The sequence below is a fragment of the Haliscomenobacter sp. genome (genome assembly GCF_033763495.1).
In the GTDB taxonomy this organism is placed as follows: Bacteria; Bacteroidota; Bacteroidia; order Chitinophagales; family Saprospiraceae; genus Haliscomenobacter.
In genome coordinates this window covers 1-57671 of sequence record NZ_JANRKL010000155.1, presented here as the reverse complement: position 1 = coordinate 57671, position 57671 = coordinate 1, and the positions used below count along the sequence as shown (strand labels likewise).

At 44.7% G+C, this 57671-nt stretch carries 46 protein-coding genes, 3 tRNA genes and 1 pseudogene (1 of these 50 running past the window's edge); 14 read left to right on the top strand and 36 right to left on the bottom strand.

Annotation, left to right across the window (positions count from 1 at the left end):
* From SFV55_RS16505 to SFV55_RS16475, 7 genes are all read right to left on the bottom strand, one after another.
* A protein-coding gene (locus SFV55_RS16505) for a hypothetical protein (protein WP_320030627.1) crosses the window boundary here: on the bottom strand, window positions 1–81 show its 5' end (the start). It extends 1623 nt beyond the left edge of the window; 81 of the gene's 1704 nt are visible here — the first part of the coding sequence; the start codon lies at window positions 79–81; its stop codon lies off the left edge, out of view.
* 191 nt (window positions 82–272) lie between these two features.
* Window positions 273–3068, bottom strand: coding sequence for a tetratricopeptide repeat protein (locus tag SFV55_RS16500; RefSeq protein WP_320030626.1), 2796 nt, complete (start codon window positions 3066–3068; stop codon window positions 273–275).
* 326 nt (window positions 3069–3394) lie between these two features.
* Window positions 3395–5743 (bottom strand): GH92 family glycosyl hydrolase, encoded by a 2349-nt coding sequence (locus SFV55_RS16495; RefSeq protein WP_320030625.1) that lies wholly within the window; start codon window positions 5741–5743, stop codon window positions 3395–3397.
* Window positions 5744–5936: 193 nt separating this feature from the next.
* Window positions 5937–7307 carry a DUF1080 domain-containing protein gene (locus tag SFV55_RS16490; RefSeq protein ID WP_320030624.1) on the bottom strand — a complete coding sequence of 457 codons (1371 nt, stop codon included), beginning with the start codon at window positions 7305–7307 and terminating at the stop codon, window positions 5937–5939.
* A gap of 209 nt (window positions 7308–7516) precedes the next feature.
* Window positions 7517–9397 carry a RagB/SusD family nutrient uptake outer membrane protein gene (locus tag SFV55_RS16485; protein WP_320030623.1) on the bottom strand — a complete coding sequence of 627 codons (1881 nt, stop codon included), beginning with the start codon at window positions 9395–9397 and terminating at the stop codon, window positions 7517–7519.
* A gap of 19 nt (window positions 9398–9416) precedes the next feature.
* Window positions 9417–12845 carry a TonB-dependent receptor gene (locus SFV55_RS16480; protein ID WP_320030622.1) on the bottom strand — a complete coding sequence of 1143 codons (3429 nt, stop codon included), beginning with the start codon at window positions 12843–12845 and terminating at the stop codon, window positions 9417–9419.
* Between the two features lie 14 nt (window positions 12846–12859).
* Window positions 12860–13867: a FecR family protein gene (locus tag SFV55_RS16475; protein ID WP_320030621.1), complete on the bottom strand. Its 1008-nt coding sequence runs from the start codon at window positions 13865–13867 to the stop codon at window positions 12860–12862.
* A 244-nt stretch (window positions 13868–14111) separates the two neighbouring features.
* Between SFV55_RS16475 and SFV55_RS16470 the strand changes: the two genes are divergently transcribed.
* Window positions 14112–14750, top strand: a complete 639-nt coding sequence (locus tag SFV55_RS16470; RefSeq protein ID WP_320030620.1) for an RNA polymerase sigma-70 factor — start codon at window positions 14112–14114, stop codon at window positions 14748–14750.
* Between the two features lie 25 nt (window positions 14751–14775).
* Here SFV55_RS16470 and SFV55_RS16465 read toward each other — a convergent pair whose 3' ends face one another.
* The 3 genes from SFV55_RS16465 to SFV55_RS16455 all read right to left on the bottom strand — a co-directional run bounded on the left by SFV55_RS16465 (window position 14776) and on the right by SFV55_RS16455 (window position 19073).
* Window positions 14776–15477 (bottom strand): Crp/Fnr family transcriptional regulator, encoded by a 702-nt coding sequence (locus SFV55_RS16465; RefSeq protein WP_320030619.1) that lies wholly within the window; start codon window positions 15475–15477, stop codon window positions 14776–14778.
* Between the two features lie 118 nt (window positions 15478–15595).
* Complete coding sequence (locus tag SFV55_RS16460) at window positions 15596–16381, bottom strand: 5-oxoprolinase subunit PxpA (protein ID WP_320030618.1); 786 nt, start codon at window positions 16379–16381, stop codon at window positions 15596–15598.
* Window positions 16382–16490: 109 nt separating this feature from the next.
* Window positions 16491–19073 (bottom strand): outer membrane protein assembly factor, encoded by a 2583-nt coding sequence (locus tag SFV55_RS16455; RefSeq protein WP_320030617.1) that lies wholly within the window; start codon window positions 19071–19073, stop codon window positions 16491–16493.
* Window positions 19074–19366: 293 nt separating this feature from the next.
* Here SFV55_RS16455 and SFV55_RS16450 point away from each other — a divergent pair, with 293 nt between their 5' ends.
* Entirely contained in the window at window positions 19367–19852 is a 486-nt protein-coding gene (locus tag SFV55_RS16450) for a CBS domain-containing protein (protein WP_320030616.1), read from the top strand.
* Between the two features lie 168 nt (window positions 19853–20020).
* Here SFV55_RS16450 and SFV55_RS16445 read toward each other — a convergent pair whose 3' ends face one another.
* Window positions 20021–21403 carry an inorganic phosphate transporter gene (locus tag SFV55_RS16445; protein ID WP_320030615.1) on the bottom strand — a complete coding sequence of 461 codons (1383 nt, stop codon included), beginning with the start codon at window positions 21401–21403 and terminating at the stop codon, window positions 20021–20023.
* Between the two features lie 146 nt (window positions 21404–21549).
* Between SFV55_RS16445 and SFV55_RS16440 the strand changes: the two genes are divergently transcribed.
* The 3 genes from SFV55_RS16440 (at window position 21550) to SFV55_RS16430 (ending at window position 24277) form a co-directional block, all read left to right on the top strand.
* Window positions 21550–22425 carry a hypothetical protein gene (locus SFV55_RS16440; RefSeq protein WP_320030614.1) on the top strand — a complete coding sequence of 292 codons (876 nt, stop codon included), beginning with the start codon at window positions 21550–21552 and terminating at the stop codon, window positions 22423–22425.
* Between the two features lie 5 nt (window positions 22426–22430).
* The gene (locus tag SFV55_RS16435) at window positions 22431–23453 is read left to right on the top strand and encodes a S41 family peptidase (RefSeq protein WP_320030613.1); all 1023 of its coding nucleotides are present in this window, start codon (window positions 22431–22433) and stop codon (window positions 23451–23453) included.
* A gap of 128 nt (window positions 23454–23581) precedes the next feature.
* Window positions 23582–24277: a hypothetical protein gene (locus SFV55_RS16430; RefSeq protein WP_320030612.1), complete on the top strand. Its 696-nt coding sequence runs from the start codon at window positions 23582–23584 to the stop codon at window positions 24275–24277.
* A gap of 110 nt (window positions 24278–24387) precedes the next feature.
* On the opposite strand, the gene SFV55_RS16425 is transcribed toward SFV55_RS16430, so the two are convergent.
* The 7 genes and pseudogenes from SFV55_RS16425 to SFV55_RS16395 form a co-directional block, all read right to left on the bottom strand.
* Entirely contained in the window at window positions 24388–24948 is a 561-nt protein-coding gene (locus tag SFV55_RS16425) for a hypothetical protein (RefSeq protein WP_320030611.1), read from the bottom strand.
* A pseudogene (locus tag SFV55_RS16420) lies at window positions 24945–25073 on the bottom strand (NADAR domain-containing protein); the annotation flags it as partial. The gene SFV55_RS16425 and the pseudogene SFV55_RS16420, both read right to left, overlap by 4 nt.
* Before the next feature lie 31 nt (window positions 25074–25104).
* Window positions 25105–26175: an acyl-CoA desaturase gene (locus SFV55_RS16415; RefSeq protein WP_320030610.1), complete on the bottom strand. Its 1071-nt coding sequence runs from the start codon at window positions 26173–26175 to the stop codon at window positions 25105–25107.
* Window positions 26176–26312: 137 nt separating this feature from the next.
* On the bottom strand, window positions 26313–27185 hold the full coding sequence (locus tag SFV55_RS16410; protein ID WP_320030609.1) for a flagellar motor protein MotB: 873 nt from the start codon (window positions 27183–27185) through the stop codon (window positions 26313–26315).
* A 101-nt stretch (window positions 27186–27286) separates the two neighbouring features.
* Complete coding sequence (locus SFV55_RS16405) at window positions 27287–28213, bottom strand: hypothetical protein (protein ID WP_320030608.1); 927 nt, start codon at window positions 28211–28213, stop codon at window positions 27287–27289.
* 105 nt (window positions 28214–28318) lie between these two features.
* A complete protein-coding gene (locus tag SFV55_RS16400) occupies window positions 28319–30433 on the bottom strand; it encodes a hypothetical protein (protein WP_320030607.1) in 2115 nt (704 codons plus the stop codon).
* A gap of 231 nt (window positions 30434–30664) precedes the next feature.
* The gene (locus SFV55_RS16395) at window positions 30665–31990 is read right to left on the bottom strand and encodes a hypothetical protein (protein WP_320030606.1); all 1326 of its coding nucleotides are present in this window, start codon (window positions 31988–31990) and stop codon (window positions 30665–30667) included.
* 253 nt (window positions 31991–32243) lie between these two features.
* Between SFV55_RS16395 and SFV55_RS16390 the strand changes: the two genes are divergently transcribed.
* The 6 genes from SFV55_RS16390 (at window position 32244) to SFV55_RS16365 (ending at window position 38619) form a co-directional block, all read left to right on the top strand.
* Complete coding sequence (locus SFV55_RS16390) at window positions 32244–33371, top strand: lactonase family protein (RefSeq protein WP_320030605.1); 1128 nt, start codon at window positions 32244–32246, stop codon at window positions 33369–33371.
* A gap of 3 nt (window positions 33372–33374) precedes the next feature.
* Window positions 33375–34037: a UDP-N-acetylglucosamine pyrophosphorylase gene (locus SFV55_RS16385; RefSeq protein ID WP_320030604.1), complete on the top strand. Its 663-nt coding sequence runs from the start codon at window positions 33375–33377 to the stop codon at window positions 34035–34037.
* A gap of 61 nt (window positions 34038–34098) precedes the next feature.
* Window positions 34099–34785, top strand: coding sequence for a rhomboid family intramembrane serine protease (locus SFV55_RS16380; protein ID WP_320030603.1), 687 nt, complete (start codon window positions 34099–34101; stop codon window positions 34783–34785).
* Window positions 34786–34843: 58 nt separating this feature from the next.
* Window positions 34844–36523, top strand: a complete 1680-nt coding sequence (ettA, locus tag SFV55_RS16375) for an energy-dependent translational throttle protein EttA (RefSeq protein ID WP_320030602.1) — start codon at window positions 34844–34846, stop codon at window positions 36521–36523.
* 261 nt (window positions 36524–36784) lie between these two features.
* Window positions 36785–37246, top strand: a complete 462-nt coding sequence (locus tag SFV55_RS16370; protein WP_320030601.1) for an Lrp/AsnC family transcriptional regulator — start codon at window positions 36785–36787, stop codon at window positions 37244–37246.
* A gap of 122 nt (window positions 37247–37368) precedes the next feature.
* Window positions 37369–38619, top strand: coding sequence for an OmpA family protein (locus tag SFV55_RS16365; RefSeq protein WP_320030600.1), 1251 nt, complete (start codon window positions 37369–37371; stop codon window positions 38617–38619).
* Between the two features lie 82 nt (window positions 38620–38701).
* On the opposite strand, the gene SFV55_RS16360 is transcribed toward SFV55_RS16365, so the two are convergent.
* The 6 genes from SFV55_RS16360 to SFV55_RS16335 form a co-directional block, all read right to left on the bottom strand.
* Window positions 38702–40609 (bottom strand): hypothetical protein, encoded by a 1908-nt coding sequence (locus SFV55_RS16360; RefSeq protein WP_320030599.1) that lies wholly within the window; start codon window positions 40607–40609, stop codon window positions 38702–38704.
* 799 nt (window positions 40610–41408) lie between these two features.
* Window positions 41409–41819, bottom strand: a complete 411-nt coding sequence (locus SFV55_RS16355) for a putative toxin-antitoxin system toxin component, PIN family (protein ID WP_320030598.1) — start codon at window positions 41817–41819, stop codon at window positions 41409–41411.
* 15 nt (window positions 41820–41834) lie between these two features.
* Window positions 41835–42050, bottom strand: coding sequence for a hypothetical protein (locus SFV55_RS16350; protein WP_320030597.1), 216 nt, complete (start codon window positions 42048–42050; stop codon window positions 41835–41837).
* Window positions 42051–42413: 363 nt separating this feature from the next.
* On the bottom strand, window positions 42414–43253 hold the full coding sequence (locus SFV55_RS16345; RefSeq protein ID WP_320030596.1) for a hypothetical protein: 840 nt from the start codon (window positions 43251–43253) through the stop codon (window positions 42414–42416).
* Window positions 43254–43376: 123 nt separating this feature from the next.
* Complete coding sequence (locus SFV55_RS16340) at window positions 43377–43580, bottom strand: hypothetical protein (protein ID WP_320030595.1); 204 nt, start codon at window positions 43578–43580, stop codon at window positions 43377–43379.
* A 210-nt stretch (window positions 43581–43790) separates the two neighbouring features.
* Complete coding sequence (locus tag SFV55_RS16335) at window positions 43791–44147, bottom strand: helix-turn-helix domain-containing protein (RefSeq protein WP_320030594.1); 357 nt, start codon at window positions 44145–44147, stop codon at window positions 43791–43793.
* A 689-nt stretch (window positions 44148–44836) separates the two neighbouring features.
* On the opposite strand from SFV55_RS16335, the gene proB reads away from it, so the two are divergent.
* From proB to proC, 3 genes are all read left to right on the top strand, one after another.
* Window positions 44837–45904, top strand: coding sequence for a glutamate 5-kinase (gene proB / locus SFV55_RS16330; protein WP_320030593.1), 1068 nt, complete (start codon window positions 44837–44839; stop codon window positions 45902–45904).
* 514 nt (window positions 45905–46418) lie between these two features.
* Window positions 46419–47429, top strand: coding sequence for a hypothetical protein (locus tag SFV55_RS16325; RefSeq protein ID WP_320030592.1), 1011 nt, complete (start codon window positions 46419–46421; stop codon window positions 47427–47429).
* A gap of 21 nt (window positions 47430–47450) precedes the next feature.
* Entirely contained in the window at window positions 47451–48254 is an 804-nt protein-coding gene (proC, locus tag SFV55_RS16320; protein ID WP_320030591.1) for a pyrroline-5-carboxylate reductase, read from the top strand.
* Window positions 48255–48287: 33 nt separating this feature from the next.
* Here the strand turns inward: proC and SFV55_RS16315 are convergent, their stop codons facing one another.
* The 12 genes from SFV55_RS16315 to SFV55_RS16260 all read right to left on the bottom strand — a co-directional run bounded on the left by SFV55_RS16315 (window position 48288) and on the right by SFV55_RS16260 (window position 57648).
* Entirely contained in the window at window positions 48288–49505 is a 1218-nt protein-coding gene (locus SFV55_RS16315; protein ID WP_320030590.1) for a pentapeptide repeat-containing protein, read from the bottom strand.
* Between the two features lie 40 nt (window positions 49506–49545).
* Complete coding sequence (locus SFV55_RS16310; protein WP_320030589.1) at window positions 49546–50142, bottom strand: hypothetical protein; 597 nt, start codon at window positions 50140–50142, stop codon at window positions 49546–49548.
* A 177-nt stretch (window positions 50143–50319) separates the two neighbouring features.
* A complete protein-coding gene (locus SFV55_RS16305) occupies window positions 50320–51441 on the bottom strand; it encodes a hypothetical protein (RefSeq protein WP_320030588.1) in 1122 nt (373 codons plus the stop codon).
* A gap of 104 nt (window positions 51442–51545) precedes the next feature.
* On the bottom strand, window positions 51546–51797 hold the full coding sequence (locus SFV55_RS16300; protein ID WP_320030587.1) for a S24 family peptidase: 252 nt from the start codon (window positions 51795–51797) through the stop codon (window positions 51546–51548).
* Between the two features lie 128 nt (window positions 51798–51925).
* Window positions 51926–51997 (bottom strand) — tRNA-Gln (locus SFV55_RS16295).
* 16 nt (window positions 51998–52013) lie between these two features.
* Window positions 52014–52085: transfer RNA gene (locus SFV55_RS16290), tRNA-Met, on the bottom strand.
* A gap of 4 nt (window positions 52086–52089) precedes the next feature.
* Window positions 52090–52166, bottom strand: a tRNA-Ile gene (locus SFV55_RS16285).
* A 979-nt stretch (window positions 52167–53145) separates the two neighbouring features.
* A complete protein-coding gene (locus tag SFV55_RS16280; RefSeq protein WP_320030586.1) occupies window positions 53146–53979 on the bottom strand; it encodes a zinc-dependent peptidase in 834 nt (277 codons plus the stop codon).
* 13 nt (window positions 53980–53992) lie between these two features.
* Entirely contained in the window at window positions 53993–54916 is a 924-nt protein-coding gene (locus tag SFV55_RS16275) for a hypothetical protein (RefSeq protein WP_320030585.1), read from the bottom strand.
* A 147-nt stretch (window positions 54917–55063) separates the two neighbouring features.
* Entirely contained in the window at window positions 55064–55810 is a 747-nt protein-coding gene (gene rnc / locus SFV55_RS16270) for a ribonuclease III (RefSeq protein WP_320030584.1), read from the bottom strand.
* A gap of 256 nt (window positions 55811–56066) precedes the next feature.
* The gene (fabF, locus tag SFV55_RS16265; protein WP_413776715.1) at window positions 56067–57326 is read right to left on the bottom strand and encodes a beta-ketoacyl-ACP synthase II; all 1260 of its coding nucleotides are present in this window, start codon (window positions 57324–57326) and stop codon (window positions 56067–56069) included.
* 85 nt (window positions 57327–57411) lie between these two features.
* Complete coding sequence (locus tag SFV55_RS16260) at window positions 57412–57648, bottom strand: acyl carrier protein (protein ID WP_320030642.1); 237 nt, start codon at window positions 57646–57648, stop codon at window positions 57412–57414.
* Between the last annotated feature and the right edge of the window lie 23 nt (window positions 57649–57671).

Genomic DNA, 57671 nt, shown 5'->3' with positions numbered 1-57671 from the left:
CATATCGAAAGCAGAAAACCCAAAAAGGGGAAAGGTTCCGAGGGTAGTTGCTCCAACGTTGACGAAAGTTCTTCTTTTCATGGTTTTTTGATTGGTTAAAGAGCCTACTTCGGTACTTGCTACAACTGCATTTGAAGGATTGGCATACTGTATTAGTCAAGCAAAAACGAGGCAGGAAGGTGTGATGTTTTATCAAGGGAATATGATGATTATGAGTTTGAGGATTGAAGATGTGATGCCCAAAAGGGGCGTCACATCCTCGTTTTAGAAGCTTATTTTTGGATTCCCAAAAGAGAAAAATCATATATTTCTGAAAGAGAATTTTTCTCAATTTCAATTACACCAACCTTAAGTTTAAGGAGTTTTGGCAAGTACAACCCAGCAATCATAAAGATTATTGCACCAAATGAAATCAATACGTAATACCCAACTGGGATAAATTCAGAAGATTCATTTAGTTTTGGTTCCGTTAAAATCATTTTTTCGATAAGCTCTTTTTTGTTTTGCAACAGATCAGTTCCAAGCTTCAGTTCGATGGCTTTCAATAAAGTATTTTTATCTTCAAATGAAATGCCAGCTAATTTCTCAAGACTATGCATGTGTTTGTCATTTAAAGAAAGCAAATTTGTCAGATGACTAACATTCACTTGATTGAGCGTAAATTTTTCGGGGGCGCTAGATTTAACGTAAAAAAAATACTGACAAAATAAAAATAAAATAAAAGCCAACCCAGTAACCAACCACGAATTAAACCGTTCTGATCTGTTCTCTTTTTGGTTAGACTGAACATAGTTTTCAATTTTATTTCTAGCTGTGGTGGCTTTTAAGTTATCAGGATTACATTTTTGTGATTTGATAAAATAATTGAGACTCTCATTTAAATATGTATTTCGAATTTCTGGTTTACTTTTTTTATATTTTTTTATTTTAATATAACCAATTGAATAATATAAATCAGAAAGTTTTAAGTCTTTATATTTTCTTTCATTTTTCTTACTCGTTAGTTCGTATAAATTTAATTGTTTTGATCCTTTCGTAGATGTACCAATTTTTAAAGCGTCAAGTAAATATTTTTCAGCAGTATCTAGTAATAGGTCATCGGTATCATCTGAAGAATAATTTAGATTTATTTCGCCCAATCCAATAAGTGCATCAACGTTATTCGTGTCTATCCTTAAAATTTTTCTAAATTCGAGTTCAGCCTCTGAGTAATTTTTGTTGATTAAATATGCGTTGGCTAAGTTATTTCTAATGTCCAAATTATGGCTTTCTAATTTAATAGCACTTTTGAAAGAATTGATTGCATTGGCATATTCTTCTTTAGCAAGAAACAGTTGCCCCTTTAAATTAAACCACCGAAAAGATTGGGGTTTGTCAAGCGCAAAGTATTCTTCAATTATCAATTGCGATTTGTCAAATATTTCTTCGATATAATATAGTTCTGCCATTTGGTAATAGTATTCCTCAGGTTTAATAGATAGTCGATTGAATAATTTTTCAACATGACTAAGGTTCAAATTTCTTTGCCAGTACCTGCCTGATGTACTGCCTATTTCTCTCTTTTCTTTATCGGAGTAAAGACGATTGAGTGCGACCATTAATTCTATATTTTTTTTATCTACTTCTATACCTGCTTTAAATGTTTTTTCTGCCATTTCAAAATTACCAAAAATTTCATGATAAATTGCCCCACAATATAGATAGTTGTATATGTTGCTTTTAAATTCCATATTTTTTTTGAGCGCATCCTCGTATTGATTTAATACTTCTTTCCAAAGTTCTCTAGATTTTTCGTATTGCCCCATTTTTAGTAAATAATGGGCTTTATTGTGTTTAATATGAATGTTATCAGGAGATTTATAACTAAAGATAGCATTATTAAGAATTTCTATTGATTTTTCCAAATTCCCAGTAGAATCATAAAGGTTAGAATAGTCTAGAACCATGCCTTTGACATCACCAATTGAAATGCTTTTTTCAAAATTTTCTAATGCCTTATCATAGTCTTTTATAAAATATTGATATAGATTACCCAAAGCCCAGAAGCCTGCCGCAGTGTTTTTTTGGTAGACAAAGTTTTGAAATTGTTCAACAGATTCTTTATAATCTTTAATTAATGGGATGCAGTGAGTAATAGAATTATATGCATCCTTATCTTCTTTATCATATTCAATCGCTTTTTGGTAAAATTGAATCGCTTGTAAAGGGTCTTCAACAACAAAACTACTCCCCAATCTGTAATAAGCCCGCTTATCACCGGGGTTCATTTTTAAGCATTTTTCATATTTTTTCCTAGCTTCTTCATATTTTTCCAAACCATATAAGACATCCCCCCATGCATAAAATGCATTAACATAACTATCATCCTTTTCGGTAGCTTGTTGATAATATTCCATTGCTTTTTTTGAGTCAGTTTTTTTATATATTTGCCCTAAATTATAATAAGCCCACTTGTAGTTTATATCAATCTTTATACATCTCTCATATATCTCTTTGGCCTCATTATACTTTTCTAAATCATACAAAATATTTCCCCATTCATTAAATGCATCAACATAACTATCATCCTTTTCGGTAGCTTGTTGATAATATTCCATTGCTTTTTTTGGGTCAGTTTTTTTATATATTTGTCCTAAATTATAATAAGCCCACTTGTAGCTTGGATCAACCTTTATGCATCTCTCATATTTCTCTTTGGCTTCATCATACTTTTCTAAATCATACAAAACATTTCCCCATACATTAAATGCATCAACAAAGCTATCGTCTTTTTCGGTAGCTTGTTGATAATATTCCATTGCTTTTTTTGGGTCAGTTTTTTTATATATTAGCCCTAAATTATAATAAGCCCACTTGTAGTTTGGATCAATTTTTATGCATCTCTCATATTTCTCTTTGGCTTCATCATACTTTTCTAAATCATACAAAATATTTCCCCATACATTAAATGCATCAACAAAGCTATCGTCTTTTTCGGTAGCCTGCCGATAATATTTAATAGCTTTTTTTAAAGCCCCTTTAGCACGAAATGTTTCCGCTCTGGTGAATATTTGTTCTGCTTCGCTCATACAAGTTATATTAATGTTGATTGATGAATTTCCGTATCGCCCAACTAAGTTTATCTTCATCTATTATACTAACCCCTGCCAAGTCTAGTGCATTGATTATTCTTAACCTTTCTATATTTCAATGAATTAGATCAATATTTATGCACAAACCTTGGCCGAATACAGTATATATACTCCTTAACAAATTTAATTATAAAATTTTAATTTTCCAAATCTTCAAACAAGTCATTATCCCACTCCCTTCATTCGTGTTCATTGTCGGAATAAACACAAACGAAGTTTGTGCTAAAATTTGTGATAATTTGTGTCATTGTGGATCGATAATTTCATTTCGCAGTCATCGAAGGAGGTGCTTGCTCCGGCTTACTTCCCCAGGATTTATTGGGTTTAGGGCCAAGTTGTAAGGTCATTTTTCCACCTTTGACCAGGGTTTCGTGCAACAACCAGGATTGGTTCAGTGCTTTTCCATTCAGGGTTGCGGACTGGATATAGTAGTTCTGAGGCGCGTTGTTTTTGGCTTCGATGACAAATTTTCCACCAGGGTAATATTTGGAATTGAGGTGCAGGGTGATTTTGTTAAAAATGGGGCTGCCGATTTCATAAAAAGGCTTCGCCGCAGTGCCACCATTGACCGAAAAGAGGCCCGTTTTCATCAACACCGCCAGACTGCCCATGAGGCCCTGGTCTTCGTCGCCGCTGTAACCTAGTTCAGGGGACAAATCACTGTATACTTTTTGCACCACTTGCCGCGACCAATACTGGGTCAGCCAGGGAGCGCCCGAATAGTTGAACAAATAGGCGGTTTGGATGCTAGGCTGGTTGCCGTAGTTGATGTACACGCGGCGGTATTGATCGAGGGTTTCTTTGTCGTGTGATTTGCCGGATACGAAGTCGTGCTTTTGCGCTTTTTCAAAAGATTCGTTCAATCGCTGGGTGAAAGTTTCGCGACTGCCCATCAAGTTGACCAGACCTTGCACATCGTGGGGTACAAACCAGACGTACTGGGCAGCGGTGCCTTCCTCCCAGCCATGGTCGTAGGTCAGGATGTCGACGGGTTCGCCCCATTTGCCGTCCAGGGTGCGGTTCCACATCCAGCCGATTTCGGGGTTCCAGATGTTTTTGTAGTTCTCTGCCCGTTTCATGAAGAGGTTGTAATCGTCCATTTTGCCCAAGGCTTTGGCCATTTGGGCCAAGCCGTAATCCTGATAAGCGTACTCCAGGGTTTGAGTGGAGCCATCCTGATGGAATCCATAGCGGGTTTCGCTCAAGGGATGCGGCACGTAGCCACGTTCGATGTAGTACTCAATGCCTCCACCTTTGAAGGTATTGTGCTCGTAACCCGCCTTGCTCATCATGCCGCCGGGAAAGTGGTTTTTGCGGAGCCCTTCGTAAGCCTTTTCGATGTCAAAACCGCGGATGCCTTTCAGGTAGGCACTGACGATGAAAGGGGTGGTCGCAGCCCCGGTCATCACGTAGGTGTAGTTGCCCCCGGCAGGCCCACGGGGAATGAGGCCTCCATCCTGGTACATCATCACCATGGAGTTGACAAAGGACTCGGTCACTTCGGGGTACATCAGGTGCCAAAGGCTGTTGATCGTCCACTGTGCGCCCCAGAAGGAGTCGGAGTTGTGGTGGTTGTATTTGGGTTTGCCCTGGGCATCGAGCGGGATTTGGCCAATGCGGCGTTGCGGCCCAGTCATGTCGCAGTATTTCCCGTTTACATCGTTGATGATGCGGCGACCGAGGAGGGCATGCCACAAGTCGGTGTAAAAACGGCTGCGCTCTTTTTCGGTACCCCCTTCAATTTCAATGCGGCTCAGCCATTGGTTCCATTCGCTGCGGCTGTCTTGCACGGTTTTATTGAAGTCCCAATGGGGCAATTCGGCATTGAGGTTGAGGCGAGCTTGTTCTTCGCTGACGTAAGAAATGGCCACTTTCATTTTGCGGACTTCGCCAGCCTGGGTGCTGAAGCTGAGGTAAGCTCCAGTGCGCGCGCCTTCGATGCGGTCGCTAATTTCCTCCAATTTTCCATTGCGCCAGCCCTTGAAAGTATCGAATGGTTTGTCAAAAACGGCGACAAAGAAGACCGTTACGGTTTTGGGGCGGCGGGTGGTTGGAGCCATCACCGCATACCCCTCAATTTCCTGATTGTTGACTTTTTTTACCAAGCCTTTTTCCGTGTCGGATGGGCCTAAAAAGGTCGAAAAGTCAAAAAGGATATGGCTTTGCTCAGATTTGGGGAAGGTGTATTGGTGAAAACCCACTCGGGTGGTGGAAGTTAATTCGGCAGTGATGTTGTAGGCATCCAGGACTACTTTGTGGTAGCCAACCTTGATGACTTCTTTATCGTGTGAAAATTTGGAGCCGTATTGATTGGCACCCAAATGGCCTTTGAAGTTGCCGGTGGTGGGCAACACGGGAATGCCGGATAGTTGCCAGCAGTGGATGTGGCTGAAACATTTGATGCTGTCCAGGTTGTAGCGGTACCCGGCTCCCCAGTCGGCATTGATGGCGTTATCGGGGCTCAGATTGACCATTCCAAAGGGGCGACAGGCCGAGTTAAAAAAGAACCAACGGGAATTGGCCGCGTCAACGAGGGGGTAGACGAGGTCGACGGGCGCTTTGAGGGCATTTTGAGAAAATACCACCTGGCTTTGAAGAAAAAATACTGTCAAGAAAAACAGGCTTGCTGCTAAAGGGAAAAATCTCTTCACGGTTTTGAGCTTATTTAACCCCTAAGGTGTCCTAAGGTGCCTAAGGTGGTTCAAATAAAACATCTCAACCACTTCGTGGTGTATTTTTTGAACCACCTTAGACACCTTAGGGCACCTTAGAGATCGTACGTTTCATTGTAATATGGTTTGGAGATCAGAATTCCCGGATTTTTATACTGCGAAAATGCACCTCATCGTGGTGATCCTGCAATAAAATATGACCAGATGGAGCCTGGGCAAACTTGGGGTACGGCGCATACTTGCTCTTAGCGATCAAGTTGCGAAAAACCTGCGAATGCCGCTCGTATTCCACCATTTTCAGGTTGTTCAACCAATGCTCCACGTGGCCGTTCCTGGAAACGATACGCAGTTTGTTCCACTTTCCGGGAGGGTTCATGCGCTTTTCGGTGCTGCCTTCGGAGAGGTTTTCGGCGGCAATCAGGTCGTACAATGATCCGGTGGTGCGGTTTCCGCCCACGCCAGCTTTCGCATCGGCGTGGTTTTGATCGTCGAGGATTTGAAACTCAGGCCCCAGGCCTGCTGTAGCTTTACTTTTTCGGTCTTCCTGCACGAAGTATTTCACACCGCTGTTGGCGCCTTTGGTGGTTTTGAAGTCCAATTCTAATTCAAAATTTGAAAAACTTTCATTGCTGATCAGGTCGCCACCTTTGCGGGTGCTGTCCTGGTGCGAGCTGAGCACTTTGAGTACGCCGTCCTCAACAGCCCAACCTTGTTGAGGGAAGGCATCGGTGTTGAATTTGCGCCAACCTGCGGTGCTTTTGCCATCCCAAAGCAAACGCCAGCCCGTGCGTTTTTCCGATTCAGACAATTGATTGGGCAGGTAATTGACCTCAGGAGCTTCTTCCCCTCCTTTCCAGGTATAGGCGGCCAGGTTTTCGGTAGCAATGCGGATGTCGCGCCATTGTACGGTCAGGCCATTTTGGTCTTCCCGTTTGATGCCGTGCACTTGCAGGGCTATGAAACCACGTGCAGTTTGATTGTCAAGGACATTGGCACAAGGAATGCCGTTGATCCAGGTTTTGAGGGAAGGGCCGATGGCTTCAATGTGGTATTTGTTCCATTGTCCATTTTTAAAAGCTTTTTGTCCCCGGGGATTGATCGACAGGGGGTACAGCCAGCCATTGCGGGCTTCGTCGTAGAGGCCGCCACTCCAGGTGCGTTCGGCGGGGTCAATTTCCACCTGATAGCCATGTACCCGGCCGTTCATAATGGCTGGATCGCTGAGGCTGCGGATTTGGATGCCTGAATTGAGGCCAACTTCTACCTTCACTTCCAGTTCCAGTACAAAATCGCCGTATGTTGCCTCGGTACACAAAAAGGTGTTTGGGGTATTAAGTTGGGAGACTCCAACGATGGCTTTATCGATGATTTTGTATTCGGCGTTGCCATTGCGTTTGACCCAGCCTTTTAAGTCGGTGCCGTTGAAGAGTGGTTTCCATTGGGTTTGGGAAAAACAAAGCGTAACACAACAAAAAAAGGCAGCAAAAAGTAAGTATTGTTTCATGAACAGATGGTTTGAAGGTAGGTATACAGAGAATCTGAAAAAGAGTGTATTCTTTACAATACCACCAAAGCGACACTTTTTACACAAAGAACACCAAGGCAGCACAAAGGACACAAAGTTAGACGTTGACAGTATTTGTGCCCCTTACGCTACTTTGATGTTCTTTGTACTGCGCTAGGCTCATTTAAGAGCTAATTCAGAAAATAATCTCAATACCCCGCATTCTGGGTCATGGCTGGGAAGGACAAGTCGATCTCGGCCTGTGGAATGGGGCGCAAATAGTGTACATCATTGATGGTACCACTTTTGGCTGCCCAGGGATTGTATTTTTTCACCCGTTCAACCAATTTTCCGGTTCTTTTCAGGTCAAACCAGCGGGAATATTCCCCCATGAGTTCGCGGGCGCGTTCGTCCAGGATCAGGTCGATGGTAATGTTGGCAGCAGTAGCGCGGTAGGATACGGTTTCCAGGGATTTGACATTTTCGGGTGCCAGGGCACACCTTGGGTCATTGCCTTTTTTTGCGCCCAAGGCGCGGTCGAGTACCCGATTGTAGTAAACCTCGGCACCACCCAGTTTTCCACCTTTGGCCCCTTTGACGATGGCCTCGGCGGCGATCAGGTAGGCTTCAGCGGAGCGGAATACTGCTTCATTGAAAGTGCCAAACGCATCACCGTAGGGAATACCTGGCTGCCAGAATTTCCACATGTGAGGCTCCCCGGATGGAAATCCACTCACGTTTACTGTACTGCCATTGATGAATCCGTAGCCACCACCCCATTCTTCAGGGTTTACCACCGAATATTTCTTTTGGCCGCCCATGTCGACACCTCTTTCTGCCAAGGTAGTAGCTGGTTTGTTCCAGGGGCGGTAGTACACCACGGTATCCCCAGCCTTGATGTCAATTTTCAGGTTGGGATTCAAGGTTGGCTGGGGTTTGAAGCCTGCTACGGCTTGCAGGGCATAACCTACCTCCAAAAAGTTGTGGTCGTAGCGCGAATCATTCTCCGGATCATACAAACGATACATGGCGGGAGTAGTGTTGTGGAATCCCAGGGAGCGGTTGTAATCACTCGTTCTACCTTTGGAACCTGGGAACCCTTCGCCACTGCCATTGAATACCGAATGCAAGTTGTTTCCACCTGCTGCGTCTACAGGAAATGCCGGATCGGTTTTGTTGGTCAACACATCGGTATTGTATTGTACGGCAAAAATGATCTCCGGGTTTTTGTCGTTCTGGGCCCCCGTGTATTGTTTCAAGGGGTTCTCCGAACGGGTGGGGAACAATTGATTGTAATTGGTAGCCAAAGGATATACATCGATGACTTTGTCGGCGTATTGCAGGGCCAAATCAAAATCAGCAGGAGAACCACCCAGGGAGTTTTTGAAATTCCAGCCACGGGTCAGGTAAACCCGGGCCAGCAAAAACTGGGCTGCACCTTTGGTAATCCGACCGTAATTGGTAGCTGTAACCGGAAGTTTGGCTTCGGCTTCGAGCAAGTCGGTGATGATTTGTTTGTAAACATCTGCCGAAGGCACCCGGGTTGCTTCCTTGGTTGGGCTCACGATTTCGGTCAGTGGCATGGGTACGTCGCCCCAATGCTGAACGAGGTAAAAGTAACAAAGGGCTCTCAAAAACTTGGCTTCCGAAACCCGGGCATCCTTCAGGGCTGCGGCCATGGTGGTAATGCCATCGGCACGAGTGATTGCAGTATTGGTACGCCCAATTTCGGTATACAACAAGGTCCAAAGACTTTGTAATTCACCCAAAGTGGCATTGAAGCGAACATCGTATTGCTCAATTGGCCCGGTGTTTACGGTTGGAGTAGCGAATTTGGGATCGCCGTATCCTCCTGCGGTAAATATGTCGGTACCATTCAATTGGAGGGTCCGGTTTTGGTGAATGTTGCGCAACAAGGGGTAACAGGAGCGCACCAGGTCCTCAAAACCCGCCTCGGTTTTGTAATACACGTCTGTGGTCAGAGTCGAAACTGGTTTTTCGGTCAAAAAATCTTCATCACAGCCTGTAGCAACCAAGCAGAGTGCAGTGATTGCGAAAAAAGTGAAACGAGTTATTATTGTTGATTTCATTGGATACAGAGTTAAACGATTAGAAACTGATGTTTACGCCAAAAAGCAATGTCATCGACGGAACATCGTCCTGGAAAATGGCTGAGTTGAATTCGGGATCAAATCCTGTAAATTTGGACGACACGTAAGGGTTGATCACCTGGCCATAAAAACGGGCACTGGCCATTTTCAACTTGTCCATTACGGCTTGTGGCAAGGTGTAACCCAGCGTGATATCGGAAATGCGCAAGAAGCTGGCATCCTGATACAAGATTGCATTCCGGTATGGATTGGCCGCAACTACCCCAAAATAGGTATTGGATGGGTTGTCGCTTCTCCAATAATCCAGAGATGCGAGGCGGTTGTAACGGGTTCCGGTTACTTCTCCAAATGTCCCGGCCAGGGTATTGTTGCGATACTGGGTACCATCACGGTAATAGACAAAGAAAGAAAAGTCAAATTGCTTGAAAGTAAGGCGGTTGGTCACACCCAGAATCCAATTGGGCAATTCGGAGCCCAATACAACGCGGTCATCAATGGCATCGGTAGAAGAAATAACGCCATCGTTGTTTTGGTCAACCACCCTTACGGAGCCAGGTACTTGTTTGTATTTTGCAGCAAGGTCCTTGTCTTCGGTTTGCCAGATTCCATCAAATTCGTAGTCAAAATTGGCGCGGATGGGGTACCCCACAAACAAGCGGTTGCCTTTGTCAACCAGTTGCCCATCGCCGTACAATTGCAGCAATTTGTTGTTGTTTTTGGTAAAGGCGAAAGTGGTGTTCCAATTGAAGTTTTTGGTCACCACATTGGTTGTTCTGAGGGTGAGTTCCACCCCTTTGTTCTCAATCTGGCCCACGTTGGCAATCACCTGGGAGAAGCCGGTTACGGTAGGTATTTTTTGGTTCAGGATCAAATCCACCGTTTTGCGGTCGTATAATTCCAGGGATGCGGAGATGCGGTTTTTAAAGAAACCAAAATCGATGCCCAGGTTCAACTCGTTGCTGCGTTCCCAGCGCAGGTCTTTGTTGCCCAAATTTGCTGGTGCAAAGCCAAAAGCTGCCGTACCATCAAAATCATAGCCCGTATTCAACAAGCCGGCTTGGGTACTGTAGGGATTCACCGTAGAGTTGCCTACCTCGCCATAGCTCAAGCGCAATTTCAGGTTGGAAAAAACATTGAGGTTGTTGATGAATGGCTCATCGCCCAAACGCCAGGCCACTGCCACTGAGGGGAAAAACGCCCACTTATTGCCTTCGGAAAGTTGAGAAGCACCATCAGAGCGACCCGTCAGGGTCAACAAATATTTGTCGTTGAAAGAGTAGTTTATCCGCCCCATATAGGACAGAATCGAGCGCTCAACCAATGAACTACCGATGCTACCAATTGTTGCAGCAGTACCCAGAGCGTACCAATCGGAGTCGTAAGGAAGGTCGCGTACAAAAATGGAATAGGCTTCATTCCGCTGGTAAAAAGCACTCTGCAACCCCGTCAGGTTGATTTTGTGCCGACCGAATTCTACGTTGTAGTTGATGATGTTGTCCAGGGTATAATTGCCCATGGTCCGGTTGTCGTATTGCGCTCTTGGTTTGGCCCCAATTTGTGATTTGGACCAGCGACCCCGAAAATCCCCTGCTCTTTCAGTGGTATAAGAAGCAGAAATGGAGGAGCGAATGCTCAAACCTTTGAGCGGCGTCACCTCTACGTAGGCATTGCTGATGATGGAGGCGTTGGTGGTTTGGAGTTTTGAAACGCTAGGGTCGATATCCAACAAGGGGTTACCCACCTGTTTGTCGTTGATGCCCATCCAAAAAGCGTAACCGTTCACGTCGATGTCGGAGTTCTCTGATGGATTGGCTACGTCTTTGTAATACACCGTTCCGGTAGGTCGAGCCCGGTAGGCATTGCGCAGGGATTCGCCCGAACCTACATTGACGTCGCCATAACTCACGTAGGAGGTAAATCCGACTTTGAAATATTTGCCAATTTTGCTGTCCAAGCCAGCATTGAGGTTGTATCTTTTGAATCCAGTGTACAATACGTTGCCATCTTCATTCAGGAAACCACCTGAAAAACGATAGGTCGTTTTTTCGGTACCACCCGAGATGCTCAGGTTTTGGCTCATCTGCATGCCAGGGCCAGTGACAAGGTCAACCCAATCGGTGGTGTGGTTCGCGTCGATGTTGGCTCTTTCGGCAGCCGTAAAGCTTGCCCCGGTAGCACCTTCCAAAATCCGGTCGGTATAAATGGACTTGTAAAACTGAGCGGTATTCATCAATTCTGGCAGGTGGGCCGGATTTTTCACCCCAATGTAGCTGTCGTAACTGATTCTGGGTTTTCCAGAAACCCCTTTTTTGGTCGTAATGATGATTACCCCGTTGGCGCCTCTGGAACCGTAGATCGCCGTAGAAGAAGCGTCCTTGAGGATGTCCATCGACTGGATGTCATTGGGATTGAGGTTGTTGATGTTACCGCCCATCAAGCCATCGATGACGATGAGGGGTTCGGTGGAGTTGTTGATGGTATTTTCACCCCGGATGGTGATGCTGTAACCGGTACCTGGTTTGTTGTTCAGCTTGGTTACTGTTGCCCCAGCCACTTGCCCTTGAATGGCTTTAGCGGCGATGATGGGGTTGCCCCGCACAATATCCTTGGTTTGTACAGAGGCCACGGCGCCCGTCAAATCTGATTTTTTTATCTCGCCGTACCCCACAACCACTACTTCATTGAGCAACAAGTCGTCTTGTTTCAACGTCACGTTGATCGTGGTTTGATTGCCTACCACAATCTCCTGGGTAACGAAACCAGTAAAACTGAATACCAGTATGCTGTTTTCATCGGGCACATCTACCCGAAAGTCGCCATTGACGTCGGTGATGTCACCAATGGTAGTCCCTTTGACCAATACGTTGGTACCTGGCAGGGCTTCTCCCGCGGTATCGGTCACCTTACCAGTGATGGTTTTGTCGGGGATGGTCACCGACAGGGGTGCCGATTGCAGGGGGCTAACTACACTTAAAAGGCTTTTTCCTTCCGGTGTGTTTTTGAGCAAGGTTGGCACACTGTTGTTTTCGGGCTTTTTCGTTTCCTTGGTGCCTGATTTTTCAGTTTTTTGCGCTGGTGCCACCACTACGTAGGCATTTTTGTTGACCTTCTGGAAGGTCAAGCGGTGGGGTTTGAGCAACTTTTCGAGTTTGCTTTCCAGCTTTCCCCCTTTGATTTTATCCACAGTAGCTTGTAAACCTTTTACAGTCACATCTTCAAATAAAATGCTGACTTGGTATTCCTGACTCAATTCATTCAGCGCATCTTTCAAACGGATGGGGTTGGAACTTGTGCTGTTTTTCGTTTCCAGATCTGGCTTATTTTGTTGCACATAAGCCAAACTTTGTGCCATCAGAAAGGGATGGCAAGCCAAAAGCAAAAGCAAGAGTATGCTTAATGGCGTGTGTTTGGTAAAATATTGTTTCATACGACCTGATTTTATTATTTGGTTGAAAGGTATATGGTATCTCCTTGCTGACGTACATCTACATTCAGCAGGACTGATAGTGCCTCAAAAAATTCCGTGGATTTTGCGGCTTTGAAATAGCCCGACAAGCGGCGTTCGGCCAATTCGGGGTTGCCAAAAGCCACCTGCAATCCAAAATGCTCTTTGATGGTAATGGAGGCCTGGGCAAGTGGGGTATCATCGAAGTAAAACTGGTGATCCTTCCAGGCGCTGTATTTTTTGGTGTCGTCGGTTTTGGACAAGTCCAAGGTTTGAGCGCCGTTGGTTAGAATCACTACATCACCGGGTTTCATGACTTGTTTTTTCCCACCTTGGTATTTGACCTGGACCTTGCCTTCATTCAAGATTACTTTTTTGGCCTGCTCTCGGGCATAAAGGACAAATTTTGTCCCAAATACCTCTACTTCAAAATCGCTGCTGGTTTTGACAACAAAGCGCTGATTGTCGATGGTGTGGGTGACATGGAATTCCGCTTCTCCGTCCAGAAGCACTCTGCGGTTGCGTTTAAATTGTCCCCACCTGGGTACGTACAAGGTTGAGTTGGCGTTCAGTACTACTTCGGTACCGTCCGAAAGGGTCAGTTGTTGGGTTTGGGCATAGGGCGTTTGGTAAGTACGATAGAAGATGTTTTTTTGCAAAAAAAATAGGCTCGCGGTCATCAATATCGCCAGGGAGGCGGCCACATACCAAAATTTGCGCAGACTGCGTACAGTAGCATATTTAACCACATTGGTTTTGGTAGGGGGCTGTTCCTGCTCATTGGACAAGGGGGTGTTGAGTACGGTTTGGAATTTTTGCCAGGCCTCCTGATCGTCGGAAAAGTATTGAGGGTTTTGGCTTTCCCATTCATCCAGGTACTGGTAATACAAGGTTTCATTTTCAACATCTTCCTTTAACCAATCCTCAATCAGCTTCCGCTCGAGAGAAGTTGCTCTTCCATCGAAATAATCGAACAGTATTTTTTGAATCATCATTTCTTTCATAAGGCTTCGCGGGAAATGGTAAAAAATCAACTTGAGGCTTATAGAGGTACCAATTTCAGCATCACCGTATCAGACAAGGGCAGCGGGTTTTACCCCACATTGAAGTGGGAAAAAAATTAAACGAGCTGTTTTTTTTGCAGAATATTATTTTTTATTGACCTAAAGTCAAAAAACATTAGTGCAGCATGTGGGGTAAAATCCCAAAATTATGTCTACTATTAAAGGGAGTCAATATCCTCACGGCATGGAGAAGCTATCAAAATTCGAAGTCAAAGACACGGAGAGCAGATTGTCTGCATTAAAAGCAGATACTGAAATGTTTGCTGAACCCAAACTGATTAGCGACGAAGTTTTTTTGCAAAGAATTTTTGCACAAGACGCCCGCAAAGGCTGTGAAGTATTGTTCAAACGTTATTACAACAACCTCTGTAACCACGCCATGCGCTTTGTGTACTCCAAGGAAGCGGCGGAAGATATTGTCAATGAAGTTTTTGCCAATTTTTGGCAGCAACAGGTTTTTGAAAAAATCAACAACTCCTACCGCGCCTACTTGTACCAGGCGGTGCGCTACCGCAGCTACAATTACATCAAATACGAGTTGAACCAAACGGAAAGCTTCGAGCCCGATTACACAACTACTCCCGTACTACAAGCTGATGATATTCTGCATTATACGGAGCTGTGCCAAAAACTCGACCGGGTTATTCAGGAACTTCCTCCCCAATGCAGGAAGGCTTTCCAACTCAATCGCCTTGAAGGAAAAAAATACGCTCAGGTAGCAGAAGAGTTGGGTATTACAGTAAGTGCCGTAGAGCGACTAATCAGTAGAGCACTGAGCAAGTTGCGCAGTGAATTGAAAGAGGAGTGGATGCCGGGCTTGTAGATGATCCTCCGGTTTTACCATCACCCTAACTCATCTGCAAAGCCTCCCCTTTCAACCTCTCCATGTCCCGAATCAACAACCGCCGTCGGTCAAAGGTTAGGATATTCCGATCGCGCAAATCGTTGAGCAAGGTGGTTACCGTTTGACGGGAAGTAGCCGTAAGGTTGGCAATTTCCTGATGGGTGATGAATTTGCGGACTTCCGTTTCAAAACCTACTCGCCGCCCTTTTTTCTCGGCAATCTCCAACAAAAATTCAATGATACGGGTACGGGAATCTTTGAATACCAAGGATTCCAGGCGCTTTTCCATTTCAAGGACTCGGGAGCCCATAATTTTCATGATGAACAAACCCAGGGAAGTATGGTCGCGCATCAATAATTTCATTTCATCTACATTGACTACACATACCGTTGCCTCTTCCATGGTGTAGGCAAAATCGCGGCGTTTGTCTTCGCCGATGAGGGATAACTCACCAAATACATCACCTTTGCCCAATATGGCCTTGGTGATCTCTTTGCCAGAGTCGCCGTAAGTGCCAATTTTAACCCGACCATCGGTAAGGAAAAATACCCGGTCCGACATTTCGTCTGGCAAGTAGATGTATTCGCCCCGTTTGTAGCAGCGGTGAAAATGCGCTTCCAAATCCCCACGGCGAATTTTCTGAGGGCAAAAAATACCAGTAACATCAATGTTTTCAAGATACCAATATGATGCTTCGTTGCTCATTGTTTACACATTAAAGGACCAAAATTCTTCAACTATCCTACATTTAAGAAGCTCTAAGTTACAGAGAATTTTACACTTAATAAAATAGTAAAACTTTGAAATGGTTTAAAGCTTCTAATTAGTAAGGCGCTTGAATAACGATTTTTTTTTCCTCCAAAGCATGTCGAATGGCCTGTGCAAAGGAGATAGCGTGTATACCGTCGCCGTGGAGACAGATCGTATCCGCGATCAGGACTATGTTCTGGCCAGAAAGAGCAGTGACCCGCCGTTCTTCCACCATTTGTAGCACTTGTGCAATACAAGCTTGAGTATCTTCAATCAAGGCATTCGGTTGATTGCGAGGGGTCAAAGAGCCATCAGGCTGGTAACTCCGGTCGGCAAATACTTCATTGGCGGTGCGTAAGCCCAGGGTTTGAGCAGCTTTGATGGAAAAACTACCACTCAGTCCAAACAAGAGAAGATCAGCATTAAAGTCCCGTACCGCTTCGGCAATTGCCGAGGCCCACTCGAGGGATTGAGCGGCCAGATTGTACAAGGCACCGTGTGGTTTGACGTGTTGCAAATAAGCCCCTTCGGTGTAGGCCAGGTTGGCCAAATCCAGAATTTGCTCCTGCACCAATTGATAAACCGCCTGAGGAGAAAGAGACATGGCCGTACGCCCAAAATTGGCTTTGTCTTCAAAACCTGGATGGGCGCCGATCGCAACACCATGTTCCAGTGCCAAACCAATGGTGCGCCGCATGGTGTCTTTATCCCCGGCATGATAGCCACAGGCAATGTTGGCCGAGGTGATGAGTGGCATTAAGGCGGCGTCGGCAGGATACCCCTCGCCGAGATCGCAGTTGAGGTCGACTGTGAGATTGTGGATTTCGGATTGCGGATTTCGGATTGGGCTGCCAGACATCTGAGCTGATTTTATTGAAAGATAATGTCATTGCACAAGAAAATCAATGCAAAGCCCGTTGCAACATCCTGGCAAATCCGAAATCCGAAATCATCAATCCGCAATCGAATTATTCTGGTTCGAAACCAAGGACGATGTTAAAGTTAGCCACTCCTTTTGCAAACAAGTTCGTTACGTTGGGTTTGTCGAAGCCCAGACCGTAGTCGAAACCAAGGATACCAAACATAGGCAGGAATACCCGCAAGCCCAAGCCCGCCGAACGTTTCAGGTCGAAGGGATTGTAATCACGCAAGTTTTTCCAGGTGTTGGTTCCCTGCATAAAGGTGTGCACATAGATGGTTGAGCTGGGGTTGAGCGACAAGGGGTAGCGCAACTCCAGGGTAAACTTGTTAAAAATCGGAGTTGGCGTTTGGCCAGAGCCCGATGGGTCGGCATTGTTTTCGAAGTCGGCAATTTCGTAACCCCGTGAAGAGATGATGTCAACCCCTTGGAAACCGAATTGCTGGTTGTTCAAACCATCACCACCCACCTGGAAACGTTCAAAGGGCGAAGTACCAATTTTACGGTTGTAATAGCCCAGGATACCAATCCTTGAAGAGGTTTTGAGTACCAGTTTGCCCACAATAGTGGTGTACCAGTCTACATCAAAACGCCACTTGTGGTATTCCAAAAAGCGGAAACGCTCATTGGCCGAGAGTTCACCATAGTTTTTGTCCTTGTCTGCAAACAGAGAGTATGGTGGTGTTGCCTGAATGATCAAGGAAATGCTGGAACCATCCCGAGGGAAGGTTGGGTCATTGACGGTGGAACGAACGATGTTTTGGCGGATACTGAAGTTGTTGAAGTTACCCGTAGAAACAATTTCGCCCTGGTCGGTACGGAACAAGCCCTGGGTCCACTGGTTCAGTTTCAGGGATTGGATGTTGATGGCCGTACTGGTCACGAAGTTGTCGTCGGGCCATTTCAGACGGGTACCCAAACTCACAGATCCCTGCACAATGTTCAAACTTTGGCTACCGCCAGTACCGTCGAAGAGAGGATAGGCAAAGCGGTTGAAGAAGCCTCCCATGGTGAAAGAGTTGGGCTTTTTGCCCCCCAGCCAGGGTTCAGTAAAGGACACGTTGTAAGACTGATAAAACTGGCCGTTGGTCTGGGCCCGAATAGACAGGCGTTGGCCGTCTCCGGTAGGCAAAGGGCGCCAGGCCTCCTTGTTGAAGACGTTGCGCATCGAAAAGTTGTTGAACGATACCCCTAAAGTGCCAATTACCCGCCGGGCACCGCCCCAACCTGCGGAGAGTTCCAGCTGATCTGCAGGGCGCTCTTCCACGGTGTATTCGATGTCTACCGTACCCCGCTCAGCATTGACGGGAGTATTGATGCCCAGCTTTTCAGGGTTGAAGTAGTTGAGAGCCAGGATTTGGCGTTGGGAACGAATGATTTCAGAGCGACTGAATTTCTCACCGGGCAGGGTGCGCAATTCACGCCGGATAACGTGTTCGTGGGTCCGGTCGTTGCCTTTGATGATGACCTTATCGATGGTGGCTTGTGGGCCTTCAAAAATGCGGAGTTCGAGGTCGATGGAGTCGTTTTCAACGGATACTTCCGTAGGTTCCACATTAAAGAACAAATACCCGTTGTCCATATAAAGGGTACTCACATCGCGGCCGTCCTGGCTGAAGCGCAGGCGGTTTTCCAAGAGTTCGTTGTTGTAAACGTCGCCTTTTTTGATGCCCAGGATTTGGTCCAATTGGTCGTTGCCGTAAATCGAGTTCCCCTTCCAGGTTAGGTTGCGGAAGTAGTAGCGATTGCCTTCATTGACTTTGATTTGGATGTGCATTTCGCCTTTGTCGTCGCGCCACATGCTATCGCCAATGATGCGGGCATCCCTGTAACCAACCGTATTGAAGTATTTGACAATTTCTTTTTTGTCGTCGGTGTATTCGTCGCCGATGAATTTGGAGCCAGCCAGGAAGCGTTTTTTCTCCTTGGTTTTGTCCATTTTTTTCAAAAGCTTCTTCTCTTTAACATTGTTGACACCAACAAAAGAAATGTCCTTGATTCTTACTTTTTCCTCCAGGTTGATGTCGAAGGTCAATTTGACCGAGTTGAGGCGGGCGGTGTCGGGAATCTCACTTACATCCACATGAGCATCCAGCCAACCTTTTTTGATGAAGTTTTTCTCCAAAGCACGGGCAGCATTGGATTTCATGTTTTCGGTCACAATCCCCCCCTTGGTAACGTGTTGGTTCACGATTTCGTTGAGGGTCTCATGTTGGCCTTTGCCTACCCCTTTGTAGCTGTATAGGGACAAACGGGGGCGCTCCTGCACCTGAATTTCGAGGAAGACCACGTCGCCGATGGTTTTTTCCTGCAGGATTTGCACATTGGTGAACAAGCGCAATTGGAGTAAGGCCTTGATGGCTTTGGGAATGCTGGGGCCGGGAATACGGATCTTGGCTCCAACTTTCAGTCCAGAAATACTGGTGATGGCATTGGCATCACTGAATTGGGCACCAGTGACTCGCACGCCTCCAATTTCATAGTTTACCGGTGTGGAATAATCAACGACCGGTAAGCTATCGCGGACTTCCTGGGCCAACAGGCTCAGAGGGGACATGGCCACAACAAAGAGCAAAATGTTGTTTCGGGTGATGCGCAAAAGCGCCAGCATACTACACTGAATGTATCTCATTAGTCCTCAGTTCTTTCTTTTTTCAATAACGAGCGCAAAAGTACGTCATTATTCCTTTTTTGCTACAATAGGTAAAGGTTTTAAAAAATTGTCTTTTCAAAGCCCTTTATTATCGCGCAAAAAAAATGATTGTTCTGAGGATAATAGAGGCCGGGAGTGAAACTTGGGTTGTATGCTGACATCTTTTTTATCAAGCCAATTGATCAAAATCATTCGAGTAGATTGAGTATAATCAATGCCATGATTTTTTGAAGGGGCTAATTTAGCAGTATTAAATCACAAAAGTCCTGATTATGAACGTCCTGGCACCCGTTAAAAGCATCATGAGCAGCCACTTGATCACTGTTGCTCCTTCTGACAAACTGAGTATTGTCAAAGATATTTTTGACGATCACAATATCCACCATATTCCGGTAGTGCGCTACAAGGAGTTGATTGGGATCATCAGCAAAACGGACTTCATGCATTTTATGCAGGGGTTTTCCCCCAATGAAGAAGATCGTTTTGTGAATTATGCAAGATTGCGGTCTTACTCCGCTGAAGAGATAATGACCAAAGGTTTGGCCAAACTAAACCCCAATGACCGCATCAATGTGGCCCTGGAAATCTTTTTGGTCAATCGCTTCCACGCAATACCTGTAGTGGAAAATGATGAGTTGGTTGGTATCCTGACGACCTACGACATCATCAAGGCACTCGCCACCGAACCCGTTTCAACCAAACAAATTCTGGATAGCCAACACCATGAGGGTGGGGTTACAGAGGGGATGGTAGGATAAGAGATGAATGATGAGAGATGAGTGATGAGTGATGCTACCGCAGAGACTTAGACAAGGTCATTGTCAAAAACGCTGTGGTAGCATCATTCATCTCTCATCTCTTATCTCTCATCTCTCATCTCTTATCTCTTATCTCTCATCTCTTATCTCTTATCATTCATTTCTCGTCTATCCAAAGATTGCCGTAAACAAATAATACAAGCCGCCGGACACGATAATCGTAACGGGTAGCGTAAGTACCCAGGCGGTCAGGATATTGATGAGGGTGGAGCGTTGGAGGTTTTTGGTACCATCCTTGGCAATCATTGTGCCTGCAATTGCGGAGGAGAGTACGTGCGTTGTACTTACCGGAGCTTTAAAGATTGTGCTCAAAGCAATGGTACTTGAGGCAATCAATTCCGCAGTTGCGCCCTGTGCATAGGTAAGGTGGGATTTACCAATTTTTTCTCCAATGGTAACCACAATGCGTTTCCAGCCAATCATGGTTCCAATCCCCAGGGCAATAGAAATCAAAAGCACGACCCAACGAGGCGCAAATTCGTAATATTTCGATAGGCTTTCACTCAAGCTTTTCATTTCTGCTTTATCCTTGCGGTTAAAAAACGGCCTGTCGCCAGTAGTCTCTTTAAGGTACTTATTGAGTTTTTGTAAATCTTTACGAATGGCAGGGCGATTCAAGGTTGATTGCGCCAACAATACCTTCAAATCGGCAGCAGCTTCCTGAACTTCTTGGGCAGCTTCATTTCTTTTGCCGATTTTCGCCATGGTTGCGCTTACTTTTTGTTCTACTCTCGTAACGGATACAAGCATCGATTCAGCATCAAAACTTTTGTGGAGTGCAAATTGCGCTGGCAAAAAAATCATCAATACAATCATGAACAAACCAACTCCTTTTTGGCCATCATTTGAACCATGGAAAAAACTAACCAGCGTACAAGTAGTAATCAGAATGGCTCGAATCCAGGTTGGGGGAGCTTTCCCACGTTCTGGTTCTTGAAAAATTGCTTTATTTTTTATGATGGCAGCTAAAATCCACATCAAAAACATCGCCGCAAAACAACCAAATAAGGGCGAAAACAACAAGGCCAACCCTATTTCCTGAGCTTTACCCCAGTTCACCCCTTCGCCGCCATGCCGCCAAAAAAACACTATACCAACGCCAATCAGTGATCCAATCATAGTATGCGAACTGGAACAAGGAATTCCGAAGTACCAGGTGCCGAGGTTCCATAAAATAGCAGCCAGCAACACTGCTGCAATGATGCTTGCACTTTCAAAAAAAGGCATGGTCATCATATCATTGACAGGCAATAACTTGACAATTCCCATCGCTACACCTACTCCACCGGTAATAACACCCAGAAAATTAAAGATGCCAGACCAAACGACAGCAATGGTAGGTTTGAGCGAATTGGTATAAATTACCGTAGCGACCGCGTTGGCGGTATCGTGAAAACCATTGACAAATTCAAAGGCCAATACTGCAACGATAAATAGGATCAGCAAAATAGCACCCCCGGTGCTTAGTACGGATAAGTCAAAAACGTTCATGTGTCTGAATTAGAGGTCAATATTCAGCTTTGACTGCTGGTGTACAAATTCGCTGAAAGATAGCACTAATTTTGTACGACCAAAACGCACATGTTTACGTTTTAGAATTATCCTCCAAATATTAACCCAAAATTTACATTGACCATATGTTTCAACGCAAAACCCTGGCCATTTTTTGTGCTAGCTGGAGTGTAATTTTCCTGTTTTCGCAACCGCTAAATGCTCAGGAAGAAAAAAGTGCAGCCTTCCGGACGCCTTTGTTCGAAAAAATCGAAGTAGATCCCATTCATGCCGAAGCTTATTCCGATTACCGCTTGCGAACGGTAGAATTCGGTTCGATCCTACTACGTGATGCTTTTGTTTCCCCCCTACAACTGGTCGGAACCGGATTCAAGCTGGGTTACAATCGCCTGCACTACACTCCTCAAGCCTTGAAAGAATACAGCACCGGCTTATTTTCCGGTCTTGCCATTGATCAGGCAGGGGAATTCACCCTCATGCTCTTCAATTTTTCGGGGCAATACAGCTGGCAGTTTCCGGTTTTGGAAAAAAAAGGCTGGCAGGGCTATGTAGGTCCCTGGGCTCAGGGTTTTGGCAATTCGCGTTTCGCCCTACAAAATGTGAACAACGTTTTGGGCTATGACGCTGGTTTGGACCTGGGGGTTACCGGGCGCTTAGTTTACAAATTTAAACCCGGCCGCCGGGAATTCATCCTGACCCAGCAGTTGAGCATCCCCCTGGCCAGTGGCTTTGTACGCCCGCTGTACACCTTCACCGGGCCAATTCTGGGTGAAACGGATAATGAAGTGAGTGTGTTTCAATTTGGTACCCTCAACCGCCGCTTTGGCTGGATGTACAAGGCCAGCCTGGACTTGTACCGCAACCACAAGCGCAAAAAACAGGTAGTCGCCCGGGTGCCGTACCGCATCAGCTACAGCTTCCAGTACGATCAGTTCAAAAAACCGAACCCGTTGCAATCGGCCATCCAGACCATCACCATTTCCAGAATCCTCAAATATTGATCACCATGCGTATCCATAAATCATACCCAGTCCTGTTGTTGCTCGGGCTGTTCTTAAGTTTTTCGGCTTGCTCGGAATTGCTCATTGAGCCTGACCCGACAGATAATCCCGTTGAAAATTTTGAGTTGCTTTGGCGGGAAGTGAATGCCAAATACACTTTTTTTGAGTACAAAAACATCGATTGGCAGGCCATCTATCAAAAATACCGCCCCCAGGTCAATGAAAAAACCACGGACGAAGCCCTTTTTAACGTGCTCAACGCCATGCTCAATGAGTTGAGGGATGGGCACGTGTCCTTGATATCCCCCTTCAACGCGGCCAGCAACCGCAGTTGGTACTTCAATTACCCGCCCAATTACAACGCCAACATCATCGACCGCAATTACCTGCAAGAAAATCGGCGCATCATCCTACCCTTCCGGACGCAGTGGCTTGCAGATAGCACGGTGGCGTACATCCGGTATTCGAGTTTTGGCGATGCAGTTTCGGGAGAATCTATGAGCGAACTGTTCAAATATTACGGTAGAGCCAAAGGTTGGATCATCGACATCCGCGACAATACGGGCGGCAGCCTGGGCAATGTGGACGCAATCATGAAAGGCTTTGTGGATACGGAAACCAAGGTGGGTGCCGTACGCTATAAAGTAGGCCCAGGTCGGGATGAGTTCAGCAAGTTTTTTCCCTACCTGATCAAACCCGGTGGTAAAGGCAACAAGTATTTCGGCAAAATCATCGTGCTCACCAACCGCAAGGTGTACAGCGCAGCCAATTTTTTTACCTCTGCCATGTCGACCCTCAACAATGTCACCATCCTGGGCGACCAAACGGGCGGCGGCGGCGGTGCACCGTATTCCGGACAGTTGTTGAATGGTTGGAGCTATACGTTCTCTACCACTTTGTTGCTTACTCCGGACAATCAGCAGATTGAAAACGGGGTACTACCGGATGTAAAAGTGGATATGGATCCGGCGGATGAGGCGAAGGGAGTGGATAGTATTTTGGAACGGGCGATTGGGTTGTTGAGGTGAGGTCTGCTGAATAAGTTGGCGTTGAAAATATAAGATCCGTTCGCTGCTCTGAACCTCCCGAAAGTGGAAAACTTTCGGGAGGTAAGGCTCTGGATCGGTGGGGAGTTTTTAAGATACATTGACTTGGTATGCAAAGATTGTTAGTTCTAATTTTTCTTTTGCTGTGTGCTTGCCAGCCTAAGTCAGAACAAGTGGTGGCTGAAAAATCGGCGGCAGCACCAACAGAAACCCCTCAAGTAGATGAGTATTTTGTGGACAGTTTAACCATTGGAAGAAAATCTTTCAATAAGGTTGAACTGTCAAAATGCCGAACCCCGGATAGCGTATTCGTAATCATCAAATTTTATACGAAGCAAAGAGGTGCCTGGCTTTTAAAAAACTCCTTCCATTTTCTAAAAGACCCGATTACAAGTTGCAGTGCAGTATTGAACGACTTTAACAACGACGGGCTAAACGATTTGACTTATCAATCCTCCATAGCAGCTAGAGGTGCAAATGACGTCAGGCGACTATTTATTTATGACAAAAAAATTGATGAACTCATTTTTATCAAGAATTCAGATAAGTATCCGAATCTTTTGTACAACAAAAAACTAGATTGCATTGATGCATTTTTGGTTACAGGCAGCAGCACTACCGTTTTTTTGAATTTGGAAGGTGATCATCTAAGGAAGTTTGCCAGTGTCGACTTATCTGATGGTTTGACGGTATGGGTTTATGATAAAAACGGCAAAGGGAAAATCATTCGGCAGGATTCAACAAATGAGGGGAGTCAAGTTCGGTATAAGAACTTTAGGCCTTTGGAAGTCAATGAGGAGTATTGAAATGAAACATAAGCGCTAATAAGCAGCTAAGAATGTTATTAATTTTTGTAACAAATTAGGTTATCATTTTTTCGTAACCATGGTTACGGTAACCGTGGTTACGAAAAAAATCACCTTTTCACCCGAACAAGCCCAATCCCCAAATAATCATAAACCGTCGGGTCAGCTGCCAGCTCTTCCCCCGTTTTCAGGTTCCTAAGCACCACAAAGTCGTGGTCCTTGAAAAAAGCGGACTGAAAATACGGATGGACATTGATGCCTAAAAAATGGATTTGACCTACGCGTGCCTCTGCTTTCCACTCGGCATTCAATTGGTAACGGTGGAGCAGCTCATTACAAATCGTGGTGGTAAAGGCGGCGTAACCCACACAATGGGCGCTATGGCTGTCGATGAGCAGATTGGGGTCGTTGTGGTTGCGCGCAGCGCTGAAGTGGAGTTGTTTGGCGCTCAGCTGCAAGGCTTTTTTCAAGATAAACTGGGGTGATTTTACTGAATTAGCGGGCAATTCCCTTTCGATGTAGGTGCGCAGTTCCGGATTTTTAATGGCATAAATTGGCTGGTCTCCTACTGACTGATAACTGAACAATTGCCAAAACAACCAGTTGCGCAGCAAAAAGGTGAGGATGGTTAAGGTCAATAAGCCAAAGAATAGTTTTTTGAAAAATTTCATGTAAAAGAAAATAACCCCCGCAAAACATCCCTTGCCGCCATCAAAGCAAAACCCAACAAATTCAAGCCCTCCCACTGTTCAGGGTTTTGCGCTTTAGGATCGTTGGCGGCCAAGCCTATGCCCCAAGTTTAGGTTTTTTGCTGATTCAGACAAGCTCTAAGCTACCCCGAGGTACTTCATTCTCCGAAAATGTGAAACCAGAGCTTCCCTCATGGAGGCGTAACACTTGTAATCCACGCCGTGTTGGGCGCACACGTTTTGTACAATCTGGTGTAACTTCGGGTAGTGTACGTGGCTGATGTTGGGGAAAAGGTGGTGCTCAACCTGGAAGTTGAGGCCGCCACAAATCCAGCTTACGATTTTATTTTTTGGCGCAAAATTGGCCGTGGTACACAACTGGTGGATGGCCCATTCATTTTCAATGCTCAGGTCGTGCTCAGTCGCATCTTCAAATTCGGTGATTTCTACCACGTGAGCCAGCTGAAACACCATCGCCAATACAAGGCCACAAGCCATTGAGGCGATGAGATAACCCAGCAAAAAGGTTACAAATTTGGGCACAAACAAAATTGGAATGACCAGATAAATCAGCACGTACATGGCCTTAGACAACCAGAATACCAAATGCTCTTTGACATCAAAGCCATTGATGCTGGTGACGTGGACTTTTTTACTGAAATACTTTTGAAAATCGTTCATAAATACCCACCCCAAATAAGAAATAGCGTACAAAACCAGGCAATACAGGTGTTGAAACCGGTGGATACCCATTTTGTGCTGGGAAGGTGCCAGTCGAAGCAGTTTGGTTTGGATGATGTCCGCATCAATGCCGTCAATATTGGTGAAGGTATGGTGTACGATGTTGTGTTTGGTTTTCCAGAAGAAAGCGTTGGCCCCCAAAAAATTGAAAGTGTAGCCCAGGATATTGTTGATGGTATTGTTATTCGAATAGCTGCTATGGCAGGCATCATGACATACATTAAAGCCCAATAAAGCCCAGTTGAACCCAAACAACAGGCAAAGCAATACCCCTAAAATGATGGATTGAGGCGTAAAAAAAACCAATTGCACGTACAAATAAAGCCAGGAAGCAAAAAGAATGATGGTCTTGGTATAAAGGCGAGCATCCCCTTTGGGACTGATTTGTTGTTTGGCAAAATACTGCTGAACTTCTTCACGCAGAATGGCATAAAATTTTCCCGAAGGACTAAAAGTGACTTTTTTCATTGAGTTGATGCGACACTGATGACTGAATGATGATTGGATTGGGTTTTAGCAACAGAACTGGTCAAAGGTAAACACAATTCAGCGCTTATTTGTTAAAGCAGCCTAGTTTATCTTGTGATGTGCAAAAGTGATTATGGTCACTTTCGCTCAGCCAGTTGGCTGATTTTGCGGGGAAGGTTTTCTGCGGGAAAAAAGAGCAAAAATTCGATGCGTCGGTTGCGCGATTGCCCTTCTGAGGTCTCATTGGAAGTGCTGGGATCAAATTCCCCTCGCCCACCGGCAACGATGCGGTTGGGACCAAGTTCCTGGGCATCTACCAGATTGCGCACTACCGTAGCGGCGCGTAATGCGGTGAAATCCCAACTGTCCAGATTTTTGCGGGAGGTAGCCAGGTTGTCGGTATGGCCGAGCACATGGATGGACAAAACCGGGTTGGCATTCAATAATGTCCCCAGTGTTTTTAGGGCGGCTAAGCCCGTGGGTTCGATGCGATTGGTGACGCCCGTTTTGAACAACAAAGACTCGGTGAGAGCGATCACTATTTTTCCATTCCGCACTTCTACGGAGTACTGAGCTACCGGAAATTTGGCCAAGGAATCCTGAAACTCTTTGGCAATGGCGTTCAAGATTTCCTGCTCCTGTTTCAACAAATCCCGAATGGAAGCAATTTGGTTTTCCAATTTGCTGATCTGTTCGTTTTTGTTCTTCAATGCGTCGCTGAGGGAGGATTCCTTGCTCAAAGCCTGGTTTTGGGCTTTGTCCAATTCCGCTTCCAGTTCATCCAGGCGTTTGAGGTATTTGTCCTGGGTAGCGAGCAGGGCGTTGTTCTCCCCCTTACGTTCGGCAATTTGCAGTTGCATGCGGGTAATTTCATCCCGGCTGTTGCGCAGTTGCTCATTGAGTGTGCCAATCTCCGTTTTGTAGGATTGCTCCATCTCCAGCACTTTTTTATTGGAAATGCCACAGGCGGAGAGCAGGAAGAGAAGGGAGAGGAGGTGTATGGTTCGCATATGATCGATCGTTTGATAATGACGAATTTTTCGAATGACGAATGACGAATTGCCGCCCGACTCTGGCATAATTCGTCATTCGTCATTCGAAAAATTCGTCATTATTGTAGTCTAAAACTAGAAGCGCCCAACATCCCAATATCCGTAAATACCGAAACGCGGTAAAACCCATCGCGCAATTTTTCTTCCAGTTCGTGGCTGAAGCTAAGGCGTTGGGTGGCGGTAATGTTGACGTCTTTGGCTTTTACCGCCAGAATGTCCATACTTGTGCCATTGACTGTAACTTTTTCCTGGATATTGGAACCTTGGATGGGTACACCTTTGTCGTCAGTAATGACCATGTAGACCGGGCGTAAACCCTGATATTCCTGTGGCACATCGACCAAATCGAAAGATACTTTGACCCGGCGTGCTTTACCGGAAGATGCGGTTGCCTTGGGCTTGCGGGCTTCTACCTCTACCTGAAACCCAGAGGCTTTGAAGTTGGCCAGCGTCAAACGTTTGAGCTCGCTTTGCATGGTTTTGTTGAGGTTGCCCAGGGAAGTGTTTTCTGTGCGAGCGGTGCTCAGGTCGCGCTCCAGTTGGCCAGTGCGTTCTTTTAGCTCCTGATTTTCGGCTTGCAGGTCGCCGATGACTTGTTCCAGATTGGCTTTTTCGGCCAGCAGTTGTTGAATTTCTCCTTTGAGTCCATTTACCTCATTGAGGCGGTTGCTGCGGTTGGCTTTGATTTCGGCGTCCTTGCGCGCCAGGGCACTTTGGGCATCAGCCAAAGAACCTTGGAGGGTCTCGTTTTCGCCAGCCAGGGTTTGGTATGCACTTTCCAGGCTATCCACTTCGGCTGCCAGGTCTTCTTTGAGCTCATTGAGGCTACTCAGTTCCTGACTCATGGATTGGTTTTCGGCCTGCAGACTCGCTTTGGCTTTTTGTTGCGAAAGCCCCCATACACCTGCGCCCAAGGCGCCGAGTCCTAAAATTAAAGCTACAATCAGTAAAATCCGCTTTGAACCGTTGTTTTGGCTGTTCTCCATAGTTGTCAATTAGAGGTTGAGGAGTTGAGAAGTTGAGGAGTTAAGGATAGACTGCGTCTAAGCCACTGCGGTAGCCTCAACTCCTAAACCTCTCAACTTTTACATTTAGTTCTTCGCCTCCAGCCAGCTCAAAATATCAGGATACATTTTACTCAGGCTACCCGCAGTTTCACGACTCAGCCTGATGCCGTTGACGAAAGGAACGAGCTCAAAGGTAGCAAAACCCGTTTGGTTACTGAGCTTGTTAAAAGCAGTTTTTGCCTCAGTGTAGCTATTATATCGGCCAATGGTATAGAAATAGGTGCCATTTGACTGGGATTTTTCCCCCATTGCATATCGGTCTTGGCTCAAAAGCGGGTTTTGTAATACACTGGTGCTTTGACCCACCTGAATCCGGAATAGCAGTCCACTGTCTTCCGTGTATCCACTCAGCCAGGGTTCGGTTTTGCTGCTGAAGGCCGATTCACCCAAGCTACTCAACTGAAAGGTGAGCGTTTTAAAATTGCTGGTAAAATCAGGCGGCGGCGGTATGCTGTGCAGTTGTAAAGCAGTGGGCGAAACCCCTTTGCCAATCAGGTATTGGGCAAGGTTTTCAGCGCTTTTTAAGCCGCCATACAAACGGGAGCTCACCGCCAATTCCTGCCGGGAAGCAGCGGTAATGACCAGTTTTAGTTGGGGATTCTTTTTCAGGGCTTCAACCAGTTCATCCAATTGTTTGCCATCAGGGCCTTGCATCCATTGGCCATCCTGATTGAAATAAAAAGGCTTGAGATTTAAACTACCTCGGGGTGATACCTCTTCCCTGGGATCAGGTTCAGCGATGCTGCCGTCAGGATTCGTGCGGGGCATTTTTGGCGGAGCCGAGGTTTGTACATACAAAGGTGCCGGAGCACTGATGGGTGCTGACATTTCGTGCAGGTAGTCGAAGAAATAGGCAGCGTAAATGTCCCGTTCACCCAGGCCATCCTTGCGCGAGGACGCGAAATACGCGGTATATCCATCTCGAGACAAGCGAAAATGGGTGTCGTCCCCCGCCGAGTTAACGGGTACTCCGAGGTTGTCGGCATTGGTCCAGCGATTGATTTGTGGAATCAACAAACAACGAAAAACATCAAAACCGCCCATACTTTGATCGGGGCGATTGGAGCTGAAATACAGCACCTGCCCATTGCGGGAAAGGAAGGGCGTGGTTTCATCAAAAGAGGTATTGATGTCTGGCCCCATATTGACTGGGGCGCTCCAACGACCACGTATCCACACTGTTTTATACAAATCCATTCCACCATAGCCACCAGGGCGTTGGCTGGCGAAAATGGCCATGGTATCGCCAATAAACTGAGCGGAACTCAAACCCGCCGCAGCCTCCACTGGCCCGATGAAAGGATCCGACGACAAAGTGCGGCTGCCCACCCGAAAGGTATCGATCAGGATTTCACCCTGGGTGTAGGAGCTTCCTTTGAAGTAAAAAAGCGCTTTACCGTTGGCGCTAAAATCGAGAAGCACTTCGTGTTTGGGGCTATTCAACAAGTGGTGCATGGCCTGAGGTGGAGTCCAGATTCCTTTGTTGACCTGGGAAGTAAAAATATCGCTGTAGAAGCGCCCCATCACTTCATCGGGTTGTCCAAAATTGTTGCGAGAGCCACCCATGTTGCCGGGGCGAACCGAAGAAAAATAGATCCGATCGGTAAAATTGGGGCTCATGATCGGAGCAAACTCATCGTAAGGCGTATTGACGGTATTGCCCAGGTTTTCCACTATAGCTCGGGGCGTTTTGTATTGCAATGCCAGGCCAGTAGCGCAACGCCGAATGTCTTCCCGAACGGTGGCCCGGTTGGTGTGGTTGCTGGGAATGGCCTTGAGGTAAAGCTTGTAGTACTCAATGGCTTTGATGAACTCGTGCCGGTCGTGGTAAATTTTACCCAGGTACAGCCAGGTTTCCGGAAAGGGTGAACGCTCCGTTTCCAAAATATGCCGCAGCATGGGCTCAGCTTCCTTGAGTTGGTTGAGGTGGTAATAACACAAGGCCAGAAGGAGTTTGGTTTCCTTGTCATCCTGGCGGTTCTTTTTGATGCCAAGCAGCACACTTTGGGCTGATTGGTATTTATTGAGGTAGTAAAAATTGGTGGCTTGCTTTTTTTTATCGGAGAGTGTTTCCTGCGCAAAAAGTCCCAATGCCCCAAAAATCAATACAATGGTACAAATAAGGTAGCGCTGCTGCATGTTCATCGGTTTTATTGTGGGATCACGTTTGTCTTACGCAATTGAAAGGCAAACCAGATCTTTAACGTTGACGGAATAGGTAATATTTTTTTTATGGGACGCAGGAGCTTGGATGAAGATACAAACTTTCAGGGTATTGGCGCTTTGGAGAATGGACTTTTACCAAAAAATGAGATAGGGCGGGTAGAGACGCACGGCTGTGCGCCTCTACGAGGCCGAAATTTGAAGGGTTTATTCCAAGGCCCTCATCACTTTGCCAAATTCATAATCGGAAGATACCGTTTTGGCAGCCTGCCGATAAGCTTCTTCGGTTTTTTCGTTTTTGGGCATTAAACGGGCAATTTGCACAAGTATGCCCGACTTTTCATAATTGGAGGATACCCCACTGGTTGCCTGAATGAGGCTCACCCACTGTTCGGTATTCAGTTCTTTATTGCTGATTTTTTTCAACACTCCCGCTTTCTCGTAATCCGAACCAATGAGGTTGAGCAAACCCAAAACCTGATCAAAATCGACCCCGGCAGGGATGGGCTGATCCAACAAACGTTTGAGTACCCGGGCATGCTCATAATCGGAATTGATCTGAGCGCTAACTTTAATCAATTGATCGTAAGCCTTTTTGTTGGGGATTCCTTTTTCGATCAAACGAATGGCCACACCTGCTTTTTCGTAATCGGAGTGAATCGAGTTCACCACCTCCAATAACTTTTGATGGTTCTCCCCTTCCAGCTTACCTTTTTCAATCATACTTTTGAGTACACCAGCTTTTTCATAATCGGAATGGATATCCCGGGTCAGGCTGATGGCTTGATTGTAGAGTTCGGCACTCAGGTTATGGGTCAAAGCTCCTTTGAGTACTTTGGCTTTTTCGTAATCAGAATGAATGGTCTTAGCCGCTGCAAAATAGGCTTGAGCGGCTTGGGGATCGGCCATGAAACGCTCGGTGGATTTGTTGAGCAATCGGGCTTTTTCGTAGTCGGAGCTCATCAATGTTCCCGCTTTTTCAGCAATGGTGCTCAGTTCTGCCGAAGCAAGGGTTGATTGCTGCAACAAATGGTCCAGGTAAATGCCTTTGGCGTAATCACTTTTTAAGGTCTCAACCCGATTCAATACCGCAGAACTGCCCCCTTTTTTGTACAAGCGTTCCACACTGCCCTTGGCGTCAACGCCGTGGTTGATCAGGTCTTTGATGATGTTGGCTAAAAATTGTTTGCCCGCTGCACTTTCGATGGATAATTTGGCGCCTCCATCGTACATTTCGTACACAATGTTGCCTTTGCTGTCGGTTTCAGCGATCAGTTTTTGGTCATTTTTGCGGTAAAGCAATCCGCCCTTCGGGTCAAGGCTTTGAATCTCCGTTTCATCGTTGTTGAAACGAACTTCACCCGCGTATTTGATTTCAAGAGAATTACCATTGTTGTTGATGGTCATGTGGTGGGTAGACAGTTTGCCATCCCCCGAATTGGACATATGGTAGGAACTGCTCTGATTTTTCTGGCAATTGGCCGAAAGTACAGCCAGCCACAAAAGCAGCATGCCAAATAGTTGTTTGTTCATTGGTGCAGGATTTTGGTATGCGATTATCTAAATAATTTTTCGATCTGCGTTAAGCCATCAAGCTTAGGGTAAAAATGGCGCTATTTTTATGCCAAAAAAACAATGCTTTAATTATCAAAAATTTACGCCTAAATAAAAACGCGTTTTGTCCGATTTTGATACACCTGTTGTACGCTTTTGGCCAAAAAACTTATAGGCATACTCCGCAGATTTTATCCTATACTTGCTGTACAAACAAAAAACGCTGCGCACTATGCTCAAATCCACCCTATTCTCCTTGTGTTTCTTCATGAGTTTGCATTTGCAGGCCCAAACGTATTATGTTTTTGTAGGGGCCTATGTCCCCAAAGCCCCTGATCAGGGGATCAATGTTTATGTGCTGGATACCCTGAGTGGCGAATTGAAGCACAAAAGCCTCTACCCTGACCTGGTCAACCCTTCTTACCTCAATTTGAGCCCGAATGGAAAAAATCTATACGCATGCACCGAAGCACGGGTACCCAAAGGCGGCAATGTGAGCAGCTTCACTTTTGATAGCCTCAGCGGCAAACTCACCTTCCTCAACAAGCAACCAAGTGGTGGCGAAAATCCGGTATATGTCAATGTCCACCGGAGTGGTAAATGGGTGGTGAATACCAATTATACCGAGGCCAGTGTAACCGCCTACAGCGTAAACGCTGACGGCAGCTTGAATCCTCCTGCCCAATTGTTTGAATACAAAGAGGGCAGCAAGGTGGTCAATGATCGGCAGGCGGCTGCACACACACACTCCTGTGTTTTTTCACCCAATTACGATCAATTGATTGTGCCGGATTTAGGAGCCGATAAAGTTCGGATGTATCGTTTTGACGCTCAAGCTCCCCAACCCCTGAGTGAGCTCGCCGGAGCCGCTTCGCCAGCAGGTAATGGGCCACGGCATTTCAGTTTTCATCCCAGTCAAAAATTCGCTTATTGTATTGAAGAATTGAGTGGTACTGTAAGTGCTTATCGGTATAAAAAAGGAAAACTGAGTTCCATCCAGAATATTTCAGCGCACCCCCAAGAGCTCCAATCTGGCTTTAGCGGTGCCGACATCCATACTTCTCCCGATGGCCGATTCCTCTATGTTTCGAATCGGGGCAACGAAAACAACCTGGTCATTTACGCCATCCACCGCAGCAAAGGGACTTTGACGAATGTGGGTTACCAGTCCACCCTGGGCAACCATCCCCGCAACTTCACGCTGGATCCAACGGGTAAGTTCCTCCTCGTCGCCAATATGAATAGCAACAGCATTGTGGTATTCAAACGGGATGTACAAAGCGGATTGTTGAGCAAAATGAGTGTAACCGAAGGTATCCCGAGTCCATCCTGCATTAAAGTCAGAAAATATTACAACTAAACCATGCACCCACTAACCGACCAATTGTTCGACCTACAACACAGCCTCGCTGCGCCCTTATTGGAAAAAGTGCATTACCCCTGGCACGCTTTGCCCTTGATTGGTGCGTACCTGCAGGAGTTGGCCACTCAGCTACCAAAGGATTACCTACAAATTGCCCCGCAGGTCTGGGTTGGAGAGGGCACGTACATTGAAAAAACCGCGCTGATCCAAGGCCCGGCCATCATTGGGCGCAATTGCCAGATTCGCCATGCCGCCTTCATTCGAGAACAAGTAATCATTGGCGATGAAGTGGTGGTGGGCAATTCTACGGAACTCAAAAATGCAATTCTGTTTGACGGAGTCCAGGTTCCCCACTTCAATTATGTGGGCGATTCTATCCTAGGGTATTGCGCTCACCTGGGCGCTGGGGCTATTTTGTCCAACTTCAAATCCACCGGAGATGAGATCAATGTGTACCTGGAAGGAAAAAAAATGGGCACTGGTCTGAATAAATTTGGTGCATTGCTGGGCAATCATGTGGAAATTGGATGTAATGCCGTTTTGTTTCCAGGAACGATTGTTGGGCCTGGTGCAGTGATTTATCCACTGTGCCCGGTGCGTGGGTTTATTGAAGCGGGTAGTACCTTGAAGAATGATGGGCGGGTTTATCCTCGGAAACAATAAAACATGAGTTGTACCTTTAGAGCAAATTTAGACATCTCCTAAAACGACAAAAATAACAATTATGCTTTTCCCAATTGGCGACGACAATGTTAAAGGTGGACATTACCCCATTGTCAGCTACACCTTCTTGGCATTGAACATATTGGTTTTTATCCTGGAAATGAATCAGGGTGAACAGCTCGGGCAGTTCATCATGAATTATGGGGCGATTCCCGCTGAAATTACGCAGGGACAACGCCTGTACACTCTTTTTACCAGTATGTTCCTGCACGGTAGCATCGGGCACATCGTGGGCAATATGCTCTTCCTCTGGATTTTTGCCGACAACATCGAGGCCGTAATCGGCAGTGTGCGCTTCCTGATTTTTTACCTGGCTGGCGGCCTGGTTGCCCATGCCGCGCATATTTTTTTCAATGTGGATAGTGGCATTCCTACCGTTGGGGCCAGTGGGGCCATCGCGGCGGTGATGGGCGCGTACATGATCATGTTCCCCCAATCGCGGGTGAAAGTCCTATTCCTGATTTTCCCATTCCGGGTTCCGGCCCTCTTGTTTCTGGGCTTCTGGATTTTTTCCCAATTCCAAAATGGCCTCGGTAGTTTTCAGATTGAAACCGCTGAAACGGACGGAATCGCCTACTGGGCGCATATCGGAGGATTTGTGTTTGGAGCAGTGCGGGGCTTTCCTTTTCGGAATGAATACATTCGGAGTTTGCAACGGGGCTATCGGGATGAGGATTTGGTGGGGTGAGGTATTTTTCCCTAAATTTTTCCCATCTTTACACTCCAAAAATTAACCACAACAAGCTATGGCAGGCGAAAAGATCATCTTTTCCATGGAAGGGGTCAGTAAAATCTTCCCCCCTACAAAACAAGTGTTGAAGAACATTTGGCTCTCCTTTTTTTATGGCGCTAAAATTGGCGTATTGGGTCTCAACGGTTCCGGTAAGTCGACCTTGCTGAAGCTGATCGCCGGACTCGATTCCAACTACCAGGGCCGCATCACCTTTGATGGCAACTACAAAATTGGCTATCTGGAGCAGGAACCCAGCCTGGACGAGTCTAAAACGGTGCGCCAAATCGTTGAAGAAGCCGTCAGCGAAGTCGTGACCAAAATGGCCGAGTACGAGGACATCAACCTCAAACTCGCCGAGCCCATGGACGACGACGAGATGATGCGCCTCATCGAACGCCAGGGTGAACTGATGGAATACCTCGACCACGCCAACGCCTGGGAGCTCGATCACAAGCTGGAGACTGCTATGGATGCCCTGCGTTGCCCCGAAGGAGACACGCCCATCAAGGTGCTTTCGGGTGGAGAACGCCGCCGGGTAGCCCTGTGCCGCCTGCTGCTGAGCAATCCCGACATCCTTTTGCTCGACGAACCGACCAACCACCTCGATGCAGAATCGGTAGACTGGTTGGAGCAATACCTGAAAAACTTCCCCGGTACGGTTATCGCCGTGACGCACGACCGTTACTTCCTGGACAACGTGGCGGGCTGGATTCTGGAACTCGACCGCGGCGAAGGTATTCCCTGGCAGGGCAATTACTCTTCCTGGTTGGAGCAAAAGGCCAAACGCCTGGAGCAGGAGGAAAAGTCCGAGTCCAAACGCCGCAAAACTTTGGAGCGCGAATTGGAATGGATTCGCTTAGCCCCCAAAGCTCGCCAGGCCAAGGGTAAGGCTCGTTTGAGTGCTTACGAAAAACTGGCCGACGAGGAAGTAAAAGAAAAAGAAGCCCGCCTGGAATTGTTCATCCCTCCCGGGCCACGCCTGGGCGACGTGGTGATCGATTTGCAAAATGTGAGCAAGTCTTTTGGCGACCGAATTTTGTTTGAAAACCTCAATTTATCCATCCCCAAAAACGCCGTAGTGGGCATCATCGGCCCCAACGGGGTAGGTAAATCTACTTTGTTCAAAATCATCATGGGCAAAGAGAAACCGGATGCTGGCGAGGTAACCATCGGGGAAACGGTGCAACTATCCTACGTGGATCAATCGCACGAGCAATTGCAAAACGCAGACAAAACGGTGTACGACGCCATCTCGGCAGGCAACGACAACATCACCGTAGGCAAAGCCGTGGTCAACTCCCGCGCCTACATCAGCCGCTTCAACTTCAGTGGCGACGCTCAACAAAAGAAACTCGGTATCCTTTCCGGCGGGGAACGCAACCGCGTACACCTGGCCATGACCCTGCGCGAAGGAGGGAACGTACTGCTGCTGGACGAACCGACCAACGACATCGACATCAATACGCTCCGGGCGCTGGAGGATGGTTTGGACAACTTTGCAGGCTGCGTGCTGGTGATCAGTCACGACCGCTGGTTCATCGACCGGCTGGCAACGCATATCTTGTCTTTTGAGGGCGACTCTACGGTGGAGTTCTTTGAAGGAAACTACTCGGACTTTGAGCGTTTGAAAAAGGAACGGCTGGGAGACGTGACGCCGAGAAGGCCGAAGTTTAAAAATGTGATTAATCGGTAGTTTAAAATTTGAGAAAATCTGGCGATTTTCTTGTTTTTTTTGAGTTGAGAGTTAAGAATACATGACTTATGAGTTTTGAAGTAAAGGTAGAATTACGAATTTTGAAGTAGGCTACCGCAGTGACTTAGGCATAGCCTTGGTCAAAATCGCTGCGGTAGCCCACTTCAAAACTCATAAGTCATGTATTCTTAACTCGTCACTCAAAAAAGCTTTTTACCAACATAATCACCAGATAATTAATCAAGCTCAAGCCTATTCCCTATGCACGACCTGCCCTACCTCGATGAACACGACCGCCAAATCCTCAAGGCGCTTGAGCAGGATGGCCGCCGGGCCTACGCCCAAATTGCCCTGGACCTGGGCATCTCCAACACCATGGTACACCAACGGGTAGCCCGCCTCAAAGACCTGGGCGTGCTGAAACAGGTGAGCATCATTTTGGATGAAAAAAAACTGGGCTTTGAATGGAGTGCCTTCACGGGATTGGTGTTGCGGGATGATTCCGATTCCCAACAGATCATCGAGGAACTGAAAAAAATCCCGGAAGTGACGGAGTGTTATTACATCACTGGAAGCTATGCGCTGTACATCCGCATTGTAGCCAGAAGTAGCGAACACATGCGGAAGTTGTTGTATGAAAAGATAGACCACATTAAAGGAGTGATCAAAACAGAGTCACTGGTGGATTTTGGGAGTGCGTTTAAACGGAATGTGCCGATATGACCGGGAACTAGACCGTCGTTTTTTTTGTATTAAAAGCAGGAGATATTTTTTTACCCAAACACAAAAAAAATATTCATATATTTATATTTACAAAACACATTCAATAACTAAACACAGCTTTCATGAAACCGAATCCTGTTAAAGCTTTCGGCAAGCTTGCTTGCTTGAGCCTGCTCCTTTCTTTTGTTGCTTTCCACTTATTCGCTCAAACCGAAAATCTTTCCGCGAATCTTGTCCAGAATCCTAGCTTTGAAACTTCAAATGATGGCCTGGCCTTAAACTTGCGCAATGTAATCAATCGGGCTCAGCATTGGAGTGATCCTACTGCCGGAGGTTCTTTGCTGTACACAACCAGTGGCCAGCAAATTTACGACCCAAATGGTGGCAGCTGGCCGTTTACGGCCCACAGCGGGCAAAATGTGGCGGGGATCAACGTTTATGGCGGCGGCGACTATCCTACCCGAGAGTACATCCAAGGCGCCCTTAATGCACCCTTGACCGTTGGCAAAACCTATACTTTTTCCTTTTGGGTGCATTACCACTGTGAAGGCGCCAACAACATCGGGATTGCCTTTTTGGAAAAACCGATCAGTACCACCAAAAGAGGGGAAATTCTGGCCCTGACTCCGGTTGCGTACCAAGAAGAGGTGTGCAAATACAAAAAAGGCCGATGGGAGCAGGTGGAAGGCAAATTCGTTGCCGTAAAGCCTTATCAACATTTTGTCATTGGTAATTTCTTTTCGGATGCCGATACAAAAGTAGAGTCGCGGGTGTACAACCACTATTTTGCTTACATCGACGATGTGGAAGTACTGCTGGACGAAAAGGCCAATGCAGCTCCCATCACGATTTCAGATGACGAAAAGAAAAAATGGGATAAAAACGACGTTGCGGTTAAAGAGCTTGCGGTGGCCAAAGAACCAGAGCCGGAAGTGGAAGACAAAACAGCTAAAGCCCCAGAACCGGTTCAAACTCCTGCTCCAAAACCTGAGCCTGTACCCATGGTGGTAGCTCCAACGCCCAAAGTGCTATCGGAACTGAACATTACTAAAGTGACCTTTGCATTGGGCTCTTCAGTCATCATTCCAGAAAGCCAAAGCGCATTGGAAGAGTTGGCAACACAACTGAAGGCATTTCCGAATACCGTGGTTGAACTGGCGGGCTACACTTGCAGTGATGGTGAAAACAAGTTCAATCAGGAACTATCCCTAAAAAGAGCCCAAGCGGTGAGCGCTTTTCTTTTGTCCAAAGGGGTGAATAGTACGCAACTCGTTGTAGTGGGTTTTGGCGAAGAGAAGCCACTGGTGCCGAATGATTCGGAGGCGAATAAACGCTTGAATCGTCGGGTGGAGTTGAGTGTTTTGGCGAAGTGAGGGGAGGGGGATTTCGTGGGGTGAGGCTACTTCAAAAGTTGATGGTGTAGCCTTGCTCTTGAACACTCTCGAATTTGTTGACTCATATTTCTAAGGAATTGATAAAGTCAAGCAAAGCGTCTGAAATTCTATTGCGTTCAACCGAATAATTCTCGAAAGTCAAGGTTCCTTTTCTGTAATCTTTCATCAGGGAACTGTATCTGCTTTGCAATAAAACTGCTTCTTTGACTCTAGATTCCATAAATTGTTTACAATAGTTTGTAGATTCCTTGAGCGAAGTTTCCAAATCTCCCTGCGCAATCATTTGTGTCCAGGCGATCTTTAAGGATGTTAAGTCTGTGGCCTCTATTGTCTGATCTGGGGTTGCGTGAAATAAAGTTTTCTTAATTTCAAACCAAATGTAGGCCGCATCCAACTTACTCTCGATAAATTGAAAGAGGTTATTGATAAAAAGATATCGCTCTTTGTTGTACTCCTCCGAAACAGTAAGCGCATCCTTTATTAAACCTTCCAACACTTCATCAAAAAACAGCACTTCGATGCAAAAATTGTTGGAATAAGGAATAGCGGTAGCGTCAAAAATGAATTCCATTTCAGCACAACCAGCCACTTCTGCTCTGGCGACCCACAAGTACGGAGGCAAAAATCCAGTCAATAATCTAGCCTTTTGTTCTTGGTTGTAGCTGTTTTCAGCATTGACCACATCCCGGCGATACTCGTTGGTTGGAGTAAGGTAAATGTCCCAAATGAAATGTTGATCAGTGTCAATTAGTTCTTTAAAAATAGATTCAAAATAGAGGGTTTGTTGGTAAATGTCTTCAAAAGTGGGCCGAATATCTTTGGACAATGGTACGATGATGCTGTATACCTCGCTTTCGTATCGTTCGACTTTAGCTGTTGGATCTTTTAATCGGATGGTTTTTACTTTGCTGCCATCGTCCAATAAGTTAAGTCGGGAAAATGGGCCTACCTGGTCATCGTGTGCGTACAAGGTCTTGATTTGATCGGCATAAACGATGGGCTGATCCAAATGTCTGGTCCAGGTGGCTTTTTGCAGGTTTACGGCGCGGTAACCCGTAAGTGTAATCAGATGCTTGCCTCCGTCATTAAACTCCAAACCAAGTAATATGGGCAATCCCATTTTGAGGTACGCGTAAATAAATTTCCGGGTGAAGGTTTTGTCTTTAACTTCCGCCTTAGCTTTGGGTTTTACATTGTGTTCCAAGCTGCCGTTCATCGTACGCAACTCTGCCTTTAACCCCAATTGTTCAATCACTCCACAGATCTGATGCAAATCCATACCAATGCCTGGCAAGGCTCCTGGTTGGTTGTGTGCGGTATATTTGGCCAGGGTGTTAATGGCCACAGGCCGGAGGATACCCACATTAAACATAGTGTGCAAGCGATGAATGGCACTCCATAACGCGACCGTGGAGCACGCACTTAAAATTCCATCCTGCTCCATAAATGCCAGTGAATTGAGCTGGATGCTGCGACCCAATAGATGTATGGTATAAGGGCGGATTGCCGTAAATCTTCGATCGGCACTGGTGCTGGAAGGATAAGGCGACAAAAGAACCGGGCCCAGTCTGGACTTGGGCAGTGGTTTTACGGTTACAAAACCTTGGTAGCTGTCCCACAGCCTTTTCGTGTTGGGATCTTCTGGATCAGCAATGAGTTCTTCAATGGCCGTAAATGAACGGGAAAAAAAATGGACGCGTTTGCAAAACTTGGAATAATCCTGTGAGCTAAAAATAAATTCGGCGGCTAAATCACTCAGGTAAGTATGGCTGATGTACTTGTGCTCAATGAGAATGGTTTTTGCTTTAAAACTTGGCCTATTCTGGTATTTCAAATGTTCGAACAAAAAAATGAAATGGTATTTACCTTTTTTGATGTATTCAATAGAGGTATGCTCGTTCGAAAGCGCCTTTGCGAGGTTATCCTCAGAGAAGTTCAATACTTCAAAGAGGTCAGTGGAATTCCCCATACTTGTTTTCAGTGCTGAACGTCAAAAGGTTGGTTCAATGTAGACGGGTTGTTTTTTTTGAACTTCTGAATTTTTTCAGCGTCTTTTTTGGTCTTAGTCCGATTTTTCCAAAACTCTTCATTGTGAGTAGGATTCTGCTTCACTTTGGCATCACTAAATGGTGATTTTTTATCTGTGCTCTCCGGCATAAGAATTAACTTTTACGAAATTTTCTTTACAATAAATTTACAAAAAATAAACTTAACAGCAAATTTAAATAAAAAAACAATAATATGCAATTTTCCGCGTGAAATTTATCGCAAAAATAGTACAGATTATCAAGCAATTAGAAGTGATTATTTGGTGGAGGGGCCTGTTTGCTTTGGGAGTGGAGGCCAGGCTACATTTGCGCCATTCAATTGCCGAAGATGAAAGAAAGTAGGGTTGATCTTGCGGGTGGATTTTGGAACTGTCTTTAAGCGGAATGTGCAGATATGGCTAACCAGGCAGGATAGATGAGGGCCTTATAATGATCTGGATTTCAATGAAAAAGAACGGGGCGTGAAAAAACTTGGAAAAATCTAAGGACGATCAGGCTTAAAACTTGAGTGGATTTGTTGGTTGATGGTCTGATTTGCTGGACAAGGTAGGGGATTTTTGGGAAAGTTGTATTGCTGGGTGGGTCAAAAATGCCGGATTGTAGAGACGCACGGCCGTGCGTCTTATATGGTGCATGGCTCCGATTTTGGGATCTATTCAAATCCAGGCAATTTTCCAGACGCTGTCTGGAAAATTGGGTATTTGATAAAAAACTGCCGCATCAAATATACCCTAAAATTACACGAAACTCATCCAGGCTTACTACTTTAACCGTAGGAAAGGGTACTTTTTTCAGCGCATTAAAATGGCGGTCATTGGTCACTAAATAGTTTGCATTTGCGGAGATGGCTAAATCAGCAAATTTATTGTCGTCCGGGTCTTCATGAATTAGCCCCCAGTGTAAAAAAGGCTCACTAAAGGTCACATTTGAGGCAATGGCCAGGATATTCAGGACCAGCTCTGCCGTAAGTGGAGAGTAAAATTGGCCAATTTGCTCTTCATATTCCAACAAAATCTCGTTGCTAATGACCCACTCAAATGCTTTTTCGGAAAACGCCTGATACAACCAATATTCAGGGTTTTTCCTGGGTATGGACGCTATCAGGCAGTTGGTATCAATGATGACTTTCAATTGTGGGTGGTCTTTCTATTGATTGGAAAGAATCTTATCGTAATCTTCTCTGGTAATGTTTTTCTCTTCTATTACCCGATCCAGTTCTTTTTGTAAGGCATTGTTGTAATAGTCAAGCAAGATATGTTGAATAGCATCTAGGTCTTGAGTAGAAACTGGTCGACTAAACAGGCGCAAAAGCATCAATTGAACATCATTGAGTGGCTGGGTGGCAGCAGCTTGTTCAAGCATGATTCGTTCTTTTTTGATTGCAAGTTAAATAAACCCAAAGTAACAATCAACCCGTTTCCCGTTTTTAGAGTTGACAAGCTAGTAACTCCACAAAATGCGTCCAACTCAAATGGTGCGGAAGCTCCGCACTAATTGGGAAAACGGTATAAAACCAGGGTAAAGCAAATAGGGGCCTTGGATTAGGGTTGACTTTTTGATGTTGATGAGGAAGGCGAGGTGAGGTTATGCGGTTCGAATGTAGTCACTTAAAACTTGTAATAATGAGGCTGATTCGAGATGCTTTTCTTCTGAAACCGATTTTTTGTCTCATTCATCTCAAATCAGCCTCATTTTTGCCTGAAGCAACAATATTTAAATATGCTTTTAAAGATCGACTGCAGCCATGGCTACGATTTTCCAGCCATTGCGCCTTTCCAGGATACGCATTTCTCGGGTTTTGCCAAACAGGCTTCCGTCTGCATTGAAGGTCTCCTGAGTATAAGTTACCCATGCAGTGCTAGCGCTGACATGGGCATCATAATCGGAAGTTTTATAAGTTTGCCCGGTAGGTTTAGCCGTTTTTTTGTACTGCTCGGTGAATGCTCTCAGGTTGTCACCTTTGAAATAATTAGAGCCAGCAAGTTGTTTTAGATTGCTTTGCATGCGCTCGACATAATTCACCGACAAGTCCCATTGCTGCATAAGCAAGTCAAAGTTTCCAGCATGATAGGCTTTAGTTTCAGTTTCAATAACAGTGCGTACCAAGTTCTGTTCAAAGGGATTGCCCGAATAATCCCAAAGCGCAATTAATCCTGCGATCTTCCAAAGTCCATTGATCTTTTCTAGCATTCTGGTTTCCTTAGAGGGAACGTTTTCCTTCCCATACAAATACTGATCATAGGTCACCAGGCAAGCTTCAGGAGTGTAAAATTTGAAAGAGAAATTTTCGTTAATGGGATTCACACTCCTTGGATTGGTGTTAAAAGCCGTTTCATTGCGTTTTTTGATGGCATCAATTCCAAAATCGACTTCATAACCGGAGCGGGTATTCCATCCTCGGAAAGTTTTGTTGGATTCAACAAAATATCCATTGACATTTTTTGAAGCGTAGGCATCGATCGTTTCCTGACGCAACATCTTTTTTATGGCTTCTTCGTCTGGATTTTGTGCAAAGACAATGAAGGCAGATAGGGAAAGCAAAATGGTTGCTAATGGTTTTTTCATGTTTTTAGCATTTTATGGATTAGTTAGACTTCTCTTGAAAAGTTAAAGTTTATGATCCTTTCAATAACCCTAAATCCAGTTCTAAGCCCTCCAATACATCTTCAGCACTTTGTACTCTACATTTTATTTTACCACATAACTATCATAATCTGGCTCATCATCACTGTACGCGTGCGCCAAATTGTTCAATGCAACCGCGTTCCAGAAAAGGGTTTCTTCGGTATCCTGGATGTCCAACAGCTTTTGAATGCTGCGAATAATCCACTCCTCGTCGGTTTCCTGTAGTTTCTGGATGATTTTGGCTTTGATGGCTGGTAGGTTGACCATTCTAAAATTTGGTTTGACTATGCTAATAAAAATATAAAGCTACGAGTTTTTTTAATGGGGAGCAAGTGCGGCAATGTACCCGCTAGTTCACATCTTCCCTTTCTATGGTGGGTTGGTCCAATTTAACCCAGATTCACCAGCGAAGACTTTATGCGCACGGCGTGCGCACAATTATGCTGACCATAATTTCAGAGCAAAGCAAGCACCCATTTAAACATCCTCTAACCCAGGAAATCGATCTTTATTTCGTTCCCACCAGCCACTTTTGGCCTCCCTGGCCAATTCATCAATTTGTTCTTGAGTGGCCTGGCTGTTTTTGATGGCTTGTTCAAAACACTCGCGTTGCTTCTGCTTGTATTCTTCCATTAATGGACTGCTGAATTGCATTTTGATGTTGAGGACCTGGAGTATCTTCAACAAGGTATCCATCCGAATGGTCTCCTTGCCATGCTCCAGGTCATACACCGCAGTTTTGCCCACTCCAGCCAATAAGGCGCAAGCTTCGCGGGATAAACTGGCTCGTTTGCGGTGAAACAAAATTAGCTCGCCCAATTGAGTGGTGTTCATTTTTTACTGCTTTGACGGTAAAAATAGGAGGGAAAATGGTGGGATGCAAGGAGGGGAGGGATTTTGGGGTGGGATTTGCTGCTTGGGCGGTAAAAAATGGGTTGAAATGGCGTACCAAACGGATCACATCATCGCCAAATACTCCGTACTGCATGAAAATCAACAGCTTTTTGCTACGAAATAGCTGCCTTATTTACAGACGGAAGTGGAACTGGTGGCGGAGATTGGACAGGAAAAATTGATAATTAGGAGGGGGCGTTTGATGAAGTGTGGGCTTTGATGTAGAAACTTTAGACTAGCGGTAGGGAAGAACTGGCGGGAAAGAATGTCAATACCTAGTAAGTTGGATAAAGACTTTTTGCTAAGCTTTGAAACCTAAGAATAATTTTATAAATATTTTGAGCCCTATTGATTTTAAGTGGAGAAACCCATATTTTCGTATAGAGTCTGATTTTCAATGTAGATTTTGGGGGTGTTTATAACATCTAAAATTGCTATATCAGATGTTTTGGATATGGAGCCACCCAAAATCTGTCTCCCCTATTAACCTAGAAAAGATTAGACGATTTTGGCAAATTTTCTACTTGTTTCAGTTGTAGTTAAGGGGAAGTGAATAGTACGATCTCGTTTTGTTAAATCAAATTAATTATCTCTTTTTTAATACCTTATGATTTATTAAAAAAAGCTTTATGAAAAGAATTGCAATAAAAATAGGAACAAATGTACTGTCTTTAACGAATGGTAAACTTGACATGGACAGTATTGCTCGTCTTGTAGCACAGGTTGCATATTTAAAACAAGTTGGTAAAGAAATCATAATCGTTACTTCAGGGGCTGTTGGCGCAGGGAAAGGGGTACTATCCTTGCCTCAAAATTTAGATAAAGTAACCCAACGGCAAGTATTATCAGCAGTAGGACAACCACATTTAATGAAAGTGTATATTGATTTATTTAGGGAATATAATCTTCATTGTGCACAAGTATTAACAACTAAAGAAGACTTTAGAGATCGACGCCACTATATAAACATGAAGAATTGTTTTTTAGCCTTACTTCGAGACAAAATCATCCCCATAGTAAATGAAAACGATGTCGTTTCTATTGGAGAACTTATGTTCACTGATAATGACGAGTTAGCTGGCATGATGGCATCTATGATTGGTGCTGATACATTAATATACTTAAGTAGTGTTGATGGAATATACAATAGTTTGCCCGAGCAAGCTATAGGCAAAGTAATATCTAAAATAAATGTTGATGATTATCAAATTTCAAATTTCATTACATCAGAAAAATCTTCATTTGGTAGAGGCGGGATGATGACTAAATATCGTTTTGCTTGCAAATCCGCAAAAGTGGGGATAGATACGTATATTGCCAATGGAAAAACACCTAATATTATCACAGATGTTGTTTCCGGAATAGAAGTAGGGACCCGATTCATTGCTAGTAACCCTCTTAAAAGCTCAAAAAAATGGGTTGCTTGGCAAAATCGAAATTTCAAAGGTTCTATTACCATAAATCAAGGAGCTGTGGATGCGATAACCAATTCTGTATGCAGCTTACTACCTGTAGGGATTATTGAAGTGTCCGGTGAGTTTGAGAAAGGTGATTTGCTTGCTATTATTAATGAGCAAAAAGAAACAATAGGAATTGGAGTTGCTATGTATAATTACTTGATAGCCCGTTCTAACATGGGAAAAAAAAGGGCAAAAGCATTAATCCATTACGACTACTTGTATATAGGGCCCTTATAACATGAACCCCTTCATTATCTTAGCTTAGCCATCACTTTATCTTTTTGCTTTGACCGATTACCTCGCTTTCTGTCAAGATAAGTTTGACTACGTGTGCCCAGGACTTTACTTTTCTGGCAAACACTATGACGCTTTTAAGTGTCTATCAGTTCTTCTTTTCATCCTATACTTGCCCCTATTGGTAAATCTAACCTTCTGGCAAAATTTCATGATCGATGTTAGTTCCGCAAACATTTTTTTGAGTCATTTATTTTATTGCTCTAATTCGTCGACCCTGAGAAAGTCAGGATTGACTAATTCTTGAAGCCAGTTTTTGATTTTATCTTGTTGAATAGTTTTCGTCGCGCTTAGCCAGAAAGTGACACATCAGTCTTAACTCTCCTGTTTAAAATGAAATATACCTTCACAAAAAAGCATTTGGAATTTGCATATTTGGATTAAAATTTGTAAGTTAGCTGTGTTAAAAAGATTATGCATCTTGTTTATTATACATAGACATATTAACTAAAAAATTATGAGTACAATTCGAAGAAACCAAGATAGAGTGCAATACTTATTGGTACTTACAAGTATTGCTTTAGGTATTGCAGTGTTTTGCATTTATGCGATAGTATCTTATAGTGTAAAGCAAGAAAATTTAGTGGCATCTTTTTTTCAAGAGCTACTTCCGGATATATTTTCCACATTGCTTAGTGTTGTAATAGTATATTTTGTATTAACAAGAAAAGGAATAAATTCGGATGAATCATTTTTGATTTTAATGGAGTCAAATCTAAAACTTCAAGAGGAAATAAAAGCAACTAAAGAAAAACTTGTGGCAATAGAAAAAATTCATAGTTTGTTATTGGGAGTAGATTCTAGATTTAAAGTTTTATTTAAATACTTATTGTCAGCAGAACCTTTTTCACAAAATATGATTACATTCATTATGGATCGGTTCATTTCTCAAATCGAACCTTTTCAGTATGGATTCACGTTAAAAGAAGAGGCAGTGTCCCTTCAGTCATATATCTTCTTTTGGCAATGCTTGTCTGAGATGCAAAGGGTTAAAAAAGAAGCAGGTCACCAAAACATTATTGCAAGAATTGTGCACTCCAGCTCTATACATATTTGGACAAATGAACATGATAAATATAAAGAATTGTCTCTTGAAATCTACAGTTGGCAGGCTGAATTCATCAGAAATGGAGGTGCAATAGTAAGAATTCTTATCGGCCAAAATGATGTTGTTGATGAAGATTACCAGAAAGCTATTAATGAAATGGAGGAAATAGGTATTGAAGTCAAATACCTGCCAAAATCGCCAAAAGTACGGCTCCAATATGATTTTTTATTATTGCACGACGAGAAATTCATTGTAAAATGGAAATCAAATCAGGGCAATGCAATTGCTGAGTGCGAATACTATGACAGATTAGATGAAAGTGTGGCGAGAAAGTGGCAAGAGTTATTTTTTGAGCTTGACAAGCGTAATAAACCTATTATTTCAATCCCAAAGGAAAGGCAATTTTTGTATGAAATTTAATTTTTATCAAAAACGCTAGCTATGAATATCTTAATAATTGGTGGTGGTAATATGGGCATGACTTTTGCGAAAGCATTTATTAACTCGCATGTTGTTACTGCCGAACAACTAATGATGTTAGAAAAAGATAAAGGAGATAGAATTTTACAGTTGAAGAGTAAAAATATTGCAAGAATTTATTCTGACCCTGCTCAATGTGTACCCGAAGCAGATCTAATTATCTTGGCTGTTAAACCTCAAGATGCTCAAACCCTATTTGAACAAATTGCAGATTATGTAGATAATGGACAGGTTATTCTCAGTATAATGGCAGGTGTGAAAATTAAATCGATACAACAAAGTATTAAGGTTGCTAAGATAATCAGGGCTATGCCAAATCTTCCTGCACAAATAGGCCAAGGCATGACAGCTTTTGTTGCAACTGAAGAAGTTTCGAGGTTTGAACAGGGTGCTATTCAAAATCTATTAGCAACTACTGGAAAAACTTTAAATGTAGATAGAGAAGAACTAATTGATGTTGTAACTGCAATTTCAGGATCTGGACCCGCATATATATATTATTTTATGGATTCAATGATTAATGGTGCAATTGAGATGGGAATAAAAAAATCAGAAGCAGAATTATTGGTTTTGCATACATTCTTAGGGGCCTTAAGCTTGTATCAAGCGCATAGTTATAGCTGTAATGATTGGATTCAAAAGGTTGCTTCAAAAGGAGGTACTACTGAGGCTGCAATTAAAACATTTAATGACTCAAATTTGCATTCCATTATTATTCTCGGTGTAAAAGCGGCCTTAAAAAGAGCTATTGAGTTGGGAGAATGACATCTTACTTTGTTTCGATTGATAATCAAAATATTAATCTGAAAACAATGGGTTTTTAAAAAGCCGAGGATACGTTTTTTTCAAGCTGATTATATCAAGATTGCTTGGTAACTTACTTTCAAATAAGGAATTTACACAGCAAAGTTGGTCACTAGTAAGAATTGCCCCTTCTAAATCAGCCCATGTAAAACTGACTCCTTCCAAGTTTGCAGAAACCAAAATTGCGTCTCTCAAAATAGCCCTTCTCAAAATAGCCCCTTTAAGCTCAGCTCCACTTAAATTAGCCCCACTTAAATTAGCTCCGGTCATTTGCGTCCAAAATAGATTAGCTCCCATTAAATTAACTCCTATTAAATTAGCTTCAAATAGAATAGCTTCCCTCAAATCAGCCCCTTCAAAAGTCGCTTTTGCATATATATGTTTTAAAGAAGTTGTATCTAACGGTAACCTCGTAATTGTAAGTAACAACTGTCCTCTTTCTGGACTAAGCGGTTCATTAATTAATATTTCCCCATCCATAAACCGATAAGGCTTGAGTGCATGACTCAACGCTGCAATCTGCCCAATCAAAGACTGACTGATCGAAAACTTCGTACTATCCGTAACTATCTTTCCATGCTTGCTCATTTCCGCCTTCTGTTCCTTTATCTCATCATCCACCTTATCAAAAATATTACTCATCAACATCACCAAAGCCCCCCGCCGACTAGCCTCCTCCAGCGACATCTGGTTTTTGATCAACTGGTTCTGATTCTGTAACAACTCATTCTGATTCACCAACAACAAGGTCCCTGTCAATCCCCCTAACGACACAAAAATCCCCAATATCCAATTCCACCACCAATTCCGCAGCCGCCCCCACACGAACCAATTCCCCAGCCGCAGCACCAGCCCCTTGGCATTTTCACGCTGCTCTTCTGTGGCATTCTCCATGACCTTGTCAATGACTCCATCACTTAACTCGCTGGCGATGTTTTGCGCTTCAGCAATGAGGTCGGGAGAGTCGGCCATCTTGGAGCCAAAAATAAGCCGGGTTAGGTAGGTTTTGAAGCCCCAAACCAGAATGAAGGTAAGCACAACTACTCCGAAAAAGACTAGTGATACATACAGCAATATGCCAGTGATCTGGCCTAAATAGCCTTGGTAAATGAGTACTCCGGCAATGCCAAGGAGGATGCCGACTAAAGCGCCAAAGATGATTTGAGGCATTGTAGACCGAGAAACTGGTTTAGAGGTGTTTTCTGTTGCCATGAGCCAACCTTTATGAACACATGTTGTTTAAATTAATGTATTATTTCTTTGTTATTTCTGTTTGAATAAATAATAGTAATTCTTCATGAGTTTTATTGTATTCTTTTATTTCATTGTAAAGGTCTTCTCTTTTGGCTGAATCACCAACCCCGCGTATTTGTTTCTCAGGTAAAGATTCTTTCATCTCTTTACCTATTCTATCCAAAATTTCTATTAATCGATTTACTGCACTTTGATAATCAGCCTTTTTGTCAAACAAGAAACCAAAATCTCCAAAACTCCTAACCTTTGTAATTAATTCGTCTAAATCCTTTTTTGTAGTGTTTCTGTCCAGTATTGTTAGCTTTTCTTTCACATCGACATATAAGTCAAACCTAAATTGGTTTAGTGCCATACGATTATCTTGTTCGGAAACAAAAATCGTCAAGTACCCTAATACAATCAAATTTACAATTGACAACAACGGATTCAAAACACCCCCCATGTAATCTCCAAACACCCCCCAATCTCCTGGGCTGTCAGAGAGCTTGTAACCTCTAAAATTGCACCAGTAAATCACAGTAGGAATCGTTAAAATACAAAAGCTAACAAATGCTAAAATGACAATCAGTTTTCGAGCTTTTAATTTACGAGCCATAGGTCCATCTTTTGAAAAAATTTAAAGGTATGATTTTCTTACTTACCCTCATTCTCGGCTTCCTGTACTCTTTGCGTCCGTGCTGCCTGATTGAAAGTGGACAAAAGCACATTGATAGATTTGAGCAGAAAGGAAATTTAAATAGATTTCCTGAGTTTGTTTTCTTTTTTTTTGAAATTAAAAAGGCAAGTCATCATCAGAAAAAAAGAACTCTCCTTCATAGAAAAAATAGTCTTTAAGCATTTTTTTTACTACTCTTTTAACTTTAGAATTTTCATTAAGAAAGTTGACAACATATATGTTATCACAAATAAAGATTCTAAGCTTTTGCTCTATTTGTTCATAAACTACTATTAGTTCACTAATGCCAGCCAGCACAGCAAGCTCTTTAGGAAGGTAGGATTTTATGCTACTAATAAAAGCATTTGAATTTTTTGATAACTTATAATCTAGTTTTTTCCAATCTTTTACTAAATTGCTTTTAAATGCCTCCCGCAACTGAGAAAAAAAGTTGAAATCCCACTCAAATAAATAGTCGTAGCTCTTAAGGATTTCTTCAAAATGTGTGAATTTTATAAAATGAACTCGATAAAAATCGTCTTTGGAGTTGACAATAAATCTGTTAAGATACTTTATGTCTTGTATTTCTGAACACTCAATTTCATTGTTACCTTGGAAATGTATTTTGACGAAGTCTGTATCAGCAACAGAAAGCAGATGAAAAGAATAATGAGCAGAGTATTGAACTCTATTGTTCAAACTCTTTATCTCATAAGAAAGGGCTTTAATCAGTGAACTAACTGATGAATATATAGGCTTGTCATTCTGGGCAGTAGCTCCATTTTTTTTCATTTCTTGAAATGCAAACAAATAGTCATTTAATTCAAAAACGGAGCTTAATTTGTCATCTTTTTCTATACTGTCAAGCAAATTCCCTCTCCATTTTGAGTTGTCAAACATGTATCTTAATTCATCATTATTACTCCAATTGTATAAAGGGTAATATTCCAGGTTAGGGTCGTTTTTATTTATACTTTTAGTCAAAAATGCCCAATTATTATCCTCAGATTTTTTAGAACTTATTAAAAGTGTAGTATAATATCTAACGTCAGCTATTTCTTTCACACGGTAGGCAATGATATCAATCTCTCTCATTTCATTAGAAATATCATCAATATAATACCTATTATTGATTACACTCCATTTATGATCTAAGAGTATTCTAGATATTTGATATTCAAGTACATATCCAGTTTTTTTAATGTTATCAGCATACTTCTGAAGGTCTATCTTGTCCATTACAAATAGCTATTTTTCGTATTTTGTGAACCATCAACAAGGATGTTTCTTTTTGAGTTCCTTATTTGTCTCGTCTTGAAACGCTTCATTTACAAAAGTTCCCTTCACACCTTCCTCATCACCCAAATCACCTTCCACTCAACCCCTTCCCCTTTAGCTTTCCTCAATTTCCGTTCCCCATCTTCCTCACATACCGCCATTTCTCCAGGTTTTGGCTTCCGCTTTGTATCCATCATCACTATATCACCCCGTCTGATACCTTCTTTCTTCATCCTATTGGTCCCTACTTCCATAAATAGGGTCTCTAAAGAAATCAAGCTCTCATAAAAGAGTGTTTGGGCTGATGTTTTGTTCATGTAGCCACAATTCTCAGCACAACAACCCAGTCCAACAAAATAAAAGAAAAAATTGCAATAAGTCAAAACAAAAAGCCCTATTCTGCTGCAATTAGCACAGAATAAGGCTTTTTCTTCAAACAAATCAGCTAACCAGGCAGGATTCGAACCTACATCCCCTGATTCAAAATCAGATATCCTCACCATTGGACGACTGGTCAAAAAAACTCAAAATAGACGCGCAGAGGAGATTCGAACTCCTAACTTGGGATCATGAGTCCCACGTACTAACCCTTATACTACCGCGCAAGGTTGGTCTTGATGGAAAGACTTGAACTTCCAGCCCCTGACGTATCAGGTCAGTGCTCTAACCAATTGAGCTACATCAAGAAATGGTAATAGATTGGAAAATGGATCGCCACTGCTTCACTTCAGCGGCGTGGGCCTGAGCGAAGGGACGACTAGCGTTGTCGTTGTTGAATCTGGATGCGAATGTTGTGAAGAATCATCATTTTTAAAGGTTATGCTCCAATAACCATGAGGGATGAGGAAGAGTTCCCGAGGGGGAATTTTTTTTTTACGCGTTGTCTTCCTCTTATCGCCGATCAGTTGCGATAATCCGGAAATACATTTAACTCGGGTACTTTAAATAAAACAGCGGACATATAGGGGTATCATCGGCTAGATTTTGAGAAAGCCTTGGCGGAGTTGAATATTCCGATTTAGCATTTTTAGAAAAGAACTCACATTACGCAGGTTTAAACCACAGAGTTTCACAGAGTTCCTTTTAGTTTTAAAGAGTTTGCCACCTGCGGTGGCGAGCGTTCGGGTACTACTGAAATTTGATTTTTTCATACCAGTTGCTGTTCAATGCGGCCTCTGAGCACCCTTTGCCATCGCAGATGGCCTAACTCAAAAACTCTGTGAAACTCTGCGGGCACTCTGCGAAACTCTGCGGTTTAAAAACCTGAGATTAAATAGAATAAAGTTATACACCTTAGTTGCGCCTTATCAGAATCAAACTTGCGTAATACGAGTTAATAATAGGCTCTACTCCGCCGCTCGTTTTTCACCATCTAAGGAACACCTCAGGGGCATTGCCTTCTAAGATGTCCCTTAGATGTCTTAGATGGTTCAATTTAAAATGACTATTTCAAGCCGCAGGCGTGATCAAAATCCGTTCTAACCCGCCCCAATCCGGGTCATCCGTTCTCCCATCAATGTCGCTTTTGCCCCCTGATGCGAAGCATCCCCCCTCAGTGTGCAGCACCCAGGCGTCGTGTCGTCGTACCGTCGAGTCGTCGTGGTAAAAAAAATTTGGCGAAGCCAAATCCCAAGCATCGTGGTCGTAAAAAAATCCGTGGCGGTCCTACCCCCGCTTCCCCTCCAACTGAAAAATCCCCTCCAATTCCCCATACAGCTCCGGCAGCACCGCCTTAAAGGGCTGCGGAAAATGGAAATAATGCACAATCGTAGCCGAGAGCAACTCCACATCGGGCCGATTGATCCACTGCTGAATCGCCTGAGCAGGGAAACCACTGATTTGCGGAAAAGCCAACCAACGTTGAGGGTCATCCGCTGGCCAATTGAGCTGGGGAAAACTGAGCACAAAAGCCCGCGCCCACTCGTGCAGGGCCACATCGTAATACTCCCGGGGGCTCATAAAACCCTTCATCAGGTGGGGGGCCGAAAACAACAAGACCCCATCCTCCTCAAACAACTCCGAAGCGTGAATGTAATGAGGATATTGTGGCGAATGAAAAGCCTGGGCAAACACCACCACCGTTTCAAATTTGGGCAGCAAAAATTCCGGCAAATGAAAAGTCAGTGGCACTGCGCTGGCTGCCACCGCTACTTTTAAGTCTTCGCTGACCGCAGTATCCGCATCCGGGCTTTTAAAATCTGTGGCAATTTTAAATAGGGCTACCCGCTGATGAAACAATTGGCGGTCTTCTTCCTTTTGCAATTGCCGGTAAAAAAAGCTGTGCTGCTCAAAAAAAGCCCGCAGTTTATCCGGTAGCGTTGGCGGACTGCGTTGGTACCACCACCAGTCGATTTGGGGCGAAAAAATATACAAAATGACCAAAACCACCACACAGGGTATCACATAACTTGCATAAGCAGGGTCCACCATCAGGGCCAGATAAAAGCTAATGGCCATGGCGATAAAAAAAGGCAGAGAAAGCATTCGACTAAACGGCATAGTGGTATGTGGTTTAAAGCTTGGTCACCGCAGCTGACTGAATCAAAGAGAGCGGGTTGAGCACCAGCCCATCCCATTCCGCAAAAAAGGCAATCGGCTCTCCGCCGCTCAAGGCCAACAGTTTCCAGTTTTTTTCCTCCTGATGGTTCAGTGGGAGGTAATGGCGCTGCTGGTCGATGGCGTAAAAGCGCTGCTCCTGCAAAATAACGCCAAAATCACTCAGGATAAATGGGCTGAGTGATAAAAAAGGGTTCTGGCTCAGGGCTTGCGCATAGTTTTGGGCCAAATCGGCCACACTACTCAAACCTGTAAGGCCTGCAAAGGGCTCAATGGAAAACCCAAACTCCCCGACTACTGCCCGCAGCGGGTTGATGCCCGGGAAAAAATGCATATCCGCTTCAAAAGCCGCTCCGATGATCCATTCCTGTTCGTAGGGCGCATCCCGAAAGGCAAAATCCAGCACTAGGGCAGGTTTTTGCAATTTTTCGGCCCAAAACCAGGTGCGCCGCCAACGCAAATCTTCTTCCACCCCAAAATTTTGCCCCAATACCAGCCAACGATCGTGAATGGGCTCCTGCTGCAGCAAGTCCGCCTTCCGGATGGTCCGCCCGCCGTACAGCAGCAGCTCTTCCTGCATCGCTGGAGGCAAGGTTTCCAATTTTTCGAATGCTTGGGCAAAGAGGTAAAAATCGGCGAGTTCGTTGAAAAACAAATCGGGCCATTGGGGCTCGTTGCGGCGCTCGCGCAGGAGGCGAATGCGGCGGGAAATAGCCCCCAGTTTGGCATCGGTCATGCGGGCAGCGATGCTGTCCCAGGTGGAGTGCGGCTGGCTCTGGAGGTGCCCGAATCCCTGGCGTATCGCGTCCAATACCCAGAGCTGGAGCTCTTTGGCTCCGAGGGACATGGCTTCGATGCGTTTATCCAGGGGTGATTTCATGGGTAGGAGTTGAGGGAGGTTGAGGAGGTTGAGATGGTTGAGGGAGGTTTAGGCTGCCGCAGCAACTTAGACAATGTCCTTGTCAAAAAGGCTGCGGCAGCCTAAACCTTCCTCAACCTCCCTAAACCTTCTCAACCCCAAAAGCCATCAATCATCGTCTTCTTCCTCAATCAAAATGCCCAACGCAATCATGGCTTTTTCCGAAGCCATTTGTTCGGCGCTTTTTTTGTTGAAGTCGTCGGCGGTGGCGACCCGTTTGTTGTTGATCATCACAGCCACCTTGAAGCGATCGCGTTTTTCGAATTTATAACGAGCCAGCAGTTTGTAGGTTACACTTTTGCCACTTTTTTGGCACCACTCCAGCAGTTGGCTCTTGTAGTTGTCGTCGAGGCGCTCCAGTTCGTGGATGTTCACGTACTTGCGCAGCATGTGGTTGATCACGAAGGTTTTGGTTGGTCCATATCCCCGATCGAGGTAAACGGCGCCCACCAGGGCCTCCACTGCATTGCCGAGCATGGAGCGGCTCAGGCGGGTGGTGTTGTACTCCGCGAGGAGGAGTTCTAGCTCCATTTTGTCACCAATGCGGTTGAGCGATTTGCGCTTCACCAGTTTGGAGCGCATTTTGGTGAGAAAACCTTCGTTGCTGTCCGGGTATTTTTTGAAGAGGTATTCGGCCACGATGGTCCCCAAAACTGCGTCGCCGAGGTATTCCAGGCGTTCGTTGTTTTGCATCGGGAATGCTTTGTCGCCCGAGTTGCTGGTCGACTTATGCGAAAAGGCCAACTTGAAAATACCCAAATTCGCTGGCGTGTAACCCAACAGAGGCTTGAGTTTACGGGCGAATTCTTTATCCGAAGACAGGTAATAGTTATAAAATTTGAATAAAAGACGCAAGGCCGTTTAGTTATGAGTGTAAACAATGCCGCCCTGCAAAAAATCCATTTTTTGCAGGGTGATGACTATAAATAAATACAGAAACGGCCTGTAAATAGTGAAGAGAAAGAAGCAAACTACCGAAAGTGAACAGCAAAATTGTTGCTGTAACAAATCAAACTTAGCCATTTAGAAGGTACAAAATGGCTGAGTTTGAGCGCATATCGCTGGGGCATTGAGTAGTTTTCTTTCTTTTCTACAAAAAACCATTACAGTCCTATTCTGTGAACTGCTTGAAAATCAAAGATGAATTATGGCCACCAAAGCCAAATGTATTGCTGAGTACCGCCCGCACTTTGCGTTCCTGGGCCTGGTTAAAGGTCAGGTTCAAGCGGCTGTCGATTTCCGGATCGTCGGTAAAGTGATTGATTGTTGGAGGAATGAATTGGCTGTTGAGTGCCAAAATTCCAGCAATAGCCTCAATGGCCCCGGCTGCCCCCAACAAGTGACCAGTCATGGATTTGGTCGAGCTGATGTTGAGTTTGTAGGCGTGTTCGCCAAATACGCCCTGAATTGCCTTGGTTTCGGCAATATCACCCAATGGCGTTGAAGTGCCGTGTACGTTGACGTAATCAATTTCGTCGGCATTCATTTTGGCATCGTCCAGAGCCATGCGCATCACGTTTTGGGCACCCAAACCCTCGGGGTGAGGAGCAGTGATGTGATAGGCGTCGGCAGTTGCACCTGCACCTACAATTTCTGCGTATATTTTTGCACCGCGTTTTTTAGCGTGCTCGTATTCTTCAAGAATCAAGGCGCCTCCACCTTCACCCAGTACAAAGCCATCGCGGTCTTTGTCGAAGGGGCGGGAAGCCGTTTTGTAGTCGTCATTGCGGGTCGACAAGGCCTTCATGGCGTTGAAACCACCAATACCTGCCTTGGTTACCGCAGCTTCTGAACCACCAGTTACAATCACGTCATTGCGGCCCAAACGTATGTAGTCGAAGGCATTCATGATGGCGTGAGTAGCGGAGGCACAAGCCGATACGGTAGCATAATTGATGCCCCTAAACCCGTACTTGATGGAAATGTGCCCTGCTGCAATGTCCGCAATCATCTTGGGAATCATGAAGGGATTGTAGCGTGGGATTCCATTGCCAGAAGTAAAGGTTTCAATTTCTTCTTCCAGAGAGCGCAAACCACCAATCCCCGAGCCCCAAATGACTCCTACGCGGTCACAATCCAACTGCTCCAATTGAGCAGCTAAACCGGAATCCTGCATGGCTTCTTCGGCCGTAACGAGGGCGAATTGAGTAAAACGGTCAAGACGACGCACCTCTTTTTTGTCTATCGCAACTTCTGGATCGAAGTTTTTAACTTCGCAGGCGAAATGAGTTTTGAACTCCGTTGGATCAAATAAAGTGATCCGATCGGCACCACTCACTCCGTTCTGTAAACCTTCCTGGTAAGCCAGCAGGGTATTGCCAATGGGGGTAGCTGCGCCCAAGCCGGTTACAACAACTCTTCTCATATACAGTATAGATTAGCAGAAACAAGAGTACGCTTATAAAAAATCCACAGGCTAAAAAATCAACCTGTGGATTTTTTTCCGAACACGAATCTTACTTCGCGTTGGCCTCAAGGTAGGTAATGGCATCACCTACTGTTTTAATGTTCTCCGCTTCTGCGTCTGGGATGGAGATATCGAACTGTTTCTCGAATTCCATGATCAGCTCAACGGTGTCCAGAGAGTCCGCACCCAAATCGGTTGTGAAGCTCGCTTCAGGGGTAACTTCTGAATCCGTAATTCCCAGCTTCTCAACGATGATTTTGGTTACTTTTTCTGCAATGCTTGACATGTTAGAAAGCTTTATTGATTTAT

Coding starts and splice junctions, on each gene's coding strand:
- SFV55_RS16500 (WP_320030626.1), bottom strand. CDS start 3,068: ATGAGCGAAGCAGAACAAATATTCACCAGAGCGGAAACATTTCGTGCT.
- SFV55_RS16490 (WP_320030624.1), bottom strand. CDS start 7,307: ATGAAACAATACTTACTTTTTGCTGCCTTTTTTTGTTGTGTTACGCTT.
- SFV55_RS16485 (WP_320030623.1), bottom strand. CDS start 9,397: ATGAAATCAACAATAATAACTCGTTTCACTTTTTTCGCAATCACTGCA.
- SFV55_RS16480 (WP_320030622.1), bottom strand. CDS start 12,845: ATGAAACAATATTTTACCAAACACACGCCATTAAGCATACTCTTGCTT.
- SFV55_RS16475 (WP_320030621.1), bottom strand. CDS start 13,867: ATGAAAGAAATGATGATTCAAAAAATACTGTTCGATTATTTCGATGGA.
- SFV55_RS16470 (WP_320030620.1), top strand. CDS start 14,112: ATGGAGAAGCTATCAAAATTCGAAGTCAAAGACACGGAGAGCAGATTG.
- SFV55_RS16465 (WP_320030619.1), bottom strand. CDS start 15,477: ATGAGCAACGAAGCATCATATTGGTATCTTGAAAACATTGATGTTACT.
- SFV55_RS16460 (WP_320030618.1), bottom strand. CDS start 16,381: ATGTCTGGCAGCCCAATCCGAAATCCGCAATCCGAAATCCACAATCTC.
- SFV55_RS16455 (WP_320030617.1), bottom strand. CDS start 19,073: ATGAGATACATTCAGTGTAGTATGCTGGCGCTTTTGCGCATCACCCGA.
- SFV55_RS16450 (WP_320030616.1), top strand. CDS start 19,367: ATGAACGTCCTGGCACCCGTTAAAAGCATCATGAGCAGCCACTTGATC.
- SFV55_RS16445 (WP_320030615.1), bottom strand. CDS start 21,403: ATGAACGTTTTTGACTTATCCGTACTAAGCACCGGGGGTGCTATTTTG.
- SFV55_RS16440 (WP_320030614.1), top strand. CDS start 21,550: ATGTTTCAACGCAAAACCCTGGCCATTTTTTGTGCTAGCTGGAGTGTA.
- SFV55_RS16435 (WP_320030613.1), top strand. CDS start 22,431: ATGCGTATCCATAAATCATACCCAGTCCTGTTGTTGCTCGGGCTGTTC.
- SFV55_RS16430 (WP_320030612.1), top strand. CDS start 23,582: ATGCAAAGATTGTTAGTTCTAATTTTTCTTTTGCTGTGTGCTTGCCAG.
- SFV55_RS16425 (WP_320030611.1), bottom strand. CDS start 24,948: ATGAAATTTTTCAAAAAACTATTCTTTGGCTTATTGACCTTAACCATC.
- SFV55_RS16415 (WP_320030610.1), bottom strand. CDS start 26,175: ATGAAAAAAGTCACTTTTAGTCCTTCGGGAAAATTTTATGCCATTCTG.
- SFV55_RS16410 (WP_320030609.1), bottom strand. CDS start 27,185: ATGCGAACCATACACCTCCTCTCCCTTCTCTTCCTGCTCTCCGCCTGT.
- SFV55_RS16405 (WP_320030608.1), bottom strand. CDS start 28,213: ATGGAGAACAGCCAAAACAACGGTTCAAAGCGGATTTTACTGATTGTA.
- SFV55_RS16400 (WP_320030607.1), bottom strand. CDS start 30,433: ATGCAGCAGCGCTACCTTATTTGTACCATTGTATTGATTTTTGGGGCA.
- SFV55_RS16395 (WP_320030606.1), bottom strand. CDS start 31,990: ATGAACAAACAACTATTTGGCATGCTGCTTTTGTGGCTGGCTGTACTT.
- SFV55_RS16390 (WP_320030605.1), top strand. CDS start 32,244: ATGCTCAAATCCACCCTATTCTCCTTGTGTTTCTTCATGAGTTTGCAT.
- SFV55_RS16385 (WP_320030604.1), top strand. CDS start 33,375: ATGCACCCACTAACCGACCAATTGTTCGACCTACAACACAGCCTCGCT.
- SFV55_RS16380 (WP_320030603.1), top strand. CDS start 34,099: ATGCTTTTCCCAATTGGCGACGACAATGTTAAAGGTGGACATTACCCC.
- ettA (WP_320030602.1), top strand. CDS start 34,844: ATGGCAGGCGAAAAGATCATCTTTTCCATGGAAGGGGTCAGTAAAATC.
- SFV55_RS16370 (WP_320030601.1), top strand. CDS start 36,785: ATGCACGACCTGCCCTACCTCGATGAACACGACCGCCAAATCCTCAAG.
- SFV55_RS16365 (WP_320030600.1), top strand. CDS start 37,369: ATGAAACCGAATCCTGTTAAAGCTTTCGGCAAGCTTGCTTGCTTGAGC.
- SFV55_RS16360 (WP_320030599.1), bottom strand. CDS start 40,609: ATGGGGAATTCCACTGACCTCTTTGAAGTATTGAACTTCTCTGAGGAT.
- SFV55_RS16350 (WP_320030597.1), bottom strand. CDS start 42,050: ATGCTTGAACAAGCTGCTGCCACCCAGCCACTCAATGATGTTCAATTG.
- SFV55_RS16345 (WP_320030596.1), bottom strand. CDS start 43,253: ATGAAAAAACCATTAGCAACCATTTTGCTTTCCCTATCTGCCTTCATT.
- SFV55_RS16340 (WP_320030595.1), bottom strand. CDS start 43,580: ATGGTCAACCTACCAGCCATCAAAGCCAAAATCATCCAGAAACTACAG.
- SFV55_RS16335 (WP_320030594.1), bottom strand. CDS start 44,147: ATGAACACCACTCAATTGGGCGAGCTAATTTTGTTTCACCGCAAACGA.
- proB (WP_320030593.1), top strand. CDS start 44,837: ATGAAAAGAATTGCAATAAAAATAGGAACAAATGTACTGTCTTTAACG.
- SFV55_RS16325 (WP_320030592.1), top strand. CDS start 46,419: ATGAGTACAATTCGAAGAAACCAAGATAGAGTGCAATACTTATTGGTA.
- proC (WP_320030591.1), top strand. CDS start 47,451: ATGAATATCTTAATAATTGGTGGTGGTAATATGGGCATGACTTTTGCG.
- SFV55_RS16315 (WP_320030590.1), bottom strand. CDS start 49,505: ATGGCAACAGAAAACACCTCTAAACCAGTTTCTCGGTCTACAATGCCT.
- SFV55_RS16310 (WP_320030589.1), bottom strand. CDS start 50,142: ATGGCTCGTAAATTAAAAGCTCGAAAACTGATTGTCATTTTAGCATTT.
- SFV55_RS16305 (WP_320030588.1), bottom strand. CDS start 51,441: ATGGACAAGATAGACCTTCAGAAGTATGCTGATAACATTAAAAAAACT.
- SFV55_RS16300 (WP_320030587.1), bottom strand. CDS start 51,797: ATGAACAAAACATCAGCCCAAACACTCTTTTATGAGAGCTTGATTTCT.
- SFV55_RS16280 (WP_320030586.1), bottom strand. CDS start 53,979: ATGCCGTTTAGTCGAATGCTTTCTCTGCCTTTTTTTATCGCCATGGCC.
- SFV55_RS16275 (WP_320030585.1), bottom strand. CDS start 54,916: ATGAAATCACCCCTGGATAAACGCATCGAAGCCATGTCCCTCGGAGCC.
- SFV55_RS16260 (WP_320030642.1), bottom strand. CDS start 57,648: ATGTCAAGCATTGCAGAAAAAGTAACCAAAATCATCGTTGAGAAGCTG.